The sequence below is a fragment of the Sphingomonas ginsenosidimutans genome (genome assembly GCF_002374835.1).
Classification (GTDB): domain Bacteria; phylum Pseudomonadota; class Alphaproteobacteria; order Sphingomonadales; family Sphingomonadaceae; genus Sphingomonas; species Sphingomonas ginsenosidimutans.
In genome coordinates this window covers 111,558-169,228 of record NZ_NWVD01000007.1, presented here as the reverse complement: position 1 = coordinate 169,228, position 57,671 = coordinate 111,558, and the positions used below count along the sequence as shown (strand labels likewise).

The following is a 57,671-nucleotide window of genomic DNA, read 5'->3' as shown; positions in this document are numbered from 1 at the left end:
CTCTCCATGTCCTCCTGCGACATCGCGGCGGTCAGGCTCATCATCTCGGTGCCGCCTGCGATGACCAGGTCTTCCATCCCGCTCATGATCTGCGCCGCGGCGAAATTCACCGCGGTGATGCCGCCGCCGCAGAACCGGTCCAGCGTCACGCCCGACGCCTTGACGTCGAAACCGGCGTCCAGTGCCGCCATCCGGCCCAAGTCACCGCCCTGCTTGCCGCGCTGCGTGGAGGTCGACCAGATCACATCGTCCACCTCGGCGGTATTCAGATTGTTACGATCTTTCAGCGCCTTGAGGACCGTCGCCGCCAGATGCTGCGGGTGCAGGTCGGCCAGTGCGCCCTTGCCCTGCTTGCCGATGCCGCGCGGCGTGCGCACGGCGTCGATGATATAGGCCTCTCCCATCGAAATTCTCCAATCCACCATGTCTGTCAGACAGCGCTTTACGGGCGCCGCTTTCCGACATAACCTTCGTTATGGTCGCCGGGATGTCAAGCGTTTCACCCTCATCCGCCGCCCCCGCACGGGCGCCGGACCTCACTCCACAAGACTGGCTGGAGGCCGGTCAGTCGTTGCTTCGGCGCGGCGGATTGCGTGCGCTCAAGCTGCGCCCGCTGTCGGAGGAGCTGCGCGTCTCGACGGGCAGTTTCTACCATCATTTCGCGGACTTCGACGCCTATCAGGGGCAATTGGCGCGCTATTTCGCCGAAGCCCAACTGACCGGCCTGATCGAGGCGCTGGAACGCGCCGCGCCCGATCCGATCGATCGCATCCGCCTGCTGGGGCAGACGGTGCGTCGGCGCGGGTCGTCGCGGCTGGCGATCGCGATGCGCGCCTGGGCCGAAAGCGACCCGCGCGCCCGCGCAGCGGTGGAGCGGCACGACTCGCTGATGCTCGATTTCCTCGCCCGCTGCCTGACCGACGCCGGGTTCGAACGAAATGATGCGGAGGTTCGCGCCTACGGCCTCATCACCCTGGGGCTGAGCAAAGTGCACGCGCCGCATCTCGACATGGAAACGCTGTTCGACCGGCTGCTCGCCATCATGACCCACCGGGCGCCCGTGGAATGAAGGCGCTGGTCGTCTCCGCGCTGTCGACCGACCTGTCGGGCACCGCGCTGGCGGACCTGCCCGAACCGCAAGCGGCGCCGGGCAAGGTGCTGATCCGCGTGCGCGCCGCCGCGCTCAACTATCCCGATCTGCTGATGACGCGCGGCGACTATCAGCTGAAGCCGCCGCTGCCCTTCACCCCCGGCATGGAATTGGCGGGGGAAGTGCTGGCCGGCGACGGCTTCGCGCCGGGCGACGCGGTGGTTGCCGGCACGCGGCTGGGCGGCTTTGCGGAGGTGGTGGCGGTGGATGCCGCCGCGGTGCGTGCGCTGCCCCCGCACCTTTCCTTCGCGGAAGGGGCGGCGGTCGGCGCGGCCTATCTCACCGCCTATGTCGCGCTGGTGCGGCTGGGCGCGCTGCGTCCCGACGAATGGCTGCTGGTCCATGGTGCGACCGGCGGGGTCGGGCTGGCGGCGGTCGATCTGGCGCATGCGCTGGGCGCGCGGGTGATCGCGACCTCGCGCTCGCCGGAGAAACTGGCGATGCTCGCCACCGACTATCCGGTCGCCGCGACGCTGCCCGCGCCCGGTTTCCGCGACGCGGTGAAGGAACTGACCGGCGGCGGCGCCGACGTGGTGTTCGATCCGGTCGGCGGCGACGTGTTCGACGAATCGACGCGCTGCATCGCGTTCGGCGGGCGGCTGCTGGTCGTTGGCTTCACCTCCGGACGGATCGCGACCGTTTCCACCAACATGCCGCTGATCAAGGGGTTTTCGGTGATCGGCGTGCGCGCCGGCGAATACGGCCGGCGCTTTCCCGAACGCGGGCGGGAAAATCTCGACGCGGTCTGGTCGCTGGCGGCGTCGGGGCGGATCCGCCCGCGCGTCCACGCCGAATTTCCGCTGGCCGACTGGCGCGCCGCCTTCGATGCGATGGCGCGCAGCGACATGGTGGGTAAGCTGATACTGGTTCCGTGACGAAAAACCGCCAACCTGCCGCGACGAGAGCGGGTGGCGCGACAAGGCAGAGGACGACGGGATGGCCGGATATGATTATGTCATCATCGGTGGCGGATCGGCGGGGTGTGCGCTCGCCGCGCGGCTGAGCGAGGACCCCACCGCCACCGTCTGCCTGCTTGAGGCGGGCGGCGCCAACAAGGACGTGCTGGTGCGGATGCCCGCCGGTGTCGGCAACCTCATCAAGGCGAAGGGCAAGCACAATTGGGGCTTCTGGACCGAACCGGAACCGCATCTCGACAACCGCCGCCTGTGGTGGCCACGCGGCAAGGGGCTGGGCGGGTCGTCCGCGATCAACGGCATGATCTACACCCGCGGCCATCCGCAGGATTATGACGAATGGCGCCAGATGGGGCTGGCGGGCTGGGCGTGGGACGACGTCCTGCCCTATTTCCGCCGGTTGGAGGGGCATCATCGCGGCGAATGCGGCGGGCTGCACGGGGCGGGCGGACCGCTGTCGATCTCGGGCGGCGAAAGCGACAGCCCATTCCACGACGCGCTGATCGAGGCGGGGCGACAGGCCGGCTATCCCGTCACCGACGATTTCAACGGCGCCTCGCAGGAAGGGTTCGGCCGCTACGACCTGACCATCTCCGACGGGCGGCGATGGTCGGCGGCGGCGGCCTATCTCTATCCCGCGATGGCGCGCCGCAACCTGACCGTCGTCACCAACGCGCGCACGACGCGGATCGTCGTCGAACGCGGGCGTGCGGTGGCGGTCGAGTATCTGCGCGGCCGCACGCCGGAGCGCGTCGCGGTCGCGGGCGAGGCGATCCTGTGCGCCGGCGCGGTGCAAAGCCCGCACCTGCTGCAACTGTCGGGGATCGGCGATCCGCAGCGGCTGCGCGATGCCGGCATCGCGCCGGTCCACCCGCTGCCGGGCGTCGGCGAGAACCTTCAGGATCACCTTGACGTCATCATGAACTGGTCGTCGCGTGGGCTGGTGACCGCCTTCTCCGCGACGCGCGGGCTGCGCCAGCTGACCACCGGGGTGCAATATCTTCTCGGCGGGCGCGGGCTGGGGCGGCAGCAATTCCTCGAATCCGGCGCGTTCGTCTCGTCGCGCGAAGGGCTGTCGCGCCCCGACGTGCAGATCCACGGCGTGCTGGCGATCATGCGCGATCACGGGAAGCAGCGGGCCGACCGCGACGGCTTCTCGCTCCACCTGTGTCAGCTGCGCCCCGACAGCCGCGGGCGGATCGCCGCCGGCTCCGCCGATCCGCTCGCCGATCCGCTCATCTACGGCAATTACCTCGCCGCGCCGGAGGATCGCCGCGTGATGCGCGAATGCGTGAAGATCGGCCGCGACGTCGCCAGCCAGGCCGCGCTCGATCCCTATCGCGCCGACGAACTGTATCCCGGCGCGTCGGTGCGCAGCGATGCCGATATCGACGCCTGGGTGCGCGCCTCGGCGGAAACCATCTATCACCCGGTCGGCACCTGCCGGATGGGCGCTGAGGGGGATGCGCTGGCGGTGGTCGACGGGCACCTGCGCGTGCGCGGGCTGGAGGGGCTGCGCGTCGTCGACGCCTCGGTGATGCCGACGCTGGTAGGGTCGAACACCAATGCGCCGACGATCATGATCGCGGAAAAGGCGGCGGACATGATCCGCGGGGTCGACACCGCACTGGCCGCCTGACCGACGCGCCGGCGGCCTATCCCGCGCGCGCCGGCCGCTCCTCCTCCACCGCCGCCGGCCGGTCCAGCATCTGCCGCACCCGCGACAGCAATGCGTCGCGGGTATAGGGTTTGCGGATGATCTGCTCCTCCGGCACCTCGGCGATCGCCGCCAGATCGGCATAGCCCGTGACGAACAGCACCGGCAGGTCGGGGTGTCTGCGCCGCGCGCGCCGTGCGAATTCGACGCCGTTCATTCCCGGCATCGCCACGTCGGCGACCACCGCCTCGATCCCGCGCGTATGCGCCAGCGCGCGCAGCCCGGTGTCGCCGTCCACCGCCTCCACCACGCGGCATCCCGCCGCGCGCAGCGTGTCGGCGGTCACCTGTCGCACATTGTCCTCGTCATCGACGACCAGGATGCACCGCCCGGCGATCGGCGCGGCACTTGCCGCCGGGATCGCGGCCACCGCCGCCGCGGCGGCCACGTCGCGCGCACGGGGCAGATACACGCTGACGGTCGTCCCCTCCCCCGCGACGGTATCGATCCGCACGCCCCCGCCCGACTGCTTGGCGAAACCGAACACCTGCGCCAGCCCCAGCCCGGAACCCTTGCCGACTTCCTTGGTGGTGAAGAACGGCTCGAACGCGCGCGCCAGCACCTCGTCGGTCATGCCCGTGCCGGTATCGGTCACCGCGACGCGGATATAGTCGCCCGCCACCGGCTCCTCCGGGCGCTGCGGCACGTCCAGGCTGACGTTGGCGGTCGACAGCGTCAGCCGCCCGCCGCCCACCATCGCGTCGCGCGCGTTGATCGCCAGGTTCAGCAGGATCAGCTCGATCTGCGTCGGGTCGACCAGCGCTGGCCACACGCCGTCCGCCAGTTCCTGTTCGATCGCGATCGAGCGGCCCAGCGTGCTCGCCATCAACGGCGCCAGCGCGCGGACCGTGTCGTTCAGGTCGACCGTCTTCGCCTCCAGCCGCTGCCGGCGCGAGAAAGCGAGCAATTGCGCGGTCAGCGTCGCGCCGCGCTCGGCCGCGATCCGCACATGCTCCAGCCGTTGCAGCGCGCGGGCGTCGAGCGGCCCGGCCGCCGCGGCATGCGCGATCATCTCGATATTGCCCAGCACCACGGTCAGCAGGTTGTTGAAATCGTGCGCCACGCCCGACGTCAGCTGCCCCACCGCCTCCAGCCGCTGCATCTGATGCAGCGTCTCCTCGACGCGCTCGCGCTCGGCGATCTGGCGCGTCAGCTCGGCGGTGCGCTCGGCGACCCGCTCCTCCAGCGCCTCGCCCGCCAGATGCCGCTCGGTCACGTCCACCGCGCAGCCGACATAGCCCAGGAAACGGTCGCCCGAATAGCGCGGCCGCGACACGCCATGCGCCCAGATCGTCCCGCCGTCCGCGGTCTTCAGCCGATAGTCGCCGCGCAGCGGGCGCGGATCGCGATAGAAGAGCGGCATCCGCTCCGCCAGCAGCGCGCGGTCCTCATCACGCAGCAGCGGCGCCCAGCCGTCGCGCCTCATCGCCTCCGGCGTCACGCCCAGGATCTTCTGGAAACCCGCGTTGGCGAACACGAACCGCCCGGTCTCGTCGGTGATCCAGACCAGCGCCTCCATCTCGTCGGCCAGCGCGCGGAACCGCTGCTCGCTCTCGCGCAGCGCATCCGCCTCGGTCCGCCGCTGGGTGACGTCGGTGATCGTGCCGATCGCGCGGGTGCACACGTCGTCCTCGAACACCCCGCGCCCCGTGACCGCGACCCAGCGCATCGTCCCGTCAGGCTGGAAGATGCGATATTCGACATCGTGCAGCGCCCGCACCGCCGGGTCGATCGCCGCCGCGAACGACGCCGACATCGCCGCGCGGTCGCCGGGGTGGATCGCGGCCAGGAACTGCGCGGTCGTCGCGACCGTGCCCGGCGGATAGCCGTGCATCGCCCAATTGCGTTCCGAACCGGTGAAGGTGCCGGTACGCAGGTCATATTCCCACGTCCCGATCTCCCCCATCCGCGTCGCCAGTTCCAGCGAATCGCGGCTCAGCGCCAGCGCGCCCAGCGCGCGATGCTGCTCGGTCAGGTCGATGCCCTGCACGAAGATCGCCGTCACCTCCCCGCCCGCATCGGTGACCGGCTGATAGACGAAGTCCAGCCGCCGTTCCTCGGCCGTGCCGTCGGCCCGCATCACCGTCACCGGGACACCTTCGCCGCGGAACGGCACGCCGGTCGCCCGCACCTCGTCCAGCCGCGCGACCAGGCCCTGCGACACGACCTCGGGCAGCGCGTCGGCCACGGTACGTCCGATCATCTCGCGCCCGTCCACCAGCGCGCGGAAGGCGGCATTGGCCAGTTCGAACACATGCCCCGGCTCGCGCAGCACCGCGACGAAGCCGGGCGCCTGGTCGAACATCTGGTGCAGGCGGGCGCGGTCCTCCGACACCTCGCGCGCGGCGCGCACCCGCCCGGTCGTCTCCGACACGATGCACAGCACCCCGCCGACGCTGCCGTCGTCCAGCGCCACCGGCGAATAGGAAATGTCGAAATACACCTGCTCGCCATATCCAGCGCGCTCGATGTAGAACGGCCGGTCCTTCGCGGCATAGGTTTCGCCGGTGGTGCGCACATGCGTCAGCAGCGGCTCCAGATCGTCCCACAACTCCGTCCAGGTCTCGCACGCCGGGCGACCCAGCGCGTGCGGATGCTTGTTCCCGATCGTGGGGGCGTAGGCATCGTTGTACAGCGCGACCTGCTCGGCGCCCCAGAACAGCACGATCTCCGCCTGCGCGGGCAGGATCACCGCCAGCGTGTGGCGCAGCACCGCGGGCCAATCCTCCACCGGCCCCAGCGGCGACGACGCCCAGTCATACGCCGCGATCCGCCGCCCCATGTCGCCGCCACGCGCCGTGAACGCCATGTAATCGCGCGAAGCGGCGGGGGGCTGTGTCATCGCCGGGCAGCCTAGCGCAGGTGCGGCCCGGCGCGAAGGTGGCAAACGCTGCCGAACCGGCGTAATTCGAACGGCATGAACCCCGCCTTCGCCTCGCTCCACCACCATCGCATGCTGCGCGTCGCCGCGGCCACCCCGGCCGCGACCGTCGGCGATCCCGCGCGCAATGCGGACGAAGCGATCGCGCTCGCGCGCCGCGCGCATGACGAGGGCGTGGACCTCCTCGTCTTTCCCGAACTCAACCTCACCTCCTATGCGATCGACGACCTGCACCTGCAATCCGCGCTACAGGCCGCGACGCGTGCAGCGGTGGAGGCGGTGCGCGCCGCCAGCGAAACCTTGCGCCCGGTGCTGCTGGTGGGCGCGGCGCTGGAACGCGGGCAGCGGCTCTACAATTGCGCGGTCGCGATCGCGGGCGGGCGCGTGCTCGGCGTGGTGCCCAAGACGTTCCTGCCCAATTACCGCGAGTATTACGAAAAGCGCTGGTTCGCCCCCGGCGCGGGCCTCACCGGGCTGACGATCGGCGTCGGCGGGGAAGAGGTGCCGTTCGGCACCGATCTGATCTTCGCCGCGGATGCGATGCCCGATTTCGTGTTTCACGCCGAAATCTGCGAGGATTACTGGGCCGCCACCCCACCCTCCACCATGGGGGCGTTGGCCGGGGCGCTGGTGTGCTGCAACCTGTCGGCGTCGAACGTCGTCATCGGCAAGTCGCGCGAGCGCATGATGCTGTCCGCCGCACAATCGGCGCGCGCGGCCTGCGCCTATGTCTATTCCGCCGCCGGGCCGGGCGAAAGCACCACCGATCTGGCATGGGACGGTCAGGGCAGCGTCCACGAACTGGGCGAGTTGCTGGTCGCCTCGCCCCGCTTCGCGCGCGAATCGGGGCTGGTCGCCGCCGACGTCGATCTCGAACGGCTGGTGCAGGAGCGGCTGCGCAACGGCACCTTCCACGATGCCGCGCGCCACGCCGGCCATCCCGAAACGCGGTTCCGCCGCATCGCCTTCCCTTTCGCGCCGACCGGCACGGACATCGGCTTGCGCCGCGACCTGCGCCGCTTCCCGTTCGTCCCCAACGATCCCGCCGCACTGGATGAGGATTGCTACGAAGCGTTCAACATCCAGGTGCAGGGCATCGCCAAGCGGCTGGTCGCGGCGAACGCGCGGCGGCTGGTGATCGGCGTGTCGGGCGGGCTGGACAGCACCCACGCGCTGATCGTCGCGGCCAAGGCGCTCGACCAGCTCGGCCGGCCGCGCACCGATATCCTGGGCATCACCATGCCCGGCTTCGCCACCAGCGCGGGGACGAAGGACAATGCCTGGACGCTGATGCGCGCGCTGGGCGTCACCGCGGAGGAAATCGACATCCGCCCCGCCGCCACGCGGATGCTCCAGGACATGGGCCACCCCTATGGCCGCGGCGAGCCGGTGTACGACGTCACGTTTGAAAACGTGCAGGCGGGGCTGCGCACCGATTACCTGTTCCGCATCGCCAACCAGCGCGACGGGCTGGTCGTCGGCACCGGCGACCTGTCGGAACTGGCGCTGGGCTGGTGCACCTATGGCGTCGGCGACCAGATGAGCCATTATGCGGTCAACGCCGGCGTGCCCAAGACGCTAATCCAGTTCCTGATCCGCTGGTGCATCGCCACCGATCAATATGATGCGGCGACCGACGCGGTGCTGGACGCGATCCTGAAGCAGGAAATCTCGCCCGAGCTGGTGCCGGGGGCGGAGCTGCAAAGCACCGAAAGCCGCATCGGTCCCTATGCGCTGAACGATTTCTTCGCGCATTACGTGATCCGCCACGGCCTCGCCCCGTCGAAGGTCGCGTTCCTGGCGTGGCATGCGTGGCGCGATGCCGGCGCGGGGGCGTGGCCGGTCGGTTACCCGGCGGGCGCGCGCGTCGCCTACGATCTCGACACGATCCGCCACTGGCTGGAACGCTTCCTGTTCCGCTTCTTCCAGATCAGCCAGTTCAAGCGATCGGCGATCCCCAACGGGCCGAAGGTATCGTCGGGCGGCGCGCTGTCCCCGCGCGGCGACTGGCGCGCACCCTCTGACGGTACCGCCGACGTCTGGCTGGCGGAATTGGCCGCCAACGGGCCGTAACCGCCCCGCACACACAACGTCACCCCGGACTTGCTCCGGGGTGCACGGTGCCGCCAATTCAGTGGCCTGCGGATATGCGGCCCGACATTGCGGATGCGAACCCCCGCCCTGTCCTACACCGCCCCCGCCACGCTACCCCGTGGCGATGCCCCTTGCCCCCGCCTCAACATTCGCCACTTGCCCCGTCAGCATCTCAACATTCGCAACATTCGCGGCCGCACCCCCGCTGCCAAGATACGCGCTGATCCACATCAACCAGTTGATTTTTCATCGGAACAGGATCGGCCACCCCGCGCTTGACCGGCTTCGCAACAACGGAGCCGCCCCATGGCCGAACAGCACGACGACGGGTCCGCCGCCGCGTCGAAGCACCCGCACGCCGCGGGCGACGCCTTCGCGCACGATACCGGCGATGCGATCACCGCGCAGGCGGTGACGATCAACCGCCCGGTAGGCGAGGTCTATGCGTTCTTTCGCGATTTCACCAACCTGCCGACCTTTATGGAGAATGTCGTCACGGTCGATCTGCTCGACGACACGCGATCGCACTGGGCGGTCAAGGCGCCCGGCGGCGGCACCGTCGAATGGAATGCGCGGCTGACCGCGCAGGAAGCGAACAGCCTGCTGGAATGGACCAGCGAGGATGGCGCCGACGTCCCCAATTCGGGCCGCATCACCTTCCGCGACGCGGGCGCGCGCGGCACGGTGGTGACCGCCACGATCGTCTACGACCCGCCCGGCGGGATCGTGGGGAAGGTGATCGCCAAGATGTTCCAGCGCGAACCCGCGATCCAGGCGCGCCGCGATCTGCGCCGGTTCAAGCAACTGATGGAAACCGGCGAGATCGCCACCCCGGCGATGAACAGGCGCCAGTTCGAGGAGATGGGGCTTTGAAAGCGGTCGCATGGCATGGAAAGCACGACGTGCGCGTCGACACCGTCGACGATCCCGGCATCGTCAACCCGCGCGACGCCATCATCAAGGTGACGTCGACCGCCATCTGCGGCTCCGACCTGCACCTGTACGACGGCTACATCCCGACGATGCAGGCGGGCGATATCCTGGGCCATGAATTCATGGGCGAGGTGGTCGAGGTCGGCCCGCAATCGACGCTGACGAAGGGCCAGCGCGTCGTCGTCCCCTTCACCATCTCGTGCGGCAGTTGCTACCATTGCGGGAAGCAGCAATTTTCCGCCTGCGACAACGGCCTGCCCGCCGACAATCAGGATATCGCGCGGGAATTGTACGGTCAGCCGATGAGCGGGCTGTTCGGCTACAGCCACATGACCGGCGGTTATGCCGGCGGCCAAGCGGAATATGTCCGCGTGCCGTTCAGCGACGTCGGCCCGATCGTCGTGCCCGACGGGGTGGAGGACGAACAGGTCCTGTTCCTCTCCGATATCCTGCCCACCGGGTGGATGGCGGCGGAGAATGCCGACATCGAACCGGGCGATACGGTCGCGGTATGGGGCTGCGGCCCGGTCGGACTGTTCGCGATCCAGTCGGCGTTCCTGATGGGCGCCGAGCGCGTTATCGCGATCGACCATTTCCCCAATCGTCTCGCGCTCGCCAAACGCTTCGGCGCGCAGATCGTCAATTACGAGGAAACGGCGGTCTATGACGCGCTGATGGAGATGACCGGCGGGATCGGCCCCGACGCAGTCATCGACGCGGTCGGATTGGAGGCGCACGGCTTCTTCGTCGACAATGTCATCGACCAGATCAAGGCGTCGACCTTCCTGGGAACCGACCGCGCGCACGCCAACCGCCAGGCGATCATCGCCTGTCGCAAGGGCGGACGCGTATCGATGCCGGCGGTCTATGGCGGGTTCGTCGACAAATGGCCGCTTGGCGCCTTCATGGAAAAGGGGCTGACGCTCAAGACCGGGCAGACCCATGTGCAACGCTATCTGCCCGCGCTGCTGACCGCGATCCTCGAGGGGAAGATCGACACCACCTTCCTCATCTCGCACCGGATGCCGCTCAGCGCTGGGCCGGAGGGCTATCGCCTGTTCCACGATCAGCAGGACGAGGTGACCAAGATCGTCCTGAAACCCGGCATGGACCGCTGAGGAGAGCAAACATGGCAAACAGATTCGCAATTATTACCGGCGCCTCGACCGGCATCGGGTTCGAGCTGGCGACGCTGGCGGCGAGGAACGGCTACGACATTCTGGTCGTGGCGGACGAGCCGCTGATCGATGCCGCCGCCGCCGATTTCCGCCAGTTCGGCACCGAGGTGCGCGGGGTGGAGGCGGACCTGTCGACCATCGAGGGGGTCGACCGGCTGCTCGCCGCGGCACAGGGCCGGCAGATCGACCTGTTGTGCGCCAATGCCGGGCGCGGGCTGGGTCGCGCGTTTCTGGAACAGGACGTCGCCGACTGGCGCCGCGTCGTCGACACCAATATCACCGGCACGCTCTATCTGTTGCAGCGCGTGCTGCGCGACATGGCGGCGCGCGACGCGGGCAAGGTGCTCGTCACCGGGTCGATCGCCGGCTTCATCCCCGGCAGCTTCCAGGCGGTCTATAACGGCACCAAGGCGTTCGTGGACAGCTTCACCGACGCGCTGCGCGACGAATTGCGCGATCACCGGGGCGTCACGCTGACCACGCTGATGCCGGGACCGGTCGATACCGAATTCTTCGACCGTGCCGATATGATGGACACCGACGTCGGCACCTCGGACGGTAAGTCTGATCCGGCCAAGGTGGCGCAGGACGGCTGGGACGCGCTGATGGCCGGGCGGCACTCGATCGTGTCGGGCTGGAAGAACAAGCTACAGGCCGCGGTCGCACATGTCGTCCCGCCCGAAGTGACCGCGCGGATGCACCGCAACATGGCGGAGCCGGGCAGCGCGAAGGACTGACGCCCCCCTGCCGTGGCAAAGGGGGCGTCGCGCGGTCAGGCCGCGCGCAGCTCGAACGTCCCTTTCACCCCCTCGGCCTGGGCGGAGGGGGCGATCCACAGGTCGAACTGTCCCGGCTCGACGGTCGGCGTCATCTCCAGCCCGATGAACTCCAGATCGGCACGGGTCAGCTTGAACGTCACCGTCTCCCGCGCGCCCGGCGCCAGCGCCACCTTGCGAAACGCCTTCATCTCACGGACCGGGCGCGTGATGCTGGCGACATGATCGTGGATGTACAGCTGCACCACCTCCTCCGCCCCGCGCGTACCGGTGTTGGCCACCGTCGCGGACACCTCCAGCGTCCCGTCCCACGCCATGGTCGCGGGCAACCGCAGGTCGGAATAGGCGATCTTGCCATAGGTCAGGCCGTGGCCGAATGGATACAGCGCCTCGTTCAACGTCGTGCGATATTTCGCCTTGTACGGATCGCTCAGCGCCGCCGCCGGGCGCCCGGTCGGCTTGTGCGCATAATGATACGGCTCCTGCCCGCTCTCATACGGGAAGCTGCACGGCAGGCGTCCCGACGGGCTGTAGGCGCCGAACAGCACGTCCGCGATCGCATGGCCGCTCTCCGACCCCAGGAACCACGTCACCAGGATCGCCGGCGCGGCGCGCACCGCGCCCGCCAGCGCCAGCCCGCGCCCGTTCTTGAGGACGACGACCACCGGCTTGCCGGTCTTCGCCACCGCCTCGGCCAGCTCCTGCTGCGGCGCGGGCACGACGATCTCGGTACGCGACTGCGCCTCGCCCGACATGCCTTCCGATTCGCCGATCGCCAGCACGACGACGTCCGCGGCCTGCGCCGCCGCGACCGCCGCCGCGATCCCGCCGGGCAGCGCCTGCTCGACTCCCGATCCCGCGGTCACCGTCACGCTGGCGACACCCGCCGCGCGCACGCCGGCCGCCAGATCGACCGCCTGGGCATTGTCGCCATAGACCACCCATGGCCCGTTCAGATCATGCTGACCCTCGGCAAACGGCCCGATCAGCGCGACCTTCGCCGCTTTCGACAGCGGCAGGACGTCGCCGTCGTTCTTCAGCATCACGATCGACCGCCGCGCCGCGTCGCGCGCCAGCGCCAGGCTCGGCTTGGCGCGGGTGCGCGCCTTCTCGCGCTTCGCGTCGATACGGCGGAACGGATCGTCGAACAGCCCCAGCATATGCTTGGCGGCCAGCACGCGGCGGACCGAGCGGTCGAGCGCCTCCTGCGGCACCGTGCCGTCGCGCACCAGCCCGGGCAGGTGGAGCCAGTAATTGTTGCTGGCCATCGACATGTCGACGCCCGCCAGGAAGGCGATCCGCGTCGCATCGCGCGAATCCTTGGCGAAACCAGCGGCGATCATCTCCTCGTCGCCGGTGTAGTCGCCGACGATGAACCCCTTGTACCCCCATTCGTCGCGCAGGATCTTCTGCAACAGCCACGGATTGCCGTGCGACGGGATGCCCGCGATCTCGTTGAACGATGCCATGCCGCTGCCCGCGCCGGCGCCGAAACCCGCGCGATACGGCGGCAAATAGACTTCGCGCAGCGTCCGTTCGGACAGGTCGACGCTGTTATAGTCCAGCCCCGCTTCGCCCGCGCCATAGGCGGCGAAATGCTTCACGCACGCCATCACCGCATCGTTCGCCGTCAGGTCATTGCCCTGGAAGCCCTTCACCCGCGCCACCGCGAACAATTCGCCCAGCCGCGGGTCTTCGCCGGCGCCCTCCATCGTCCGGCCCCAGCGCTGGTCGCGCGCGATGTCGACCATCGGGAAGAACGTCCAGTCGATCCCCGCGCCCGCCGCCTCGTATGCGGCGACCCGCGCGGTGCGCCGTGCCAGATCGGGTTCGAAGCTCGCCGCCTCGCCCACCGGCACCGGGAAGATCGTGCGATGGCCATGGATGACGTCGGCGGCGAAGATCAGCGGGATCTTCAGCCGCGACTGGCGCATCACCGCGGTCTGCATCCGACGCGCCATTTCCGCGCCATTGCCGTTGAACACGCCGGTGATCCGCCCGGCGACCACATCGGCCAGTTGCCCGTCGAAGCTGGGGCCGTTGCTGGGCGGGTTCAGCGCGGTGGCCACGCCGCCGCCCCAGGCGGCGGGCATCAGGTTCAGTTGCCCGCACTTCTCCTCGATGGTCATCCGCCCGATCAGCGCCTCGACCGACGCCGGCAGCCCGTCCGCCTCCGCCGCGTCCAGCATCGCCCGCGCCGGACTCGCGGCCCAGGCCGCAATCGCACCGGCACCCAGCAGCGCGCCGCGCCGCGTGATCGTGCCGGATGCGGGGCGCGTGCTGGTGGTCGTATCGATCATCCCATTTCTCTCCCTGACGGCTGCTCAGCCGGGCCCGCGGGCGATTCGAAATCGCTTCCACCGAACCATGTAACCGGTTACGTAGACCTGGCCGGGCAAAGGCGGCAAACGAATTCTGGAAGGGGAGCGTGGCAGGATCATGGCGTCGGCGACGATTCGCGATGTGGCCCGCGCCGCCGATGTATCGGTCGCCTCCGTCTCCCGCGTGCTCAACAACCATGCCAACGTGCATCCCGATATGCGCGAGCGGGTGCGCGCCGCGATCGAAGCGCTGGGATATGTGCCCCATGCCGGCGCGCGCAGCCTGTCGCTGGCGCGCACGCAGGCGATCGGCGTTGTCCTGCCCGATCTGCACGGGGAATTCTTCTCGGAAATCGTGCGCGGCATGGACCGCGCGGTGACGCCTGCGGGCTATCACCTTTTGCTGTCGAACATGCACGCCGATGCCGATCTGGCGGCGCAGGCGCTGCGCACGATGCGCGGGCGGGTTGACGGACTGATCGTGATGGCCCCGCACCTGACCGCCGACGCGCTGGAGGCGGCGCTGCCGCGCGGACTGCCGACGGTCATGCTCAATACCGTTCCGTCGGGCGATCGCGCGGGGATCCGCGTCGACAACGCCGCCGGCATCCGCGCCGCGGTCGCGCATCTGGCGGCGACCGGGCGGCGCGCGCCGGTCCATATCGCCGGCCCCGCCGGCAATGTCGATGCGGTCGCCCGCCGCGATGCCTTCACCGCCGCGATGCGCGACTATTTCCCGGACGCCCCGGTGGAGATCGTCGACGGTGATTTCTTCGAGGAAGCGGGCCTCGCCGCGGTCGCCACGCTGATCGCGGCGGGCACGAACTTCGACGCGATCGTCGCCGCCAACGACATGATGGCGTTCGGCGCGCTACAGGCGCTGCGCGACGCCGGGCGGCAGGTGCCGGCACAGGTGGCGGTGACCGGTTTCGACGACGTGCCGCTGTCGCGCTACCTGGGGCTGACCACCGCGCATGTTCCGCTCGTCGACATGGGATCGCGCGCGATCGACCGGTTGCTGGCGCTGATCTCGCCGGGGGCCAAAGGCGCGCGCGACCCCGATCTCATCATCCCCGAACTGATCGTCCGCCGTAGCAGCGGCGCCCCGGAGACCTTCTGACATGACCATCGTCACCGACCGTCGCACCCTGCTGGGCGGGGCCATGGCCGCGGGCGCCGCCGGCCTCGCCCCGGCCGCCGCCGCACCGGCCGCAAATGCGCTGCCGACGTGGTTCGGCGATCTGGAACGGCGCACGTTCGACTACTTCTGGAACCTCGCCAATCCGCGCAACGGGCTGGTGCCGGATCGCTGGCCCACCCCGGCCTTCTCCTCGATCGCGGCGGTCGGCTTCGCGCTGACCGGCTATCCGATCGGGGTGGAGCGCGGCTGGATCACCCGCGCCCAGGCGCGTGCGCGGACCCTTGCGACGCTGCGCACCTTCGACACGCTGCCGCAGGGAGACGCCCGGAGTGGCACCGCCGGGCACAAAGGGTTCTTCTATCACTTCCTCGACATGGAAACGGGACTGCGCTTCCGCGAGACCGAATTGTCCAGCGTCGATACGACCTTGCTGTTCCTGGGCATCCTGTTCGCAGGCGCTTGGTACGACCGTGACGACGCGGACGAGGCGGAAATCCGTCGGCTGGCCCAGCGGATCGTCGACCGCGCCGACTGGCGCTGGTTCACCAACGATCGCGGCACCGTGTCGATGGGCTGGCACCCCGAACGCGGCTTCATCGAGCGCGCGTGGGATGGCTACAACGAAGGGATGATGGTCTATGTCGTCGGCCTGGGTTCCGGCGCGCGGCCGCTGGCGGACGGCGCATGGGATGCCTGGGCGGCGACCTATCCCGCCTTCTGGCGCGGCGAAGGCACGACCCGCCACCTCGCCTTTGCACCGCTGTTCGGCCATCAGTACAGCCAGATGTGGATCGATTTCCGTGGCATTCGCGATGCGACGATGCGTCGCGAACGCCTCGACTATTTCGAGAACAGCCGCCGCGCCACCTATGCCAACCGGGCTTATTGCATCGCCAATCCGATGCGCTGGGACGGCTATGGCCGCGACATCTGGGGGCTGACCGCCTGCGACGGCCCCGCCGACGTCACCCTGCCGTTCAAGGGGCGGCAGGCGACCTTCTACGGCTATGCCGCGCGCGGTCCGCTCGGCCAGCCGGACGAGCGCGACGACGGCACGATCGCCCCCACCGCCGCGCTCGGCAGCCTGGCGTTCGCGCCGGAAATCGTCGTGCCGGCCGCCAACGCCATGCGCCGCTGGCCGGGCCTGTACGGCCGCTACGGCTTCCTCGACAGCTTCAACCCCAGCTTCCGCTATGATGTGCCCACGGTATCGACCGGCACGGTCAGCAAGACGAGCGGCTGGATCGCCAAGGACTATTTGGGCATCGACCAGGGCGCGATCCTGGGCGCGATCGCCAACACCCGCGACGAAGGCGTCTGGCGCGTGATGCGCCGCTCGCCCGTGATCCGCCGCGGGCTGGAACGCGCGGGCTTCACCGGCGGATGGCTGGCGCGATGAGCGAGACAAGCCGCGCGGTGCGCAAGGTCACGATCGTCGGCGGCGGCACCGCGGGGTGGATGGCCGCCGCGCTGCTGTCGCGGCTGTTCGCGGGCGGCGGGTTCGATATCCGCCTGATCGAATCGGACGAGATCGGCACGATTGGCGTCGGCGAGGCGACGATCCCCGCGATCCGCACCTTCATGGAACTGGCCGGGCTGGACCAGGTGGAGATGATCCGCGCGACCCAGGCGACGTTCAAATTGGGCATCGAATTCGTCGACTGGCGCGCGAAGGGGACCAGCTACATCCACGGCTTCGGCACGATCGGCCAGGATCTGCTGTGGCTGCACACCCATCAATTCTGGCTGAAATATGCCGCGCGCGGGCAGGCGAAGCCGTTCGACGCCTATGCGCTCAACTGTCTGGCGGCGCGCCGCAACCGCTTCTGCATGCCCGATGCGCGCAACCCCGATTCGCCGCTGGCGGGGCTGGACTATGCCTATCATTTCGATGCCTCGCTGTTCGCCCGGCATCTGCGCGCCCAATCGGAGGCGCGCGGCGTCACCCGGATCGAGGGGCGGATCGTCGACACCATCTGCCGCGGCGAGGACGGGCATGTCGACCATGTCGTGCTGGCGGACGGGCGCACGGTCGACGGCGACCTGTTCGTCGACTGTTCGGGAATGCGGTCGCTGCTGCTCGGCCAGGCGCTGGGCGTCGGCTATGAGGACTGGCGCCACTGGCTGCCGTGCGACCGCGCACTGGCGGTGCCCTGTGCCAGCATCGCGCCGCTGACCCCCTATACCCGCTCCACCGCGCGCGACGCCGGCTGGCAATGGCGCATCCCTCTCCAGCACCGCATCGGCAACGGGCATGTCTATGCCAGCGATTACATTTCCGATGATGATGCCGCCGCCACGCTGCTCGCGAACCTCGACGCCGCACCGCTCGCCGATCCGCGGCCGGTCCGCTTCGTCCCCGGCCGGCGCCTGCGGGCCTGGGACAAGAACGTCGTTGCGATCGGCCTGTCGAGCGGCTTCCTGGAGCCGCTGGAATCGACCAGCATCCACCTGATCCAGACCGCCCTGCTGCGCCTCGTCGCGCTGTTCCCCGGCGAGGGCGTGAAGCCCGCCGACGTCGCCGAATACAATCGCCAGACGGCGTTCGAGATGACCGACATCCGCGACTTCATCATCGCGCATTACAAGGTGACCGAACGCGAGGACACGCCGTTCTGGGCGTACGTGAAACATATGGCGATCCCGGATTCGCTGGCCGAGCGGCTGGAGCTGTTCCGCACCTCCGCGCGCTTCTTCCTCCATTCGCGCGCCGAGCTGTTCCGTGAGGAAAGCTGGGTGCAGGTGCTGATCGGCCAGGGACTGGCGATGCGGCACGATCCGATGGTCGATCTGATCCCGGACGCCGATGCACTGGCCTATCTGCGCGATATCGAGGCGGTGATCGACGACGTGTCGGCTCGGATGCCCGATCACGCCGCCTTCGTGGCGCGCAACTGTAGCGCGGCGGCCACACCCGCGCGCTGAGCGCCGCCGCCGTAGCAACGTGCGGCCGAAGCGGATTGACTTTCGAGCGGCTTTGGCGCTTCCAGAGCGGGACGGAACAGGGGATTGTTCGTCGCGTGGTGTAACCGGTTACGGGCGGAAACCCGGACTGGTTCTAATGATGATTTGTAACCGGTTTCACAGGGCCGGTATGGGGAGGAACTGAAATGCGGTCTCGCTTGCTTTCGCGTCATGCGTTCGCGCTGGGCATCTCGTCCGCCGCGATGGCATCGCTTTTCGTCGCGCCGACGGCCGTTGCGCAGACGGTCGGCACGATCCAGGGCAGCGGCGCCCCGGCGGGTGCGACGGTGACGGCGACCGACACGGTGACGGGGCGCTCGGTCACGACGACCGCAACCGCCGCCGGCACGTTCACGCTCGCCGGCCTTCGCCCGTCCAGCTATCAGGTCAAGGCGGGCGAGCGGTCGCAGTCGGTCACCGTTCCCGTCGCCACGGTCGTTACCGTCGATCTGACCCCGGTCCAGGAGGTTCAGGCGGGGGACGTGGTGGTCATCGGTCGGCGCCCACGCGCAGAGGTGCGCACCGCCACGATCGCCACCAACGTGTCGCCGCAACAGATCGAAAGCCTGCCGCAGACCCAGCGTAACTTCCTGAACTTCGCCGCGCTCGCCCCCGGCGTGACGCTGAACCCCGACGTCAACAACGCGCGCATCCAGTCAGGCGGCAACAGCTCCGAGAACATCAACGTGTTCATCGACGGCACCAGCCAGAAGAACAACGTCGGCTTCGGTGGCGTCGCCGGCCAGAATTTCTCTGGCGGCAACCCCTTCCCGCAGTCGGCGATCCAGGAATTCCGCGTCGAGACGCAGAACTACAAGGCCGAGTTCGAGCAGGCCGGGTCGGCGATCATCACCGCGGTCACCAAGACCGGCGGCAACAAGTTCCACGGCGGCGTGTTCGGCACCTTCATTCCGAAGGCGTGGTTCGGCCGGCCGTATTTCGAACGCCCGGGCAACGCGAACAACCCCGGCTTCCCGTGCGCAACCGATCAGACCAAGACCTGCTTCAACGAGAAGCCGGACTATAAGCGTTATGAATTCGGCGCCGACCTGGGCGGACCGATCATCGCCGACAAGCTGCATTTCTTCGCCGCCTACGAAGGGACGCGCCGTACCAACCCGGCGATCATCGTCACCACCGGCGCTGGCATCCCGTCGCAGCTTTCCAGCCTGCTGGCGGGCACCTTCGCGGCAAAGTTCAACCAGAACCTGTATTTCGGCAAGCTGACGCTGTTTGCGTCCGAGGCCGATACTATCAACGCGAGCTATTTCCGCCGCGAGGAACAGGACCTTCGCGACTATGGCGGCAATCGCGCGTTCGAGAACGGTCGCGACATCGGCACGCAGAGCGAGAACTACCAGTTCGAGTGGAACCACCGTGCGGACAATTGGCTGAACGAGCTGACGCTCAGCAAGTTCAAGAGCTTCACCGGCACGCCGACGATCACGACCGGCCCGGAATATCTCATCACCGCCAACAACACCGGCGGCGGCGACCTGCTGTTCTTCGGCGCGAACTCGTTCCAGCAGGCGAACGACCAAAGCGCTGACACGCTGCGCAACAACTTCACCTACACCGGTGCCGAGAACCACGTCTTCAAGGCCGGCGTGCGCGTTTCGCGCGTCACGCTCAGCCGTGTCGAAGATGCATTCGGCAACGGCCAATATCGCTTCGCCGCGCCGAACTTCACCACGCTTGCCAACAGCATCCCTTATGCGGCGACGATCTCGCTTCGTCCCCCGGAACCGCTGGAAGCCAAGAACACGCAGGTCGGCCTGTTCATCCAGGACGACTGGACGATCAACGAGCATCTGACGCTCAACGCCGGCCTGCGCTGGGATTACGAGTCGAACAATTTCAACAACAAGTATGTGACGCCGGAAAAGATCGCGACCGCACTGCGCAACTACCAGCCGTGGAAGGCCGCGGGTATCGATCCCGAGCGGTACATCACCGACGGAACGAAGCGCGATCCGTTCAAGGGCGCATTCCAACCGCGCATCGGGCTCAGCTACGACGTCAACGGCGACCGCGATCTGGTGTTCTTCACCGGCGCCGGCCGCTACTACGATCGCAACATCTTCTACCTCGCCAGCCTCGAACGACTTTTCAACAACGTTCGTAGCGACATCAACGTGACCTTCTGCGGCGAGAACGGTTTGCCCGCCTGCCCCGCCGGAACGCCGACGACGCCGGGCGCGGCCGCCGGCAACGGCGTCTTCCGCTGGAACCCGGCGTTCCGCGATCCGGCGGCGCTGCGCAGCGGTGTCGCATCGGGCGGACTGTCGGGCGACATCTGGGTCATCAACAACGACGTGAAGGTGCCCTACACCGACCAGTTCACGCTGGGTGTGCGCAAGCGGCTCGGCGCGGTCCAGACCTCGGTGGCGGTCGCGCACAACCGCTCGCACAATTCGTTCATGTATGTGCGCGGCAACCGCCAGACCAACGGCAATTACACCGATGGCGGCGATGCGTGGATCCGCGATCCGGGCGCGATGAGCCCCGACATGTTCGTCCCCGGCTATACCGGGCGTCTGAACATCGGCTCCTCGATCGGCGAGCAGCGGTACACCGCGCTCTTCGTCACTGCGGAGAAGGGCTACACCCGCGAATCCGGCTGGGGCTTCACCACGGCGTTGACGATTTCCGATGCCAAGTCGAACGTCGGCCGCGCCTTCAACGAAGCCGAGATGTTCAACGCCGGTCGCCAGGACGCCTTCGGCTGGCAGCCGACCGCGGGGCTGGAGCGGTGGCGATTCGTTGGCACCGCGATTGGCGACCTGCCGCTCGATTTCCAGCTGTCCGGCACGCTGACGCTGGCGTCGGGGCCGCGCTTTGGCAACGTCAATTTCGACGTCAAGCCGCCCAACTGCAGCGGCTGCCTCTACTTCAACGACGGCGGCCCGCTGTCGCCGAAGCAGGACATTGCGTACAAGAACCTCGACCTGAAACTCGCCAAGCGGTTCCGCACGCCCTGGGGGCATGAGTTGCAGGCCGATCTGTCGGTCTTCAACGTCTTCGACTGGGTGAACCGGACCTACAGCACCTGGGGTGCAGGGTCGGGCGCGAACCCGCCGCTCGAAGAGAACGGCACGATCGGCTACGCCCGCTCGTTCCAGGCGGGGCTGAAGTACCGCTTCTGATCCGGTCGGGGCGATCGTGTGCCGATCGCCCCGTTCCTGTTCCACCGGGAGAGCGGCGATGGTCCCGCAGCTGCTTCGCTTCGGGAAGGGCGAGCATCGCGTCGTCCAACTCGACGGGCTGGATATCGATCCCGCCGGCGTGGTCGATCTCGCCGCCGCGCTCGCGCCCTTCCCACGCGGGCCGAACCCCAATTATCCGGGGGTGCGCCGCGTCCTGCATGAGGCGGACGGCGGCGCCTTCGCCTACGCCTGTGCGCTTCTGGAGGCGTGTGCGCCCTATGTCGGCGGCGCGTTCGACATGGACGGGTTCGACCTGATCGAGGCGAGCTTCTCGATCGTCACCACGCCCCCCAGCCGGCTTGCCCCGGCGCAGCGCGCGCCGCATGTCGATTCCACCGATCCGCGCTATCTGGCGGTGATGCACTTTCTGGGCGGCGTCGCGGGCAGCGGCACCGCCTTCTACCGCCAGCGGTCGACCGGGATCGAGGCGGTGACCCCCGCCACACTCGCCACCTTCGTCGCCGCGGCGCGGCGGGAATCGGCGACGCTGGACGGCTATATCCACGGCAGCAATGCCGCGTTCGAGGAGATCGGGCGCGTCGCCGCCGTGCCGGGGCGCGTCCTCATCTATCAGGGCGCGCTGCTCCATTCCGGTATCATCCCGCCCGACCTGCCGCTCGATGCCGATCCGCGCCGTGGCCGGCTGACCGCCAACCTGTTCGTCAAAGGGCAATGACCATGCACCGCTCCCTCGCCACCGGCGCGCTCCTCCTGTCGCTGCCCGCCCTCCCCGCCCCGGCGGCGGCCAAGACCTACGCCAATCCGATCGACGTCGATTATCGCTACAATTTCGAACAGACCAATGAGGGGATTTCGTACCGCACCGGCGCCGATCCGGTGATCGTGCGGTTCAAGGGCGCCTATTACCTGTTCCTGACGCTGGCCGACGGATACTGGCGGTCTGACGATCTGGTGAGCTGGCGCTTCGTCACGCCCAGCCGCTGGCCGATGAACAGCATCGTCGCGCCCGCGGTCACCTCCGACGGCGACCGGCTGCTCATCATGCCGTCGATGACCGATCAGGGAACGATCCTGTCGACCAGCGACCCGGCCAGCGGAAAGCTCGACTTCTTCGTGCGGCGGATGCCGGTGCTGCCCGGAGCGGTGAAATCGGGGCTGGAGGATACGATCAAGCCGGGGCAGATCCCGCCGGGGCCATGGGACCCCGCGCTGTTCCGGGACGACGACCGGCGCTGGTATCTCTACTGGAATTCCTCGAACGTCTTCCCGCTGTACGGCGCGCCGGTGACCTTCGCGGACGGGCGGATGCGCTATGACGCGCCGGCCGCGCCGCTGCTGTCGCTCCACCCGGATGTGCATGGCTGGGAACGCTTCGGGCAGGACCACAGCGGCGGGCTGCCCGACGGCACGCCGATCAAGCCGTTCATGGAGGGCGCGTGGGTCAACAAGGTCGGCGGGCGCTATTATCTGCAATATGGTGCGCCGGGGACGGAGTATAACGTCTACGCCACCGGCGTGTATGTCGCGGACAGGCCGCTCGGGCCGTTCACCTATGCGCCGTATAACCCGGTCGGGTACAAGCCGGGCGGGTTCGTTCAGGGTGCCGGACACGGCTCCACCTTTCAGGACGCCTATGGCAATTGGTGGAACACCGGGACGCCGTGGATCGGCTATAACTGGACGTTCGAGCGGCGCGTGGGGATGTGGCCGGCGGCCTTCGCGGCGGACGGGCAGATGTCGGTCTCGACCCGCTTCGGTGATTTTCCGCACCGCATGCCCGACGGGCCGGTCGCCGACCCGGAATCGCTGTTCACCGGCTGGATGCTGCTGTCCTACCGCGCCGCGGCGACCGCTTCGTCGACCCAGGCCGGCCACCCCGCCGCCGACGTCACCGACGAAAACCCGCGCACCTTCTGGCTGGCGAGTGCCAACCGAGCGGGCGAGACGCTGACGCTCGACCTGGGCGCGATCAAGTCCGCGCGCGCGGTGCAGGTGAACTTTGCCGACTACAAGTCCGGGCGATTCGGCGATGCCGACGACATCTACACCGATTTCCGACTGGAGGCGTCGCAGGACGGCACGCACTGGGAGACGATCGCACAGACCGAAAGCGGCGCTGACCGGCGCGACCGGCCGAACGCCTATTTCGAGCTGCCCCGCCCCGTTCCGCTGCGCTACCTGCGCTACGTCCACGGCCATGTCGGCGCGGCCAACCTTGCGATCGCCGACATTCGCGTGTTCGGCAGCGGCGGCCGCACGGCGCCCGCCCGCCCTGCGGGTGTCACGGCCACGCGTGACCGCGACCCGCGCAATGCGCGCATCGCCTGGGCGCCGGTGAGGGGCGCGACCGGCTATAACGTGCGCTGGGGCATCCGCCCCGATCGCCTGACGCTGACCTATCAGGTGTTCGCCGATGCCGTGAAGACGGACGGCGCGCGCTCATATCTCGACCTGCGCGCGCTCGACGTCGGTCAGGATTATGTCGTCGCGGTGGAGGCGTTCAACGACAGCGGGGTCTCCCCGCTCAGTCGGCGTCGCCCGCTGCGCCGCTGACCCGCGCGAGCGGCATGCCCGCGCGGATCGGCGCGCCCTCGGCCAGCGCGGGGTCGAGCGTCACCCCGCGCGGCACGAACACGATGATCGTCGAGCCATGCTCGAACCACCCCATCTCGTCCCCCTTCGCGGCACGCGCGGTGCAGGGGACGCGCGCGCTGCCCTGTTCGCGCAGCGACCGTTCGGTGTCCATGAACCCCAGCCGGATGCTCGCCACCAGGATCGCGGCGACCGGCACCAGCAGCATCGGCATGCTGGTCGAATCCAGTCGCGTCTCGATCACCGCGCGCTCGTTGCGGCAAAACAGCCGCTCGACCCGCTTCAACGCGATCGGGTTCACGTTCCAGCAGTCGCCCGACAGATAGGTCACCCCCTCCACCGTCAGGTCCGCGGGCGCGTGGAAACGGTGATACATCGCCGCCGTCAGCCGCAGCGTCACGAACGACCCGTCGCGATAGCGCTCGACCAGCGCGGCGTCGGGGATCAAATCGCCCAGGCGATAGGGAAAGCCCTTCACCTGATAGACGCGGTCGCCCTCGATCCGCCCATGCGCGCCGACGATCGCGTCGCACGGGCTGGCGATCACCGCCGGATCGGCGTCGAACACGCGCGCACCGGGGCGCAGCCGCCGGACGAAGCCGTCGCGCAGGCTGGCGAAGCGCGTCGTTTCCGCATCCGAAAGGTCGACGTCGGAAAAGAACCGCCACGCCGCCACCGCCGGCCGCGCGACCAGCGGATGCTCGATCGCCGCGATCCGCCCGACGATCCGGGTCGCCAGCCGCCGCGGGATGCGGTTGGTCAGCAGGAAATTCAGGTCCTCCTGCATCAGCAGGCGAAGGAAAGCACCGCGCATTGTCACACCTGCGTCATCGTGAGGGAGTGGAAGGCGCCATGCAGAACAGCAAGCTTGCCGCCGCCATCACCGCCATCGCCGCCGGTACCGCCGCCGGGATCGTCGCCGTCGCCAAGGCGCGCACGCGCCTGCGCCTGTCGCGCGCCAAGCATCCGTCGCTGGGCGGGCATGTCCGCATGGCCAAGCGGGTGGCGGGGCAGATCCCCTTCTACACCCACCCGGAGGAATCCTTCTTCCGCGCCGACGGCGCCGATGACGCGGTCGCCGCCCGCCGCCGCGACGGCCTGCAACGCCTGTCGGTGCTGTTTGCGCAGCGTTTCCCGAAGACGCTGGCGCTGACCGCCGAGACGCGCACCGGCCTGTCCGATCTGCAGTTCACCGGCCGTTATCGCGTGCCCTTCCCGTTCAGCGCGGTCGTCCGCGAGAAACTGCCCAGCGGCGCCTTCCTCGAACGGTCGGACGGCGCGTGGCTGGTCGACCTGGACGGCAACCGGATGATCGACCTGACCGGATCGTACGGCGTCAACCTGTTCGGCAACGATTTCTACAAGGCGACGATGCGCGAGGCGCTGGAAACCGCCGAGCCGCTGGGCGGCGTGCTGGGCGCGTTCCACCCCGTCGTCGCCGACAATGTCCGGCGCCTGCGCGACCTGTCGGGACTGGACGAGGTGTCGTTCCACATGTCCGGCACGGAAGCGGTGATGCAGGCGGTACGGCTTGCCCGCTACCACACCGGGCGACGCCGGCTGGTGCGCTTCGCGGGCGCCTATCACGGCTGGTGGGGCGATGTGCAGCCGGGGATCGGCAACCCGATCCCCGCCGACAACACGCTGACGCTCGCCGACATGTCGGAACGCACGCTGGAGGTGCTGGCGACGCGCAAGGATATCGCCTGCGTGCTGGTCAACCCGCTCCAGGCGCTCCACCCCAATGCCGGCGCCCCGTCGGACAGCCAGCTGGTCGACAGCGCCCGCCGCGCGGGCGCCGATCTGGACGCCTATGCCGGCTGGTTGCGGCGGCTGGCGTCGGTGTGCCGCACCAATGGCATCGTCCTCATCATGGACGAGGTGTTCGTCGGCTTCCGCCTGGCGCCGGGCAGCGTCGCGCGCCGCTTCGGCCTGCAACCCGACATGATCACCTGGGGCAAGACGCTGGGCGGCGGCCTGCCGATCGGGGTGCTGACCGGGCGTGCCGAGCTGATGAAGCGATGGCGCGACGATCGCCCGATCGACATCTGCTTCGCGCGCGGCACATTCAACTCGCACGCCTATGTCATGGCGGCGACCAACGCCTTCCTGCGCCGGCTGGAGACGCCGGAGATCCGCGCGTTGTACGATGGCCTCGACGACCGCTGGGACTCGCGCGCCGCGCGGCTCAACGCGATGCTCGCCGACGCCGGACTGCCGGTCGGCGTCGCCAATCTCTCGACGATCTGGACGGTGCTCTACACCCGCCCGTCGCGCTACAACTGGATGCTGCAATACTACCTCCGCGCCGAGGGGCTGGCGCTCAGCTGGGTCGGCACCGGTCGGCTGATCTTCAGCCTCGATATCGACGAGGCGCTGTTCGACGAGATCGCCCGCCGCTTCGTTGCAGCGGCGCGCGCGATGCAGGCGGACGGCTGGTGGGACGGCCCCGAGGCGACCGACAAGCAGCTGCGCCGCCGTGCGCTGAAGGAGGCGCTGCGCGCGCGGCTGGGGCGCTAGCGCCTTCGTCAGACGCTCGGCCCGCTCTGCGCGCCCTGAACCACGGCGTCATCCCAGCGCAGGCTGGGATCTCCCGCCGTTCACGCGGGACAGGAGCAGCGGGAGGCCCCGGCCTGCGCCGGGGCGACCGCGCACTGAGGTTACCCGTCGGACCGCCCCGCCTCACACCGCAGCGTGATGGTCCGATCGCTGGCCCTTCAGCAGCTTGACCGGCGCGCCGCGATACAGGCGGAAATCGGTGAACGGATCGGTGACGATCTTGGTCGCCCACACGATGCCGGTCTCCAGGTCGCGCTGTATCCACAATTGCGTCACGCGCAGCACGATCGCGCCCACGCCCAGCAACAGCCAGCCGAACCCGACATGCCGCAGGAAGCCCATGACGCCCGCCGGTTCGTCCAGCAGCCCGAACAGCGTCGGCTGGATTGCCAGCACGGCCGGCACCGCCAGCCACAGCCCCATCAGCACATATTTGCGCATCAGGTTGTAACCGACCTTCACCTCTTCCTTATACTCATTCGTGACGTCATTCTCATGATCGTAGCCCTTCGGCTCGAAGAAGAAGTGCCCCGCCTGACGGCTGGTCATCGCCACGCCCCACGCCAGCAGGCTGGCCAGCGCGACATCGACGAACAACAGCGCATAAGCGGTCATGAAGGTGCAGGCGCTGACGAAATGCAGGCTCTGATTCACCAGATCGTGGTGATAGAAACGGTGGTCGTCCCAGCGCTGCTCGGCCAGTTGTGCGCGGAAACCGGGGTTGCCCTGTTCGTCCTCGAAACGAAGCTTGCGGATCGCCGGCATCATGCGTTCTCCCGCTTGGCGATGCGGACAAGCGAGAAATGCCCAAGCGGCGGAATCTCACGCTTCTCGATCAGTTCGACGTCGCGACGCGTCGCGATCCAGTCGGTGTAGAGCGCGAACGGGAAGTCGGTGCGGAACCCGAGCCGGCTGGTGATCGGCATCAGCGTCTTCTCGATCGCGCCGCGCACGCCCTGTTCGGCGCCGACACGGGTAGTGATGATGATCTCGCCGCCCGGGCGGCACACCCGTGCGAACTCGTCCAGCGCGCGCGCCGGATGGGCGACCGCGCTGACGACATATTGCGCGACCACCACGTCGAAGCTCTGGTCGGCGAAGTCGAGCGCCTCGGCATCGCCGACGCGGATCGCATCGATATTGCGCAGCCCCAGCCGCGCGACGCGGTCACGCGCCTTGTCCAGCATGTCCTCGGAGATATCGACACCGGTCACCCGGCTGCCGGCAGCATAGCCGGGCAGCGAGATGCCCGTGCCCACGCCCACCTCCAGGATGCGTCCGCCGATCCGGTCGGCGGCGCGGATCGCGCTCGCCCGCCCCTGTCGGAACACCGGGCCGAATACCAGATCGTAAATGGGGGCCCACCGGTCATAGGCCTGGGCAACGCCCGCCGTCGTCATCGTCGCTGTCATGTCAGCCGCTCAACCTTACGCTAGTCTGCGCGCGGGGCCGGTTCGCGACCCGACGTCGTAAGGGTGCTGTCGCCGGTTTTCATGTCACGGTGACGACGATTGGGTTACCGGCGCCGTCACCGAAACGACGCGCGACTGACACATGACACAAAAGGGACAGCCGACGCGAAAGGGGCGACCCGTCGCCGGATCGCCCCTCTGCATATCTTTCGACCGGAACGCCGCGCCGTCGGACGGGATCGACCGCGCCGCCCCGCCGTCCGCCGTGGCGCACGCCGGATCGCCATCGCGATCCGACGCGTCCCGCAGCCTTAGCGCTTCGAGAACTGGAAGCTGCGACGCGCCTTGGCGCGGCCGTACTTCTTACGCTCGACGACGCGGCTGTCGCGGGTCAGGAACCCGGCGGCCTTCACCGGCGCGCGCAGCGCCGGCTCGTACTTGGTGATCGCCTGGCTGATGCCGTGCTTCACCGCACCGGCCTGGCCCGACAGGCCACCGCCCTTGACGGTGCAGACCACGTCATACTGACCTTCGCGCTCGGTGATGCCGAACACCTGGTTGATGACGAGGCGCAGCGTCGGACGCGCGAAATAGATTTCCTGGTCGCGGCCGTTGATCGTGATCTTGCCCGAACCCGGCTTCAGCCAGACGCGCGCGACGGCGTCCTTGCGGCGGCCGGTGGCATAGGCGCGGCCGTACTTGTCGAGTTCCTGCGCACGCAGCGGCGCGCGCTGCACGGGGGCTTCGACCTCACCGGCCAGATAGGCCTCGGCGGAGGCGTCGGCCTGCTCGACCGCGCCCTCGCGCTGCTGCTGCAGCGCGGCGCCCAGATCGGAAAGGGACTGGCGGTTGTCGGACATTATGCGCCCACCTTGTTCTTGCGGCTCATGCCGGCGATGTCGAGGACTTCGGGGTTCTGCGCCTCATGCGGGTGCTCGGCCCCCTTGAAGATGCGCAGATTGCGCATCTGCTGGCGGCCCAGCGGCCCGCGCGGGATCATGCGCTCCACAGCCTTTTCCAGCACGCGCTCGGGGAACTTGCCCTCCAGCACCTTCTGCGGCGTGATGCCCTTGATGCCGCCGGCATAGCCGGTGTGCTTATAATAGACCTTGTCGGTCAGCTTGTTGCCGGTGAACCGCACCTTGTCCGCGTTGATGACGATGACATTGTCACCGCAATCGACGTGCGGGGTGAACGACGGCTTGTGCTTGCCTCGCAGGACGTTGGCGATCACTACCGCGGCGCGGCCGACCACCAGGTCGGTGGCGTCGACGATGTGCCACTTCTTCTCCACCTCGTGCGGCTTGGCCGCCTTGGTGGTCTTCATCAGCGCCTTCATGGGGCTTCAGACCTTATGTTCGCGTCGAAAAGAAAAAGACGCGCCATCCCGCCGGACACGCGCGCCGTTGGCGGTCCCATTGCCGGCGCATCACGCGAAAGTCAACATTTCGGGGGCATTCCTGACGGGTATTATGATACCACAGGGGTCAGGCGGAGGGTGATGGTCTTCACCAGCGAGGCGGCGCCGTCGCGCGCGCGGCGCTCCTCCACCACCTCGCGGGCCAGTCCGGTGCGCGGTTCCAGCGTCAACCGGCGGCGCAGCGCAAAGGTCGCGGCACCGTCCGCGCTGCGGACCTCCGTCGCGACGACGGCGGCGTCGCGACCAGCCCGCACCGTCTCGACGCCGCTCGCACGGCCCGCACTGCCGTCGTGGCGCGCATAGGGCAGCGTGACCTCGCGCTCGCCCGTCCGGCGCGAGGTCAGGTCCGCCGCGATCACCGCGGTCAGCGGCTCGGCCAAGATCGCGTCGCGCTGCGCGGCGGGCACCGCGTCGTGCAGCCGCAACGCCGCCGCATTCGCCGGACCGATCGCCGCCAGCGCGGCGCGCAGCCGTGCCCATGCCCCGTCGCGATCGCGCACGCCGGTCAGCCGGCCCGCGCGGTCCAGCTCGATGTCCACCGGCATCGCCGCCATGGCGTGCTGCACCGATCGATAGCCGTCGTCGCCGACCACGCTGTCGGGTACGATCCGCATCGTCGCGACATAGCCAGCGCCGCGCCGCGTTAAGGTGACGATCCGCGTTATCGCGAAGCGCCGCACCCGCTGCCCGTCGTCGCGCTCCTCAATCCGTTCCAGGCGATAGGCGCCGGCGGCGGGAGCAAAGCGCGCATCGGCGGGCGCGGCGGCGATGATCGCCGCCCCCGCCAGCCACACAGATCGCCTCATGCCGCGCGGCGGCCCACCACATGCGCGGCCGATACCGCGGCGATCAGCAACAGCGCGGCATTCGCCTGATGCGCGACCGCGATGACGATCTGCACGCCGGTCAACAGCGTCGCGATCCCCAGCAGGATTTGCGCCGCGACCAGCCCGACGACCGCCGCGGCGACGCCCGGCGCGCCCGCGCGGCGTGCGCGCACCGCCAGCCACACCAGCGCGCCGGCGGCGACGAACGCCAGCCAGCGATGGATGAACTGCACCACCACAGGGTTGTCGACCGCATTGGTCCACGCCGGCGCCAGCATCGGCACGTTCGCGGGGAACAGCGCATCGCCCATCAGCGGCCAGCTGGCAAAGGCATAGCCCGCGTCCAGCCCGGCGGTGAACGCCCCGAACACGATCTGCACCGCCAGCGCCGCCAGCGCCGCGATCGCCACGCCGCGCAGCCGCGCCGGTCGCGCCAGCGGGTTGCGGGCCAGCACGCGCAGGTCGCACGCGGTCCACACGATCCCCGCCAGGATGAACAGCGCGGTGCCCAGGTGCACCGCCAGCCGCACATGGCTGACGTCGGTACGTACCGACAGGCCGCTGGCGACCATCCACCAGCCGATCGCCCCCTGGAGCCCGCCCAGCGCCAGCAGCGCCGTCAGCCGGCGGCCATAGCCGTGCGGGATCCGCCGCCGCACCGCGAACCAGACCAGCGGCACGGCAAAGGCCAGCCCGATCACTCGCCCCAGCAGCCGGTGGACATATTCCCAGAAGAAGATCGCCTTGAACCCGGCCAGCGTCATGCCGCGGTTCAGCTCCTGATATTCCGGGATCCGCTGGTAATTGGCAAATTCGGCCTGCCATTGCGCATCGTTCAGCGGGGGCACGATGCCGCTGATCGGTTTCCATTGCGTGATCGACAGCCCCGATTCGGTCAGCCGCGTGATCCCCCCGACGATCACCATCGCGACGATCAGCGCCGCGACCATGTACAGCCACCGCGCGACGGTCGCGGGACGGGCGGAAACGGAATAACCGGAACTGGCCTGAAGCATGGCGCAATGTAGCGCATCGCACCCGCCCCCGCTATCCCGCGCCCGATCATCCCGCGGGCGTCATTCCGCCGCCTGTTCAGCCGCCTCCCGACCCAGCGTCAGCGCCAGCGCGGTCACGTCCGCCCCCGCCGGCACGATCCGCCAGCGCCCCGGCCGGCGGCTGTCGACCAGCGTCACCGCGCCCTTCGGGCAGATACCCAGGCAGCGCGTCTCGACGACGCCGATCGTCGCCTTGCGCCCCTTGCCGAAGCCGGGCTCGTCGCGCAGCGCCCTGGTCAGCGACTGCTTGCCCTTCGGCCCGAACCCGCCGCCCACCTTCTTCGAACATTTGCCGCACACCAGCAGCGCGGCATCCCAGTGGGAACGGACATGGTCCTTCATCCCGCCGCACCGGGGCGCCACGTCCGCGCGTCCTCGGCGGTGCGCAGTACCTCATACGCCGCCTGGATCGCGTGGAAGCGCGCCGCGGCATCCGCGTCACCGGGGCGCACGTCGGGGTGATAGGACTTGGCGAGCCGCCGCCACGCCAGCTTCACGTCGTCGAACGTCGCGTCGACCTCCAGCTCCAGCACCTCCAGCGCGCGCATCTCGTCGCGCGAGCGTGTGCCATCACCCGGCCCGGCCCATTGCTGATGCTTCGACTGGGTGAAACCGCCCGCATCGCGCCGCTCGTCCGCCTCGCGCTGCGCGGCTTCCTCGGCCGACAGCCCCTCGAAGTAATTCCAGCCGCGATTATATTCGGCGGCGTGCGTCTGGCAGAAATACCAGCGGTCGGGGCTGTTGGGGGATTTGGGCGCGGGGCAATCGCCCGGCTCTTCGCACCCGTGGCGGTCGCACAGCCGCACGGTCGTGGCTTCGCGGTTGGCGCCATAGCCGCGCCAACGGGGAAAGCCCCAGTCGTTCGATCGGGAGGGTATACGTGCCATTCCTCCCGCACATAGGAGCGCACGCCGCCCGCGCCAAGCGCGCACCGCCCGGCGAACGGGAAACGTCAGAGGGCCTGTAAGCCGGGTTCTGTCCACTCCCAAAAGGAAGATGGGCGACCATTCCTCTCGGCGTGCCGTTGCCGACACGCTCCAGCAACCAACCCGGGCAGCAGGCGGGAACACGCCCCGGACACACGCTTGCGCCCATGCCGCCCCTATTCGGTCTTGCTCCCGGTGGGGTTTACCGTGCCGCGGCCGTTACCGGCGCGCGCGGTGCGCTCTTACCGCACCCTTTCACCATGACCTGCGCCGAGGCGCGGGCCGTCTGCTCTCTGTTGCACTGTCCCTAACCGCGGGCTCGCGCCCTTGGCCGGCGGGCGTTACCCGCCACCGTCGTTCCGTGGAGCCCGGACTTTCCTCGGCATGTATCGCTACATGACGCGGCCGCCCGGCCCTCTGACGCGCCCGTCCCTAGCGCGCGGGTGCGTCTTAGGGAAGCCGCCTCAATCGTCGCCCTGCGGCCGCGGCAGCAGCAGCGCCAGCAGGATCATGCGGCATTCCGCGTCGATCTCCCCGTCGATCAACTCGGGGCGAAAGCGCCGCTGGAATGCCATGATTGCGGCCATACGGTCGCTCACGTCATAGCCGAACCGCTCAAGCGCCAGGCAGAATGCCGCCTCGCCCCAGAACGGGTCCATCAGGTTCTTCGTCGGGCGCGGCAACGCCAGCCGCAACCGCGACAATCGGTGCCACGGAAACAGCTCGCCCGGATCGCGCTTGCGCGTCGGCGCCACATCGGAATGGCCGACGATGTTGCCGCGCGTGATGTCGTACCGGTCCTTCAGATGCGCGACCAGTCGCACCACGGCATCGACCTGCGGCTCGGGAAAGCGGCGATAGCCGTGCTCGTGCCCCGGATTGACGATCTCGATGCCGATCGACGCCGAATTGACGTCGTCGATGTCGCGCCAGTGGCTCTTGCCGGCGTGCCAGGCGCGCTTGTCGTCGTCGACCAGCCGCGCGACCGTGCCGTCCTCGTCGACCAGATAGTGCGCCGATACCTCGGCGGCAGGGTCGCGCAGACGATCGATCGCCTCCTGCGCGGTCTTCATGCCGGTATAATGCAGCACGATCATCGTGATCGGCAGCCGGCGTTCGTTGAAATTGGGCGACGGCATCTCGACGCACTTCATCGCGTGCGCCGATCCTGTACCCGTATCCGTCCGATCACGCCCGCAATCCCCCGCGTCTTCGCCGTGCGAGCGATCTCCTTATGACGACTGCGCCTCTCGCGCCACCTCCGCCGCACCGCCCGGCGCCGTGGATGGGCATCCCGTCGCCTCGTAGAAGCCGCGCAGGCGGCGGCTGGGGCGCAGGCGATCGGACAGGCCTATCACCGTCTCCCCCGCCCCCAGCAGCAGTAGCCCGCCCGGCTTCAGCGCGCCGGCCAGCCGCTCCAGCACCTGTTCGCGCAGTCGCGGCACCAGGTAGAACAGGACGTTCCGGCACAGGATCAGGTCATAGCGGCCCGCGGGCGGTGGCTCCGCCACCAGATTGTGCCGCCGGTAGGTGACCGTATTCAGCAGCGCCGGGGTGGCGCCCCACTGGCCGTCGCCGTCCGGCGCGAACCACTCCATCATGCGCCGCACCGGCAGGCCGCGCTGGATCTCGAACTGCGAATAGCTGCCCTGCCGCGCGCGGGCGATCGCCGCGGCGGATACGTCGGTCCCGATGATCTCTGGCATTCGCGGCCAGCGTTCGGCCGCCTTGCGCTCCGCGAACAGCATCGCCAGCGACAGCGCCTCCTGCCCGGTCGCGCAGGCCGCGCACCAGATATGCACCGGCATGCCCGCCGCCAGCGGCACCGCCACCGCCTGCGCCGCCGATTCGATCACCCCGGCGTCGCGGAAGAACGACGTTTCCTGGTTCAGCAACAGGTCGACGACCTTGTCCGCCAGCACCTCGTCACGGCCCTCGCGCAGTCGCCGCGCCAGATCGTCCACGTCGTGGATCGCCAGCCCCGCCAGCAGCGGTTTCAACGCGGTGTCCAGTCGCCAGCTGCGGTTCGGGGCGATCCGCTGGCCGGTGCGCTGCTCCAGCAATCCCGCCAGCAGCCGCGCGCATCCCGAATCGATCGGCTGAACCGCCATGGTCATGCGGCACGATCCGCCGATGCTGCGATCGACCGGCCCAGTGCGTCCGGCGGCAGCACCGCCAGCGCCAGCCCGGCGTCCGCCACCACGCCCGGCATTCCCCAAACCACCGATGTCGCGCGATCCTGGACCAGCACGGTGCCGCCCGCCGCCCGCACCGCGCGCGCGCCCTCGAGCCCGTCGCGTCCCATGCCGCTCAGCACGATCGCCAGCAGCCGCGGGCCATAGACCGCCGCCAGGCTCGCGAACATCGGATCGACCGACGGCAGGTTGCCGGTGGGCACCGCGGCGGTGGACAGGCGCACCAGCGCATCCTCCGGCCCGCGCCCGCTGACGGTCAGATGCGCGGTGCCCGGCGCGACCAGCAGCCGGCCGGCGACGGCGCGCGTGCGATCGACGGCGATCGCCGCCGGGCGCCGCGCCGACATCTGAACCTGCGCCGCGAAATAGGGGGAAAAGGCCGGGGGCAGATGCTGCGTCACGAAGATCGGCTGGCGCACCTCGGCGGGGACTTCGCCCAGCAACGACGCCAGCGCGTGGATACCGCCGGTGGACGCGCCGATCGCGATCGCATCGAACCCGGGCAGCGGCACGGGCGGGTGGATCGCGCGGCGCGGCGCCTCGACCGTCGCCGCCCGCGGTGCCGCCAGCAGGTCCAGCCGCGCCAGCAACACCTCGCCGAACCGGCTGGCGAAGGCGCCGGCGGCGGGCTTGACCAGCGTGTCGGCAGCGCCCAGCGCCAGCGCGCGCATCGTCACCGCGGCGCCATCGGCGGCGGCGCTCGACACCACCAGCACGCGCGCGCCCTGCCCCGCGGCGATCAGCTGCGGCAGCGCGTCGATGCCATGGGTATGCGGCATCTCCAGATCGAGCAGGATGACGTCGACCCGCTCCCGCGACAGGAACTCCAGCGCACGGCGCGCATCCGGCACCGCGGCGGCCAGCGCGAAGCGGTCCTCCGACGTCACGAACCGCGACAATACCGCGCGCGCCACCGCCGAATCATCGACGATCAGGACCCGCGGCACGGCAGCGGCGGCGGCATCCGGGATGGGAAGGGAGCTATGCACGTCTGGCTGCCTCAAAGGCGTGGTGGCGGGGGATCAGGCCACGCCGACGATCTGCAGCTTGCTGTGCAGCGTTTCGCGGTCGAATGGTTTCATCACATATTCGTCCGCCCCCGCCTCGATCGCGGCGCGGATGTGCGCCATGCCGTTCTCGGTGGTACAGAACACGACCTTGGGGCGGTGGGACAGCGTCTCGGTACCCAGGGCGCGCAGGAATTCCATCCCGCTCATCACCGGCATGTTCCAGTCCAGCAGCACCACGTCCGGCGTCGATTGCCGGCATTGTTCCAGTGCCTCGCGGCCGTCGGCGGCCTCCGTGACGGCGAAATCCAGCGTCTCCAGGATGTGGCGGGCGACCTTCCGAATCACCTTCGAATCATCGACGATCAGGCAGGTCTTCATGACGCGGTCCCCGCTTACTCAGTACACCGGCGCGTCATGCCCGATAACATGTTGTTTTGGCGTTAATGCGGCCGACGATCATTCGATTGCACCGGCACGCGCGACCAGCCGGTCGATGTCCAGCGCCAGCAACGTCTCCTGCCCGCGTTCGGCCACGCCGGACACGAAATCCCACGCCGCGTCGGACGCGCCGCCCATCCCGGGCGGTCGCGGTGCGATCTCCACCGCCTCGACATCCTCCAGCATGTCGACCGCGATCGCGTACAGATGCCCGTCGACCATCGTCGCCACGGCATGGCCGATCGCGCCGTCGCCCACGGGCCGCGGCGGCACGCCCAGCAGCTGGCGCACGTCCAGCACGGTGGCGACGCGGCTGCGCATCGCCGCCAGCCCGATCACCGCCGGTCCGGCACCGGGGGCGGGCACCGCGCGGTCCAGTTCCACCACCGATGCGACGCGATCGGTGTTGAACATCACGCCACAACCGCCGACATGCGCGATCAGGTGCAGGGTATCGGTCACGCGCGATGCTCCTTCAGCGCGGCGACCAGCGCGGCGCGGTCATAACGGTACAGCGGCTGCCCGCGCGTCCGGCTTAGCCGGATCGCCGGGCACGGCGCCGTGTCCGCCTCCTCCTCGATCGCCAGCGCGACCGCCGCGCGCTCGCCCGGCGGCAGCGTCCGCACCACGCGATAGCCCGATTGCTCGATCGCCGGCTTCAGAAACGTCTCCATCCACGCGCTGTGGCTGCCGTGCAGCAGGCACAGCGGGCGCTCGCTGGCGACCGGCACATCGGTGAACAGCATCAGCGGGTCGATCAGCTCGATCGGCTCGCCGGCGATTACCACCAGCCCGGCGACCGCGCCGCCGCCCGCGTCGGCAGGCGCCGGCGCGATCTCCTCGGGCAGCGGCAGTATCTCGATCGGCTCGGCGATCGGATAGGCCAGTTCCTGTCCGTCCAGTTGCAGGCGCAACACCTTGGCGATCGTATCGGCCCGCACGTTCTGGGCGTTCCACACCGGTACCGACCGCCCCTCGACGGTCAGCCACAGTCCTCCCGCAACGGCGCGAATCGCGCCCGGTTCGATGCGTTCGATGCGATCCACCGCGTCGGAAACGATCATCCGTCGCGCGCCGTCGACGTCGTCGAACAGCAGCGCCGGCACACCCTGTGCGACCGCGGTCTCGGCAACCTGCTCGCGCACCGTCTCGAATACCAGCCCGGCGCGCTGCGCAATCCCCGCGCAGTCCAGCAGCAGGACGGGCACGCCGTCGTCGGGCAGCATCTGCCCGGCATAGATTCCGGCGCGCATCACCGGCGGCGCGGCGGGCTTCACCACCAGTTCCTGCGTATCGTCTACCGCGTCGATCGCCAGCGCGAACCGCCCTTGGCGCAGCGACACCACCGCCAGATAGCGCGGCGACGCGGCGCCATGCGCCATGCCGATCACCTCCGGCAGCGACACCATCGACAGCCTCTCGCCGCGCAGCATCGCCACCGCGCCATGCCCGCCGACGCGGTCGATGCGCGTGCCGCCCTGCCCGACCTGCACGATCTCGTCCACCGACTGGCGCGGGATGGCGAAGCGCGTGCCCGCCACCTGTACCAGCACCGCATTCAGGATCGCCAGCGTCAGCGGCACCTCCAGCGTGACCGTCAATCCCTGCCCCGGACGGTTCGACAGCGCGATGCGGCCGCCGATCTGCTCGACGTTCGAGCGGACCACGTCCATCCCCACGCCGCGGCCGGACAGCGTCGTCACGTCATCGCGCGACGACAGGCCCGGTTCGAAGACCAGCGCCAGCATCTCGTCCTCGTCCATCGCGGGCAACGCCGCGATGCGCGAGGGCTGGGCCAGCGCCATCTTGGCGACCAGCGCGCCGACGTCCACGCCGCGCCCGTCGTCGGCGATCTCGATGATGATGAGGTTGCCGGCCTGCCGCGCGACGACGCGCAGTTCGCCCGCCCCCGGCTTGCCCGACAGGATGCGGTCGGCCCGCGCTTCGATGCCATGGTCGATCGCGTTGCGGACCATATGCGCCAGCGGGTCGCGCAGCAGCTCGATCATCTCGCGGTCCAGCTCGACGTCGCCGCCCTCGACCACCAGGTTGACCGTCTTGCCGGCGGCATGGGCGGCGTCGCGCACCAGCCGCGGCAGCGCGGAAAACAGCCCTTCCACGCGCTGCATCCGGGTGCGCGTCACGATATCGCGCAGGTCGTCGACCGAGATACTCAGCCGCTCCAGCATCGCCTCCAGCCGCGGGTCGTCGATCTGGCGCAAATGCCGGCCCAGCTGGTTGCGCGCCAGCACCATGTCGGACACGCCGCTCATCATCCGGTCGAGCAGGTCGACCGACAGCCGCACCGATCGGGTGCCGGCACGCGGCCCGCTCGCCGCGCGGCGATCGCCGTTCGCCGGCACGCTCGGCGCGACGTCGACAATCGGCACCGCCTCCACCGGCGTGCCATTTTCCAGCGCCGCGATCAGCGCCTCCTCGCCATCCTCCGGCACGGCGGCATCGGCATCGATCGCCTCCACGATCTCGCCGATGCGGTCGATGATCGCCAGGATCGCGTTGACCAACGCGGCGTCGGGCATGCGCTCGCCGCTGCGCACCGATGCCAGCGTGTCCTCTGCCGCGTGGCTCAGCCTTGCCAGCCGTGGCAGGTCCAGGAACCCGCAGCTACCCTTGATGGTATGGACGAAGCGGAAGATCGCGTCCAGGCGCGCGCGGTCGCGCGGGTCGGCCTCCCACCCCACGATCTCACCCGAGAGCGCCTCCAGCGTCTCGCGCGTTTCGGCAATGAATTCCTGAAGAAGGTCGTCCATGCGGTCCCGTCGCGTCCGTTCGCTCCGGTCCTGGCATGGTGGGGGTTAAGACCGCCTTTACCGCGGCTGTAACCCCGGTTTCGTCACGCCAACCGCGACGGCAGCGTCGCACCGAACAGCAGCGTGTTGTCCACCGGATCGGTGACCATCACCGATCCGCCGGCATCCGCGACGATCGCATGGACCAGGAACGCGGCGGCCGCACGCGGCGTCACCGATTCGCCGCCCGATCCGTCGGTCAGCGTGGCGCGCAGGTCCGGGTCCAGGATCACGCGCGGCCCCTCCGCGCGCAGTACGATCTCGGTCGTATGCTCGCCTTCCTCGGTCCCGATCGTCACCGTGCCGCCGCGCACCAATGTATCGCCGGCGATCAGCGCCAGGTTCAGCAGTACCTTGACCGCCGCCTTGGGCAGCTCGGCTTCCTCCACCGCCCATTGCAGCGTCAGCCGCTTGTTCTCCGCCAGCAGCCCCTCGACCGCGCCGCGCGCCTCGCGCATGTCCACCCGCTCGCCGAAGCCGCCCGCCGCGCCGAACGCCAGGCGGAAAAACTTCAGCTTGTTCGCCGACGCCCGCGCGCTTTCGCTGAGCAGTTCCAGGCAGCGGGTGCGCATCGCCGGGTCGGTTTCATCGGCCAGCAGTTCCAGCCCGTTGCTCATCGCGCCGATCGGCGACAGGAGGTCGTGGCACAAGCGCGAGCATAACAGGCTCGCGAAGTCGACCGGGCTGATGGTCATGGGTGAATTTACCTTGAGGACGTCGCAGGATGGCCGCCTTGTGGCGATTGCCCGCCGCCTTCGCAACCTAATGTGGCAAGCGTCACCGCAGCGAAGCGTCCGTGCATCGCACCGGCCGCCACCGCACGCCACGCCGTCACCTCATCCCCCGCGACGATGATCCAGATGCTGCCGTCAGGCGCCGCGTCCGCGGCATCGCGCATGGACGGCTCCGCCCGGCCCGACGGGTGCGAGTGATAATGGCCGATCACCTGCGGCCCGCCGCCGCGCGCCGCGCGATGCGCCGCGATCAGCGCGCGCGGATCGAGTTCGAAGCGGGTCGCCGGATCGTCCGCGACATTCGCGCACGGCATGATCGCGGCAATCCGCTCGCCGCTGCCCAGCAGCAGCCCGCACACCTCCCCCGGGCTGGCCCGCGCCAGCGCGATCAGTTCGTTGCGGTGCGCGATTGAAATACCGATCATCGTCGCCATCTACCACAGGACAATGAACCGGGGGGTTTCCATCATCGAAGCGACGATCGCGCCGGCCGCCGACGGCTGGCGGCTCGACCGCGCGCTGGCCGATGCGGTGCCGACGCTCTCGCGGGAGCGGCTGAAGGTGCTGATCAATGCCGGTCATGTCTCGCAGGACGGGCTGGCGGTGCGCGACCCATCGCGCAAGTCGCGCGGCGGCGAGGCGTTTGCGGTCGCGGTGCCCGCCCCCGCCCCGGCGCATAACGAAGCGCAGGACATCCCGCTGGTCGTGGCGTTCGAGGACGAGCATCTGATTGTCGTCGACAAGCCGGCGGGGCTGGTCGTCCACCCGGCCGCGGGCAATCTCGACGGCACGCTGGTCAACGCGCTGCTGCATCACTGCGACGGGTCGCTGTCGGGCATCGGCGGGGTGGCGCGACCGGGGATCGTCCACCGTATCGACAAGGATACGTCGGGGCTGATGGTCGCCGCCAAGACCGACCGCGCGCACGAAGGACTGGCGAAGCAGTTCGCCGCGCATACGATCGACCGGCGTTACCGCGCGATCGTCGGCGGGCGCCCGGTGCCGCCCGCCGGCACCGTCGATGCGCCGCTGGCCCGTTCGCCGCACAATCGCAAGAAGGTGGCGATCGTCGCCGGCGGCAAGCGCGCGGTCACGCACTATCGCACGCTGGAGCTGCTGCGCGAAGCGGCGCTGGTCGAATGCCGGCTGGAAACCGGGCGCACGCACCAGGTGCGCGTCCATATGGCGTCGATCGGCCATGCCTTGCTGGGCGACCCAGTCTATGGTAGAACAAAACAGGCTCACAAGCGCGTTCTGGAAACCCTGGATTTCCGACGCCAGGCATTGCACGCCGCCCGGCTCGGGTTCATCCACCCGATCACAAGCCACGCTTTGTCGTTCGAAAGCGTGATGCCGGCAGACATGCAGGAACTGTTCAGTCAGCTTGTCGTATAGGTTCGGACCACGCCGGATCGTGCCGCATCAGGGCGGCCCGGCGTTCTCCGCGAGGAAGGGAGACAAAGGATCATGGCAACCCGCAGCAACGTCCCGGCGACGATTCCTGCCCTTGGCGGGGAGCAAAGCCTCAATCGCTACCTTTCCGAGATCAAGAAATTCCCGATCCTGGCGCCAGAGCAGGAATATATGCTCGCCAAGCGGTTCCAGGAACATGGCGACACCGACGCCGCGGCGCAGCTGGTGACGTCGCACCTGCGGCTCGTCGCGAAGATCGCGATGGGCTATCGTGGCTACGGCCTGCCGGTGTCGGAGCTGATCTCCGAGGGCAATATCGGCCTGATGCAGGGCGTGAAGAAGTTCGAGCCGGATCGCGGCTTCCGCCTCGCCACCTATGCGATGTGGTGGATTCGCGCGTCGATCCAGGAATTCATCCTGCGCAGCTGGTCGCTGGTGAAGATGGGCACCACCGCGGCGCAGAAGAAGCTGTTCTTCAACCTTCGCCGGATGAAGGCGCGCCTTGACGCGTTCGAGGATGGCGACCTGCGCCCCGAGGATGTCGAAAAGATCGCCACCGACCTGGGGGTGACCGAGGCGGACGTGGTCAGCATGAATCGCCGCATGGCGATGGGCGGCGACACGTCGCTGAACGTCCCGATGCGCGAGGATGGCGAAGGCCAGTGGCAGGACTGGCTTGCCGATGATTCGCCGCTGCAGGACAGCGTCGTCGCCGACCAGCAGGAAGCTGACGTGCGCCACGACATGCTCGTGTCCGCGATGGAAGACCTGAACGACCGCGAGAAGCACATCCTGACCGAGCGGCGGCTGACCGACGATCCCAAGACGCTGGAGGAGCTGAGCCAGGTTTATGGCGTCAGTCGCGAGCGCGTTCGTCAGATCGAGGTGCGCGCATTTGAGAAGCTGCAACGCGCGATGATGCGGCTGGCGGGCGAGAAGCGTCTGCTGACCGCCTGAGCGGCACGACCCCCCGGCAAGAACGAATGGGGCGGTCCCGGCGGGCCGCCCTTGTTCATTTCAGGGGGACGATCACCTCGTCCGGGTGCGCGACGTTCAGTTCCTTGCGCACCAGTTCGTCGACCATGTCCGGGTTGGCATGGCGCGGATCGAGCAGGGTGACGCGGTTCTTCAGCATCGCGCGCCGCTGGTCGAGCGTGGCATATTGCTTCTCGCGCTGTGCCAGCTGGCGCTTGTAGTCGCCCAGCGCCAGCACGCCGTTCGGCCCCAGCACCGCATAGGCGCCGAAGAACACCAGCACCGCCATGAAGATCGCCGGCGCGAGCGCGCGGCGCAGCGTGGCTTTAAGCGGATGGGGCTTGCGGGGCATGGCACCGCGACTGTCGCGCGCCGCCATGCCCTTGGCAAGCGCCATCAGCCGCGCCGCCGCAGGATGTCGCGGCCGGCGTAATGCGCCACGTCGCCCAGCTCCTCCTCGATGCGGATCAGCTGGTTGTACTTGGCGAGCCGGTCCGACCGCGCAAGGCTGCCGGTCTTGATCTGGCCGCAGTTGGTGGCGACCGCCAGGTCGGCGATCGTCGAATCCTCGGTCTCGCCCGAGCGGTGCGACATCACCGCGGTATAACCCGCGCGCTCTGCGATGCGGATCGCCTCCAGCGTCTCGGTCAGCGTGCCGATCTGGTTGACCTTCACCAGCAGCGAATTGGCCAGCCCCTTCTCGATCCCCATCGTCAGCCGCTTGGGATTGGTCACGAACAGATCGTCGCCGACCAGCTGCACCTTGCCGCCGACCGCATCGGTCAGCGCCTTCCACCCCTCAAAATCGTCCTCGGCCATGCCGTCCTCGATCGACAGGATCGGGTAGCGCGCGACCAGATCGGCGAGGTAATCGGCCATCGCGCCTCGCTCCAGCGTCAGGTTCTCGCCGGAAATGACGTACTTGCCGTCCTTGAAGAACTCGGTCGCGGCGCAATCGAGCGCCAGCATCACGTCGTCGCCGGGGGTGTAGCCGGCCGCCTCGATGCTCTTCATGATGAAGTCCAGCGCATCGGTGGTGCTGGCCAGGTTCGGCGCGAAGCCACCCTCGTCGCCCACTGCGGTCGCCAGCCCCTTGTCGTGCAGGCCCTTCTTGAGCGTGTGGAAGATTTCGGAGCCGCAGCGCACCGCATCCGCCAGCGTCGGCGCGCCGACCGGCATGATCATGAATTCCTGGAAATCGATAGGGTTGTCGGCATGTTCGCCGCCGTTGATGATGTTCATCATCGGCACCGGCAGGACATGCGCCGCGACCCCGCCGACGTAACGGTACAGCGGCAACCCGCGCGCATCCGCCGCCGCCTTCGCCACCGCCAGGCTGGCGCCCAGGATCGCGTTCGCGCCCAGCCGGCTCTTGTTCTCGGTACCGTCCAGCGCGATCATCGCGCGGTCGATTTCGATCTGATCCTCGGCATCAAGGCCGATCAGCGCCTCGGCGAGGTCAGAATTGACCGCGTCGACCGCGATCTCGACGCCCTTGCCGCCCCACTTGCTCTTGTCGCCGTCGCGCTTCTCGACCGCTTCGTGGGCGCCGGTGGACGCGCCCGAGGGCACTGCCGCGCGACCGAAGCTGCCGTCTTCCAGCAGCACGTCGACCTCGACGGTGGGATTGCCGCGGCTGTCGATGACCTGGCGGCCGTGCAGGTCGATGATTGCGGTCACGAAACGATCCCCTTATCTGTTTGCCGGGAGCGGCAGCGCGTTCCGCCTCTAGCGGGCATGGTGCGCCGCCGCAACGCGATGGCGCACGACACGGGAACCCGACATGCCATCGTCGGGTTTGTTCGTTTCGACCTGGGAAGGAATGGATCATGGCCGAGCAACACGATCACGACACGGCGCCTTCGACGAGCAATATCGAAAATGGGCCGGTGACCGCCCCCGTCGGCGATACCCCGGCGGCGGAGCCGACGGCGGGCGGCACGTTCGCCACCGCGCGGCAGACGCTGGCGGACAATGTCGCCAAGGGTCGCGAACAGGCCACCGACAAGGCGCGGCTGTATGCCGAGGATGGCAAGGCCCGCGCCACGAGCGCGCTGGGCCAGCTGTCGACCATGCTCAACGACGCCGCCGCACAGGTGGACGAGAAGATCGGCGAGCAATACGGCCAATATGCGCGTCAGGCCGCCGATCGCGTCCAGGGGCTGTCCAGTTCGATCGATGCCAAGACCGTCGACGATCTGGTCGCCGACGTCCGCGAACTGGTGAAGAAAAGTCCCGCGGTCGCGGTCGGCGTTGCCGCCGGGATCGGCTTCGTCGTCGCGCGCCTGCTGTCCTCCGGTCTTGACCACCGCGACGCCTGATCCATGGGGCTTCGCGAACCGCTGTTGGAGGATCACAGCATCCCGCATCTCTTCGCGCGCCTGACCAGCGACGCGCGCGAGGTTGCGCAGGCCGAGATCGCGCTTGCCAAGGCAAAGGTCGGCGACATGACGGCGCGCTACAAGGCGGCGGCGATCTATTTCGCGGTTGCCGGGGTGCTCGCGGTGGCGGCGCTGATCGCGCTGCTGGTCGGGTTGATCGTATCGCTCGCGACGCTGATCGGACCGGGCTTTGCGACGCTCGTCGTGGTCGGCGTGACACTCGCCGTCGCGGCGGCTCTGGGTTACGCCGGCGTGACGAGGCTGTCGCGATGAGCGACGTCGCGGCGGCACAGGCCCGCGCCGAGGCGGCACGGCAGCGTTTGACCAGCACGGTCGAAACGCTCCAGACCCAGCTCGCGCCAGAGCGCATCGCGCGCCGCGCGGTGAGCGAGGTCAGCGAGAGCGGCAGCCGTGCCGCGCAGGCGTCGGTCGCGGTCGCGCGCCGCAATCCGGTCGCCGTCGCGGGCGCCGCGGCGGTGTTGCTGGCGGCGCTCAACCGAAAGCGCATTGCCGCCCTGTTCGCGCGCCCCGCCAAGCGGAAACCGCTCCTCTCCATCAAACGTTCGTCCGTTCACGGCCGATGAAGGAACCGATGATGACCGATCACCACGACACCCAGGCAGAGCACCACGGGCGCATCCGCGACGGCATCGACACCGCCGCCGACAAGGCGTCCAGCGCGTATGAAACCGCGCGTCACAAGGCGAGCGACGCGGCGCAGGTCACGGTCCAGACGCTGGAAACCAACCCACTCGGCGTCGTCGTCGGCGGCATGGCGCTCGGCGCGCTGGTCGCGCTGGTCGTGCCGCGCGGACAGCGCGAAAAGGAACTGCTCGCCCCGGTCGGGCGCAAGGTAGCCGCCGCGGCGGTCGCCGGGCTTGCCGCCGCGAAGGAGGCCGGGCGCGCCGAGCTCGACCAGCTTGGCCTCAGCAAGGGCGCGGCCAAGGATCAGGCCAAGTCGCTGCTCCAGGGCGTCGTGAAGGCGGCCACATCGGCCGGTACTGCGGCGGCGCAGGCGAGCAAGGAAAAGGTCAAGGGCGCCTGAACGCACGCAACGGCGCGCGGGACTTCAAACCCGCGCCGCTTCGCGGTAGAGCGGCCGACACAAGCGACGTCGGGCAGCACGTCGCCTCGCTATACGGGAGAGGAGATCGCACCGGCGGCATACGCCCGGCGCGATCTCCTTTTCTCCGTCACGGGTCGATCGCTGCCAGCCGTGTTTGCGATCCTTCCCTCCCTCAGGAACCGCGCATGAGCAAATTGCATCTGGTGTTCGGCGGGCGCGTCAACGATCCGCGTACGCTCGATTTCAACGACCTGTCCTCGATCGAGGTGGTCGGCATCTTCCCGGACTATGCCAGCGCCGAAAAGGCGTGGCGCGCGGCGGCGCAGCGCACCGTCGACGATGCCGAGATGAAATATGTGGTGGTGCATCTGCACCGCCTGCTGGAACCCGATCTGCTCGCCAAGCCGGCGCAGTGAGGCGCACCGGCCCCTCCGCAACGCGAACCGGAGGGGTCGGTCAGAACAGTTCGTCGAGACAGCGGTGGAAAGCCATCCGCTGCCGATCGGGTGACGCCACGCCGATCGCATCGAGGAACGCGCGCTCCGCTGCGGGGTCGAGCTCTCCCAGATTGGCGCACAGGATCGCGATATCCTGATACGGGTCCGCCACGCCCAGCAGGCCGACGTCGATACAGCCGGTGACGTGGCCGCGTTCGTCCATCAACAGGTTGCCGAGCGAGAAGTCGCCGTGCGTCACGACGCGCTGGTGCAGGTCGGGATCGTACAGCGCCTCGGTATGCGCCAGCATCCGTTCGGCATCCCAGCCGAGGTGATCGTCGGCGAAATCCTCGACGTCCACCTCCCCCGCCCCCACCCGTCGCCGCGCGGCCGCCAGCCGCAGCGCGGCGCCGGCCTCGAACGGGCAATCGTCCACTGGCAGCGCGTGAAGCTGCGTCAGGAACCCGGCGAAGGCGGCGACGATCACGGGCAGCAGCGCCGAATCGTGATCCAGCCACGCATCCCCGGTCCGGCCCGCCACACCGATGGTCAACAGCCAGGCGGCGCCATCCTCGTCCGCGAAGGCGACCGGCCGCGCCGCAGGGACGCGCCCCTGCAACCAGCGCAGTCGGACCGCCTCGTCCACGATCGCCGCCGCGACCGCATCGGTGCCATGTTTCAGGTACAGCGACGGCGCACCGGCGCGCGTCAGGCGGTGGATGACACCGCCGGATTCGCCCGCGCCGTCGCGATACCATTCATATCCGGCGAGCCGGGCGTCCCACGACGCCGGCAGGACATGGCGCGTCAGATGAACTCGATCTTCGACACGAGGTAGTAACGGTCGCCCGCCGGCACCGACACCTCCACCTCGTCGTCGACGCTGCGCCCGATCAGCGCGCGGCCGAGCGGGGAATTGTAGCTGATCCGCCCGCTCTTGGCGTCCGCCTCGGTCTGGCCGACGATCTGGTAGCGGACCGGCTTGTCGTCCTCGTCCATCAGCGTGACGGTCGCGCCGAACACGATCTTGTCGCCCGACAGATCCCGCGGGTCGATGATCTGCGCGCGACTCAGCTTGTCCTCGATATCGGCGATCGTCGCCTCTACCTGGCCCTGCCGCTCCTTGGCGGCGTGATATTCGGCGTTTTCCGAAAGGTCGCCGTGCGCACGCGCTTCCTCGATCGCATCGACGATCTGCGGGCGTTCGATCTTGAGGCGCTTCAGGTCTGCGGTCAGCTTCTCATAGCCTTCCTGCAGCATCGGCATCTTCTCGACGGTCGCCATCGCTTATCCTTCAAAAACGCTTCCCCGAGCGGCCCCCTCCCTGAGGACCGCCCGCACCATCCAAACATGTGGGGGATCAGTCGTGCGGCCGTGAATAATAAGACTGCAGCGGCCGCACTTCAAGCTTGCGGGTCGTTGCGGTCCGAAGCGCCTCGGCCGCTTGCACTGCCGCCGATGCGGTGGTGAAATAGGGAATCTTCCCGTTCACCGCGGAAGCACGGATCGGCTGGGAATCCTTCAGGCTCTGCCACCCTTCGGTGGTGTTGAAGATCAGCGCGATGCCGCCGTCCTTGATCCGGTCGACGATATGCGGACGTCCCTGAGCCACCTTGTTCACCCGCTCGATCGGCAGGCCGGCGCGCGACAGGTGATCGGCGGTGCCCCCGGTCGCCACGATGGTGAAGCCGGCCGCGACCAGCGCCTCCACCGCGGGGACGATCGCGGCCTTGTCGCCATCCTTGACGCTGACGAACACTGCGCCTTCGGTCGGCAGGACGGTGCCCGCGCCCAGCTGCGACTTGGCAAAGGCGGTGGTGAAATCGGTCGAAATCCCCATCACTTCGCCGGTGGACTTCATTTCCGGCGACAGCACCGGGTCGATCCCGGGGAAGCGGTTGAACGGGAACACCGCTTCCTTGACCGCATAATAATCGATGTTGCGATCGATCGGCGGCAGGTCGCACAGCTTCTCGCCCGCCATCACGCGGCTGGCGATCTTCGCGATCGGCGCGCCGATCGCCTTGGCGACGAACGGCACCGTGCGGCTGGCGCGCGGGTTCACCTCGATGAGGTACACCTTGCCGTCCTTCACCGCGAACTGGATGTTCATCAGCCCGACGACGTTCAGGCCGCGCGCCAGCGCCTCGGCCTGCCGTTCGATCTCGGCGATGATCTCCGCGGGCAGCGAATAGGGCGGGATCGAACAGGCGCTGTCACCCGAATGGACCCCGGCCTCCTCGATATGCTGGAGCACGCCCGCGACGACCACGTCGTCGCCGTCGCAGATCGCATCGACGTCCACCTCGGTCGCGTCGCGCAGATACTGGTCGATCAGCACCGGGGCATCGCCCGATACCTGCACCGCGGTCTGGATATAGTCGTCCAGCTGCTGGTCGCTGTCGACGATCTCCATCGCGCGGCCGCCCAGCACATAGCTGGGGCGCATCAGCACCGGGTAGCCGATACGGTTCGCGACCGCGAGCGCCTCGTCACGGCTGCGCGCGATGCCGTTGGCGGGCTGCAACAGGCGCAGCTTGTTTACCAGCGCGGCGAACCGCTCGCGGTCCTCGGCCAGGTCGATCGCGTCCGGGCTGGTGCCCAGGATCGGGATACCCGCCTTTTCCAGCGCGCGCGCCAGATTCAGCGGAGTCTGCCCGCCGAACTGGACGATCACACCGACCAACTCGCCCGACTGCTGTTCGACGTGCAGGATCTCCAGCACGTCTTCGGCGGTCAGCGGCTCGAAATATAGGCGGTCGGACGTGTCATAGTCGGTGCTCACCGTTTCCGGGTTGCAGTTGACCATGATCGTCTCATAGCCCGCGTCCGCCAGCGCGAAGCAGGCGTGGCAGCAGCAGTAGTCGAACTCGATCCCCTGCCCGATCCGGTTTGGCCCGCCGCCCAGAATGACGATCTTGCGCCGGTCGGACGGCTGCGCCTCATTCTCCGGCTCGCCGAAGCTGGGCGCTTCGTAGGTCGAATACATGTACGGCGTCCTGGCGTCGAATTCCGCGGCGCAGGTGTCGATCCGCTTGAACACCGGGCGCACGCCCAGCTTGACGCGATGCTCGCGCACCTCTTCCTCGGTCACGCCGCCGGTCATCGCCTTGACCGCTTCGTGGATCAGCCCCGATCCGCGCGCGATCCCGCGTTCCATGCCGCGCAGGTTCGCCGATTGCAGCGCCAGCCACGCCAGCCTTTTGTCGGAAAAGCCCATCGCCTTCAGCCGGCGCATCCCGGCGGCGTCGATGGGCAGACCCTGCTTCATCACCTCGGCCTCGGCCGCGACGATCTCCGCGAGACGCTCGACAAACCAGGGATCGAACCTGGCGATCGCGTTCACCTCGGCGACGGTGAAGCCTTCCCGAAGGGCTTGCGCCGCCACCAGCAGCCGGTCGGGCGTCGGCGACGCCAGCGCCGCCTCGATCTCCGCGCGCGGCGCGCCGACCAGCCGGTCGACCTGGTTGAAGCCGGACAGGCCGGTCTCCAGCCCGCGCAACGCCTTCTGCATCGATTCGTGGATGTTGCGGCCGATCGCCATCACCTCGCCGACCGACTTCATCGCGGTGCCCAGCGTCGCCTGCGCGCCCTTGAACTTCTCGAACGCGAAACGCGGGATCTTGGTCACGACGTAATCGATCGTCGGTTCGAAGCTGGCCGGGGTCGCGCCGGTGATGTCGTTCTCGATCTCGTCGAGCGTATAGCCGACCGCCAGCTTCGCCGCGACCTTGGCGATCGGAAAGCCGGTCGCCTTGGACGCCAGCGCCGACGAGCGGCTCACGCGCGGGTTCATCTCGATCACGATCAGCCGGCCGTCCTTCGGATTGACCGCGAACTGGACGTTCGAACCGCCTGTTTCCACGCCGATTTCGCGCAGCACCGCGATGCTGGCGTTGCGCATGATCTGATATTCCTTGTCGGTCAGCGTCAGCGCGGGCGCTACGGTGATGGAATCGCCGGTGTGGACGCCCATCGGATCGACATTCTCGATCGAACAGATGATGATGCAATTGTCCGCGCGGTCGCGGACCACCTCCATCTCATATTCCTTCCAGCCGAGCAGCGATTCCTCGATCAGCACCTCGGTGGTGGGCGAGGCGTCGAGGCCCTTGCGGACGATCTCGATGAACTCCTCGCGATTGTACGCGACGCCGCCGCCGGTGCCGCCCAGCGTGAAGCTGGGGCGGATGATCGCCGGCAGCCCGACCTTCTCCAGCCCGGCCAGCGCCTCCGCCTCGGTATGCGCGATCGACGAGCGGGCCGATTCCAGCCCGATCTTGTCCATTGCGTTGCGGAATTTCAGCCGGTCCTCGGCCTTGTCGATCGCATCGGCATCGGCACCGATCATCTGGACGCCGAACTTCTCCAGCGTGCCGTCGCGGAACAGCGCCAGCGCGGTGTTGAGCGCGGTCTGCCCACCCATCGTCGGCAGCACCGCATCGGGCCGCTCCGCCTCGATGATCTTGGCGACCACCTCGGGCGTGATCGGCTCGACATAGGTGGCGTCGGCCAGCTCGGGATCGGTCATGATCGTCGCCGGGTTCGAATTGACCAGGACGATGCGGTAGCCCTCTTCCTTCAGCGCCTTGATCGCCTGCGTGCCCGAATAATCGAACTCGCACGCCTGACCGATGACGATCGGCCCGGCGCCGATGACGAGGATGGAGGAGATGTCGGTGCGTTTGGGCATGTCAGTCCTGCAAATTCAGTGCGACGACCGTTCGCGTCTAGTTAGGATGGCGGAGGCAGAGGGACTGCCTCATCGCAACGCCCCCACGAACCGCTCGAACAGATAGAAGCTGTCCTGCGGTCCCGGCGACGCTTCCGGGTGATACTGCACCGAAAACGCCGGGCGATCGGTCAGCTCCAGCCCCGCGTTCGATCCGTCGAACAGAGACACATGCGTCTCGCGCGCATTGGCGGGCAGGCTTTCCCGCTCCACCGCGAAGCCGTGGTTCATGCTGGTGATCTCAACCGCGCCGTCGGAGAGCCGCTTGACCGGGTGGTTGGCGCCGCGGTGGCCCTGGAACATCTTGGTGGTCTTCGCGCCGACCGCGAGGCCCAGCAGCTGGTGGCCCAGGCAGATGCCGAACAGCGGCTTGCCGGTATCGAGCAACTGGCGGATCACTGGCACGGCATATTCGCCGGTGGCCGCCGGGTCGCCGGGGCCGTTCGACAGGAAGATGCCGTCCGGCGCCAGCGCCATGATCTGGTCGAAGGTCGCCTCGGCCGGCACCACCGACACCTTCGCCCCTGCCTGAACAAGGTTGCGGAAGATATTGTGCTTGCTGCCGTAATCGATCGCGACGACATGCGGCCGCGCGCCGCCCTCACCCGCGCCATAGCCGAAGCCGAGCCGCCAGATGCCGCCCTCCCACGTGCCGTGCGTCTCGCGCGTCACCTGCCGGGCAAGGTCCATCCCCTCCAGCCCCGGCCAGCCGCGCGCCATCGCAAGCAGCGCCGGCAGGTCGAACGTGCCATCGGGCGAATGCGCGACGACGCCATTGGGGGCGCCGCCGGTGCGGATGCGGCGCGTCAGCGCGCGCGTGTCGATCCCGGCCAGGCCGATGCGCGTGTGGCGCTTCATCCAGCCGTCGAGGTTCTCCATCGCCCGGAAGTTCGACGGCGCGGTCGGATCCTCGCGCACGATCATCCCCAGCGCGTGGGGATCGTCGGCCTCCACATCGTCCGGGTTCGCGCCGACGTTGCCGATGTGCGGGAAGGTGAAGGTGATGATCTGCCCCGCGAAGGACGGATCGGTCATGATCTCCTGATAGCCGGTCATCGCGGTGTGGAAGCACACCTCGCCAACCGCCGCGCCGGCAGCGCCGAAGCCACGGCCCCACGCCACCTCGCCATTGGCCAGGACGAGGACGCCGGTGGCACCCTCCGGTTGCGGGACGCGCGAAATGTCCGGCTCGGCCATGGTCGGCAAGCACTCCTCAGGTTGGTTTGCAGCAATGTCGCTAAGCCCCGCCCGCTAGACACCCGACCCCCTCGCGTCAACCGTCCAGCATCGCTATCGCGGTCGACATGATTCGAGACGACATCAAGCAAGCCCAGATCGCCGCCATGAAGGCGGGCGACAAGGAATCCCGCGCCGCGATCGGCCTGATCCAGGCCGCGATCAAGAATCGCGATATCGAGGCGCGCACCGGCGGCGCCCCCGCGGACGACGATGCGCTGGTGATCGAAGTCCTTCAGAAGATGGTCAAACAGCGCCGCGAATCGATCGCCATGTACGAACAGGGCGGGCGCGCCGAACTTGCCGCGGCGGAGGCCGCCGAAGTCGCGGTCATCGAACGTTTCCTGCCCGCGCAGATGAGCGAGGAGGAGACGAAAGCGGCGATCGAGGCGATCAAGGCCGACCTCGGCGCATCCGGCATGAAGGACATGGGCCGCGTGATGGCCGAACTGAAGGCCCGCCACGCCACCACGCTCGACATGAGCAAGGCGAGCGGGCTGGTGAAGGCGGCTTTGGCCTGATTTGTAGAACAGGAAGGGTTGGTTCGCGCGGAGGCCCGGAGAGGTGGCTCCGCGCGTCATCGCACCTCCCTTCACGACGGTGCGTCCGAGAGAGTTGCCAAGGCGGCTCGGATTGGCGCGGCAGGCGCGACATCTCTGCCCCTCCGCGCCTCTGCGCGAACCCCATCCCCCTTTCCTTCGCGGCTTCGCGCAAACAGAATCATTGCAATTTTTACCCCCCCGTGACAGGGCGGGTTACAATCGCGCGTGAGCCTCACCCCCGCCTTCCTCGACGAATTGCGTGCGCGCACCTCGCTGTCCGCGCTGGTCGGAAAAACGGTGAAGCTGACCCGCGCGGGGCGCGAGATGAAGGGCTGCTGCCCCTTCCATAACGAGAAGACGCCCAGCTTCTATGTCAACGACGACAAGGGCTTCTACCATTGCTTCGGCTGTTCCGCGCATGGCGATGCCATCCGCTGGATGACCGATCATCAGGGGCTGCCGTTCATCGATGCGGTGAAGGAGCTCGCCGCCGCCGCGGGCCTCGACATGCCCGAACAGGACGCGCGCGCCGCGCAGCGGGCCGAACGGGCAAAGTCGCTGCACGACGTCATGCAGGCCGCCGCCGATTTCTTCACCCAGCAGCTCGGCGGGATCGAGGGCGCGGCGGCACGCGCGCTCCTGGAACGCCGCGGTGTTTCGGCGGCGACGACGCAGGCGTTCGGCTTCGGCTATTCGCCCGATTCGCGCGGTCGCCTGCGCGCCGCGCTCAAGGATTTCGGCGACGCCATGCTGGTCGAGGCGGGGCTGCTGATCCAGGTCGAGGGCAAGGAGCCGTACGACCGGTTCCGCGGCCGCCTGATGATCCCGATCCGCGATCCGCGCGGGCGCGTCATTGCGTTCGGCGGGCGAATCATCGGGGAGGGCGAGCCGAAATATCTCAACTCCCCCGACACGCCGCTGTTCGACAAGGGGCGCACGCTCTACAATCTCGAGCGCGCCGCGCCCGCCGCGCGCAAGGCCGACCGGCTGTTCGTGGTCGAAGGCTATATGGATGCGATCGCGCTGGCGCAGGGCGGCGTCGGCGAGGTGGTTGCGCCGCTGGGCACCGCGCTGACCGAACACCAGCTGGAACGGCTGTGGCGCGTCGTCGACGTGCCGATCCTGTGCCTCGATGGCGACGGCGCCGGGCAGAAGGCCGCGATCCGCGCCGCGCATCGCGCGCTGCCGATGCTGGCACCCGGCCGCAGCCTCGCCTTCGTCACCCTGCCCGACGGTGAGGATCCCGACGACCTGATGCGCGCCAAGGGCAAGCCCGCGTTCGAGGCACTGGTGCGCGAGGCGGAACCGCTGGTCGACCGGTTATGGAAGCATGAACTGGCCGCCGAACCGCTCACCACCCCGGAACAGCGCGCGGGATTGAAGCGGCGGCTGTCCGATCTTGCCGGGTCGATCGCCGATCCGGCGGTGAAGTCCGAATATCAGGCCGAATTCCGCCACCGCTTCGACGAACAGTTCGCCCGCACCCGCCAGCCCTTCCAGCAGCGCCAGCCCTTCTATCCGATCGGGCAGCGCCGGTCGGAGCAGAGAGGGCCGGGACAGAAGTGGACCCCGCCCCTGCCCCCCGTGACCGAGGACGCGCGCCGCCTGCGCGCCGCGGGCGGGATCGACCCGATCCTGTCGAAGGCGGTCGTCGCCGGGCTGCTGCGCCACCCCGCGGAGATCGCGCGCCATATGGAGGTGCTCGGCTCGCTGAAGCTGGCCGATGGCGCGCTGGGGCGAGTGTTCGAGGCGGTGGTGGACGTCGCGCTGGCCGACACGCGCGCCGCGCCGCTTGATAGCGGGCGGCTTGTCACCATATTGGCGCAATCCGGTTTCGACACCATCGCCCATGATCTGCTGCGTGCCGATGCGATGCCTTACTCGTTCACCCGCGCCGATGCGGATGCGAAGCAGGCGCGTGAGGATCTGGACGAGGCGATCGCGATCCTGGTGACGCGACCGGAAGTGGATGCGGCTCTGGCGGAGGCCACCTCAGCGATGATGGAACGCTTCACCGACGAGGCGTTCCAGCGGCAGGTGGCATTGGTGAACGAACAGCGGGCGCTGGACCAGCGTCTTGCAAATCTCGTGCAGGCAAACGAAGACGCCCGCGCGCTTGGACTTGAGGACGATTGATGGCGAAGATGAACGGTGGCGGGGCGGACGATGGCGCGGAAGTGGCCGATGCCCCGCTGATCGACCTCAACGATGCGAACGTCAAGAAGCTGATCGCCCGTGCCAAGAAGCGCGGCTACATCACCTATGACCAGCTGAACGAGGCCCTGCCCCAGGACCAGATGTCGTCCGACCAGCTGGAAGACATCATGTCCGCGCTCAACGAAATGGGCGTGAACATCGTCGAGAACGAGGAGCAGGGCGAGGACGGCGAGAGCGAGGAGCGCGCCGACGACGACGAGGTCGATACCACCGATTCGACCGAAGACGGCAGTGCGCCGGTCGTCGAGAAGAAGAAGGAGACGATCGACCGCACCGACGATCCCGTCCGCATGTACCTGCGCGAGATGGGGGCGGTCGAGCTGCTGTCGCGCGAGGGCGAGATCGCCATCGCCAAGCGGATCGAGGCCGGGCGCGACACGATGATCCTGGGGCTGTGCGAAAGCCCGATCACCTTTAACGCGATCATCGACTGGTCGACCGCGCTGAACGAAGGCACGATGCAGCTGCGCGAGATCGTCGATCTCGACGCGATGCTGTCCAAGGGGCCGTCGGCCGAGCAGGTCGAGGGCGCCGAGGACGACAGCGGCGAGATCAGCGCGTCGGCGACCGGCCCGCAGTTCAAGGAGGAGGAAGAGCCGGAAGAGGCGTCCGCCGACGAGGACGACGAGCTGACCGAGCGTCGCACGCCGCGCCCGTCCGACGACGACGAGGAGGACAATACGCTCAGCCTCGCGCAGATGGAGGAGACGCTCAAGCCGCAGGCGCTGGAGAAGTTCGCCAATATCACCGCGATTTACCGCAAATTCTCAAAGATGCAGGAATCGCGGCTGGAATCCATGGCCGCGGGCGCCGAGCTGTCGGCGGCCGAGGAGCGCAAGTACCAGAAGCTCCGTGAGGACCTGACCGCCGAGGTAGAGAGCGTCCAGTTCCACCAGACCAAGATCGAATATCTGGTCGACCAGCTGTACAGCTATAACCGGCGCCTTACCGCGCTGGGCGGGCAGATGCTGCGCCTCGCGGAGCGGCACAAGGTCGCGCGCAAGGACTTCCTCGACCGCTACATGGGCCATGAGCTGGACGAGGGCTTCCTCGACGCGGTCAACGGCCTCGACAAGAAGTGGACCGCCTTCGCCACCAACGAAGCGGGCGCGGTCGACCGCATCCGCACCGAGATCAGCGAGATTTCGCAACAGACCGGCATGGCGCTGGCCGAATTCCGCCGCATCGTGAACATGGTGCAGAAGGGCGAGCGCGAGGCGCGTATCGCCAAGAAGGAGATGGTCGAGGCGAACCTGCGCCTCGTTATCTCGATCGCCAAGAAATACACCAACCGCGGGCTGCAGTTCCTGGATCTGATCCAGGAGGGCAACATCGGCCTGATGAAGGCGGTCGACAAGTTCGAGTATCGCCGCGGCTACAAGTTCAGCACCTATGCGACCTGGTGGATCCGCCAGGCGATCACCCGCTCGATCGCCGATCAGGCGCGGACGATCCGCATCCCGGTCCATATGATCGAGACGATCAACAAGCTGGTGCGCACCAGCCGCCAGTTCCTGCACGAGCAGGGCCGCGAGCCGACCCCGGAGGAGATGGCCGAGCGCCTTTCCATGCCGCTGGAGAAGGTGCGCAAGGTGATGAAGATCGCCAAGGAGCCGATCAGCCTCGAAACGCCGATCGGCGACGAGGAGGATTCGCACCTGGGCGATTTCATCGAGGACAAGAACGCGGTCATCCCAGTCGATGCCGCGATCCAGGCGAACCTGAAGGAAACCGTCACCCGCGTCCTCGCCAGCCTCACCCCGCGTGAGGAGCGCGTGCTGCGCATGCGCTTCGGGATCGGCATGAACACCGACCATACGCTGGAGGAAGTCGGGCAGCAGTTCAGCGTGACGCGCGAACGCATCCGCCAGATCGAGGCGAAGGCACTGCGCAAGCTCAAGCACCCGTCGCGCAGCCGCAAGATGCGCAGTTTCCTCGACCAGTAACGCCGGGCGCTCCCTCGTGGGGCGCTATTGGCAACGTCCCGCCCACGTCGCCTCAGCGAAAGCTGGGGCCTTCCGCGTGCAGCGCGCCAACCTCCGCCTTGCAGCGGCAGAATCCTGCCGTTTCGGTGCCGGAACGATCAAGCAGCGGCAAAATTTCGCCGGGCGTAAACCCGCTCTTTACGTCGGTCGCTTACCCAAGGGGGCAACGGGACGCGGTGGTCGTCCCGGTTGGTCGCACAAGATCGGGAGTCGCGGTGATGGCGGTGATGGTGGACGGCCCGATGGCGGTCGGGTCGGCGGTTTCGTCGCGGCAAACGACCGGGCCGGCGGCGACGATCCGGGCGTTGCTCGCCGCAGACGGCAGCGCCGCGGCGCCTTACGCGGGGCTGCTCGCCTCGCCCGCTGCGATGCTGCGCGATCTGGCCGATGCGGTCTATGCGCTGTGCGTGGTCCATGGCTCGGCGCCCGGAGTGGTCGATCATGCGCTGGCCCGCGCAGGCGATCGTGAAGCGCTGGCGTGGCTGACCGGCGCGGCAGACGCGATGCGCGCGGAGCGTGCGTATCTGGCGCGCCTGACCGCTGCGGTCGGCCCCCTACCCTCCACCCCCGGCCACGCCGCGGCGGAGGCGGCGATCATCGGCCAGCGTCAGGCGCTGGCGATGCTGGCGAGTTCGGATCGCGCCGGCTGCGGCACCGGGGCCGCGCTGGCGCTGGTGCTCGATTGGGAAACGGTTCGCACGGTGCTGGACGGCTGCGCCGCGCGGCTGGGGATCGAGGGCGGGCGCGCGTTCGCGCCGGTAGTGCAGGCGGCCGACGCTTTCCTCGACGCCGTCGATGCGGCGCCCGGTGTCGAACGCGCGCTCGCGTTCGGCGCGCAACAGGTGCTGGCGCAGCATCGCGGCCTGTGGGCGTTGCTGGAATCGCGCGCCGCCGCGCGGGAGCCGAATTAAGCCGCGCGCTTGCGCCCGGCCCCAACCTGCCGCTACACCATACCCGATAATCGACACGATGGCGGGGCAAGGTAATGCAGCGGTTCGACGGCACTGAAGGCTATGTCGCCACCGACGATCTGAAAGTGGCGGTCAACGCCGCGGTCACGCTGCGCCGCCCGCTGCTGGTGAAGGGCGAGCCGGGCACCGGCAAGACCGTGCTGGCACAGGAGATCGCCAAGGCGGTCGGCGCTGATCTTATCGAGTGGAACGTCAAGTCGACGACCAAGGCGCAGCAGGGCCTGTACGAATATGACGCGGTGGCACGGCTGCGCGACGGCCAGTTGGGCGACCCGCGCGTCCACGACATTTCCAACTACATCCGCAAGGGCAAATTGTGGGAGGCGTTCGAGCGTGACACCCCTGCCGTCCTGCTGATCGACGAGATCGACAAGGCCGATATCGAATTCCCCAACGATCTGCTTCAGGAGCTGGATCGCATGGAATTCCACGTCTACGAAACCAAGCAGACGATCCGCGCGAAGGAACGCCCGATCGTCGTCATCACGTCGAACAATGAAAA

Annotated in this window: 52 protein-coding genes and 1 other RNA gene (2 of these 53 cut by a window edge); 26 read left to right on the top strand and 27 right to left on the bottom strand. The window is 68.4% G+C overall.

The window, feature by feature from the left end:
• Positions 1–404 carry the 5' end (the start) of an acetyl-CoA C-acetyltransferase gene (locus COA17_RS14620; protein ID WP_096613436.1) on the bottom strand. It extends 856 nt beyond the left edge of the window, so only the first 404 of its 1,260 coding nucleotides appear in the window; it begins with the start codon at positions 402–404; its stop codon lies off the left edge, out of view.
• Between the two features lie 185 nt (positions 405–589).
• Between COA17_RS14620 and COA17_RS14615 the strand changes: the two genes are divergently transcribed.
• The 3 genes from COA17_RS14615 to COA17_RS14605 all read left to right on the top strand — a co-directional run bounded on the left by COA17_RS14615 (position 590) and on the right by COA17_RS14605 (position 3,703).
• On the top strand, positions 590–1,069 hold the full coding sequence (locus COA17_RS14615) for a TetR/AcrR family transcriptional regulator (protein ID WP_245857830.1): 480 nt from the start codon (positions 590–592) through the stop codon (positions 1,067–1,069).
• Positions 1,066–2,025, top strand: coding sequence for an NADPH:quinone oxidoreductase family protein (locus COA17_RS14610; protein ID WP_096613435.1), 960 nt, complete (start codon positions 1,066–1,068; stop codon positions 2,023–2,025). The genes COA17_RS14615 and COA17_RS14610 overlap by 4 nt, the downstream gene beginning before the upstream one ends.
• Positions 2,026–2,086: 61 nt before the next feature.
• The gene (locus COA17_RS14605; RefSeq protein WP_096613433.1) at positions 2,087–3,703 is read left to right on the top strand and encodes a choline dehydrogenase; all 1,617 of its coding nucleotides are present in this window, start codon (positions 2,087–2,089) and stop codon (positions 3,701–3,703) included.
• Between the two features lie 16 nt (positions 3,704–3,719).
• Here the strand turns inward: COA17_RS14605 and COA17_RS14600 are convergent, their stop codons facing one another.
• Positions 3,720–6,623, bottom strand: coding sequence for a PAS domain S-box protein (locus COA17_RS14600; protein ID WP_176484927.1), 2,904 nt, complete (start codon positions 6,621–6,623; stop codon positions 3,720–3,722).
• 75 nt (positions 6,624–6,698) lie between these two features.
• Here COA17_RS14600 and COA17_RS14595 point away from each other — a divergent pair, with 75 nt between their 5' ends.
• From COA17_RS14595 to COA17_RS14580, 4 genes are all read left to right on the top strand, one after another.
• A complete protein-coding gene (locus COA17_RS14595; protein WP_096613429.1) occupies positions 6,699–8,735 on the top strand; it encodes an NAD(+) synthase in 2,037 nt (678 codons plus the stop codon).
• 327 nt (positions 8,736–9,062) lie between these two features.
• On the top strand, positions 9,063–9,629 hold the full coding sequence (locus COA17_RS14590; RefSeq protein ID WP_096613427.1) for an SRPBCC family protein: 567 nt from the start codon (positions 9,063–9,065) through the stop codon (positions 9,627–9,629).
• A complete protein-coding gene (locus COA17_RS14585) occupies positions 9,626–10,807 on the top strand; it encodes a zinc-dependent alcohol dehydrogenase (protein ID WP_096613425.1) in 1,182 nt (393 codons plus the stop codon). Before COA17_RS14590 ends, COA17_RS14585 begins: the two co-directional genes overlap by 4 nt.
• 11 nt (positions 10,808–10,818) lie before the next feature.
• Positions 10,819–11,604, top strand: coding sequence for an SDR family NAD(P)-dependent oxidoreductase (locus COA17_RS14580; RefSeq protein ID WP_096613423.1), 786 nt, complete (start codon positions 10,819–10,821; stop codon positions 11,602–11,604).
• Positions 11,605–11,639: 35 nt separating this feature from the next.
• Here COA17_RS14580 and COA17_RS14575 read toward each other — a convergent pair whose 3' ends face one another.
• Complete coding sequence (locus COA17_RS14575) at positions 11,640–13,943, bottom strand: glycoside hydrolase family 3 N-terminal domain-containing protein (RefSeq protein ID WP_245857828.1); 2,304 nt, start codon at positions 13,941–13,943, stop codon at positions 11,640–11,642.
• Positions 13,944–14,082: 139 nt separating this feature from the next.
• On the opposite strand from COA17_RS14575, the gene COA17_RS14570 reads away from it, so the two are divergent.
• The 6 genes from COA17_RS14570 to COA17_RS14545 all read left to right on the top strand — a co-directional run bounded on the left by COA17_RS14570 (position 14,083) and on the right by COA17_RS14545 (position 23,789).
• Entirely contained in the window at positions 14,083–15,084 is a 1,002-nt protein-coding gene (locus COA17_RS14570; RefSeq protein WP_096613421.1) for a LacI family DNA-binding transcriptional regulator, read from the top strand.
• Position 15,085: 1 nt separating this feature from the next.
• Positions 15,086–16,504, top strand: a complete 1,419-nt coding sequence (locus COA17_RS14565) for a glucoamylase family protein (protein WP_066490862.1) — start codon at positions 15,086–15,088, stop codon at positions 16,502–16,504.
• Positions 16,501–18,030: a tryptophan halogenase family protein gene (locus tag COA17_RS14560; protein WP_176484926.1), complete on the top strand. Its 1,530-nt coding sequence runs from the start codon at positions 16,501–16,503 to the stop codon at positions 18,028–18,030. Before COA17_RS14565 ends, COA17_RS14560 begins: the two co-directional genes overlap by 4 nt.
• A 197-nt stretch (positions 18,031–18,227) precedes the next feature.
• Positions 18,228–21,215, top strand: coding sequence for a TonB-dependent receptor plug domain-containing protein (locus tag COA17_RS14555; protein WP_066490864.1), 2,988 nt, complete (start codon positions 18,228–18,230; stop codon positions 21,213–21,215).
• 58 nt (positions 21,216–21,273) lie between these two features.
• A complete protein-coding gene (locus COA17_RS14550; RefSeq protein WP_096613417.1) occupies positions 21,274–21,951 on the top strand; it encodes a DUF6445 family protein in 678 nt (225 codons plus the stop codon).
• A 2-nt stretch (positions 21,952–21,953) separates the two neighbouring features.
• Positions 21,954–23,789 (top strand): family 43 glycosylhydrolase, encoded by a 1,836-nt coding sequence (locus COA17_RS14545; protein ID WP_096613415.1) that lies wholly within the window; start codon positions 21,954–21,956, stop codon positions 23,787–23,789.
• On the opposite strand, the gene asd is transcribed toward COA17_RS14545, so the two are convergent.
• Positions 23,761–24,642: an archaetidylserine decarboxylase gene (gene asd / locus COA17_RS14540; protein ID WP_176484925.1), complete on the bottom strand. Its 882-nt coding sequence runs from the start codon at positions 24,640–24,642 to the stop codon at positions 23,761–23,763. The two genes, COA17_RS14545 and asd, sit on opposite strands and share 29 nt — an antisense overlap.
• A gap of 38 nt (positions 24,643–24,680) precedes the next feature.
• Between asd and COA17_RS14535 the strand changes: the two genes are divergently transcribed.
• Entirely contained in the window at positions 24,681–26,348 is a 1,668-nt protein-coding gene (locus tag COA17_RS14535) for an aminotransferase class III-fold pyridoxal phosphate-dependent enzyme (protein WP_096613411.1), read from the top strand.
• 162 nt (positions 26,349–26,510) lie between these two features.
• Here COA17_RS14535 and COA17_RS14530 read toward each other — a convergent pair whose 3' ends face one another.
• The 17 genes from COA17_RS14530 to COA17_RS14450 all read right to left on the bottom strand — a co-directional run bounded on the left by COA17_RS14530 (position 26,511) and on the right by COA17_RS14450 (position 39,639).
• Entirely contained in the window at positions 26,511–27,155 is a 645-nt protein-coding gene (locus COA17_RS14530) for a hypothetical protein (protein WP_231792280.1), read from the bottom strand.
• Positions 27,152–27,787, bottom strand: coding sequence for a class I SAM-dependent methyltransferase (locus COA17_RS14525; RefSeq protein WP_245857826.1), 636 nt, complete (start codon positions 27,785–27,787; stop codon positions 27,152–27,154). Before COA17_RS14525 ends, COA17_RS14530 begins: the two co-directional genes overlap by 4 nt.
• 323 nt (positions 27,788–28,110) lie before the next feature.
• Complete coding sequence (gene rpsI / locus COA17_RS14520; protein ID WP_082741058.1) at positions 28,111–28,659, bottom strand: 30S ribosomal protein S9; 549 nt, start codon at positions 28,657–28,659, stop codon at positions 28,111–28,113.
• Positions 28,659–29,138, bottom strand: a complete 480-nt coding sequence (gene rplM / locus COA17_RS14515; RefSeq protein ID WP_082741059.1) for a 50S ribosomal protein L13 — start codon at positions 29,136–29,138, stop codon at positions 28,659–28,661. The genes rpsI and rplM overlap by 1 nt, the downstream gene beginning before the upstream one ends.
• Before the next feature lie 131 nt (positions 29,139–29,269).
• On the bottom strand, positions 29,270–30,025 hold the full coding sequence (locus COA17_RS14510; protein WP_141397109.1) for a hypothetical protein: 756 nt from the start codon (positions 30,023–30,025) through the stop codon (positions 29,270–29,272).
• Complete coding sequence (locus tag COA17_RS14505) at positions 30,022–31,062, bottom strand: COX15/CtaA family protein (RefSeq protein WP_096613405.1); 1,041 nt, start codon at positions 31,060–31,062, stop codon at positions 30,022–30,024. Before COA17_RS14505 ends, COA17_RS14510 begins: the two co-directional genes overlap by 4 nt.
• A 60-nt stretch (positions 31,063–31,122) precedes the next feature.
• Positions 31,123–31,443, bottom strand: a complete 321-nt coding sequence (locus COA17_RS14500) for a hypothetical protein (protein ID WP_096613464.1) — start codon at positions 31,441–31,443, stop codon at positions 31,123–31,125.
• Positions 31,440–31,988, bottom strand: coding sequence for a J domain-containing protein (locus tag COA17_RS14495; RefSeq protein ID WP_066491815.1), 549 nt, complete (start codon positions 31,986–31,988; stop codon positions 31,440–31,442). Before COA17_RS14495 ends, COA17_RS14500 begins: the two co-directional genes overlap by 4 nt.
• A gap of 61 nt (positions 31,989–32,049) precedes the next feature.
• Positions 32,050–32,448: RNase P RNA component class A (rnpB, locus tag COA17_RS14490), an RNA gene on the bottom strand.
• A gap of 43 nt (positions 32,449–32,491) precedes the next feature.
• Positions 32,492–33,181, bottom strand: a complete 690-nt coding sequence (locus tag COA17_RS14485; RefSeq protein ID WP_096613403.1) for an N-acetylmuramoyl-L-alanine amidase — start codon at positions 33,179–33,181, stop codon at positions 32,492–32,494.
• Positions 33,182–33,259: 78 nt separating this feature from the next.
• Positions 33,260–34,144: a CheR family methyltransferase gene (locus COA17_RS14480; protein WP_096613401.1), complete on the bottom strand. Its 885-nt coding sequence runs from the start codon at positions 34,142–34,144 to the stop codon at positions 33,260–33,262.
• Positions 34,141–35,211: a chemotaxis protein CheB gene (locus tag COA17_RS14475; protein WP_245857824.1), complete on the bottom strand. Its 1,071-nt coding sequence runs from the start codon at positions 35,209–35,211 to the stop codon at positions 34,141–34,143. The genes COA17_RS14480 and COA17_RS14475 overlap by 4 nt, the downstream gene beginning before the upstream one ends.
• Positions 35,212–35,244: 33 nt before the next feature.
• Positions 35,245–35,610, bottom strand: coding sequence for a response regulator (locus COA17_RS14470; protein ID WP_066491826.1), 366 nt, complete (start codon positions 35,608–35,610; stop codon positions 35,245–35,247).
• 78 nt (positions 35,611–35,688) lie between these two features.
• Positions 35,689–36,132: a chemotaxis protein CheW gene (locus COA17_RS14465; protein WP_070321583.1), complete on the bottom strand. Its 444-nt coding sequence runs from the start codon at positions 36,130–36,132 to the stop codon at positions 35,689–35,691.
• Complete coding sequence (locus COA17_RS14460) at positions 36,129–38,441, bottom strand: chemotaxis protein CheA (RefSeq protein WP_096613397.1); 2,313 nt, start codon at positions 38,439–38,441, stop codon at positions 36,129–36,131. The genes COA17_RS14465 and COA17_RS14460 overlap by 4 nt, the downstream gene beginning before the upstream one ends.
• A gap of 83 nt (positions 38,442–38,524) precedes the next feature.
• Positions 38,525–39,175, bottom strand: coding sequence for a histidine phosphotransferase family protein (locus tag COA17_RS14455; protein WP_066484450.1), 651 nt, complete (start codon positions 39,173–39,175; stop codon positions 38,525–38,527).
• Between the two features lie 8 nt (positions 39,176–39,183).
• Positions 39,184–39,639, bottom strand: coding sequence for a M67 family metallopeptidase (locus tag COA17_RS14450; protein ID WP_096613462.1), 456 nt, complete (start codon positions 39,637–39,639; stop codon positions 39,184–39,186).
• A gap of 22 nt (positions 39,640–39,661) precedes the next feature.
• On the opposite strand from COA17_RS14450, the gene COA17_RS14445 reads away from it, so the two are divergent.
• Positions 39,662–40,609, top strand: coding sequence for an RluA family pseudouridine synthase (locus COA17_RS14445; protein WP_096613395.1), 948 nt, complete (start codon positions 39,662–39,664; stop codon positions 40,607–40,609).
• Between the two features lie 72 nt (positions 40,610–40,681).
• Entirely contained in the window at positions 40,682–41,584 is a 903-nt protein-coding gene (rpoH, locus tag COA17_RS14440; RefSeq protein WP_066488244.1) for an RNA polymerase sigma factor RpoH, read from the top strand.
• Positions 41,585–41,639: 55 nt separating this feature from the next.
• Here rpoH and COA17_RS14435 read toward each other — a convergent pair whose 3' ends face one another.
• Together COA17_RS14435 and eno are read right to left on the bottom strand one after the other, a co-directional pair.
• A complete protein-coding gene (locus tag COA17_RS14435) occupies positions 41,640–41,954 on the bottom strand; it encodes an FtsB family cell division protein (RefSeq protein WP_066706211.1) in 315 nt (104 codons plus the stop codon).
• 44 nt (positions 41,955–41,998) lie between these two features.
• Complete coding sequence (eno, locus tag COA17_RS14430; protein ID WP_096613393.1) at positions 41,999–43,282, bottom strand: phosphopyruvate hydratase; 1,284 nt, start codon at positions 43,280–43,282, stop codon at positions 41,999–42,001.
• 149 nt (positions 43,283–43,431) lie between these two features.
• On the opposite strand from eno, the gene COA17_RS14425 reads away from it, so the two are divergent.
• From COA17_RS14425 to COA17_RS14405, 5 genes are all read left to right on the top strand, one after another.
• Positions 43,432–43,923, top strand: coding sequence for a hypothetical protein (locus tag COA17_RS14425; protein ID WP_096613391.1), 492 nt, complete (start codon positions 43,432–43,434; stop codon positions 43,921–43,923).
• A 3-nt stretch (positions 43,924–43,926) separates the two neighbouring features.
• Positions 43,927–44,256 carry a phage holin family protein gene (locus COA17_RS14420; protein ID WP_096613389.1) on the top strand — a complete coding sequence of 110 codons (330 nt, stop codon included), beginning with the start codon at positions 43,927–43,929 and terminating at the stop codon, positions 44,254–44,256.
• Positions 44,253–44,567 carry a DUF3618 domain-containing protein gene (locus COA17_RS14415; protein WP_096613387.1) on the top strand — a complete coding sequence of 105 codons (315 nt, stop codon included), beginning with the start codon at positions 44,253–44,255 and terminating at the stop codon, positions 44,565–44,567. Before COA17_RS14420 ends, COA17_RS14415 begins: the two co-directional genes overlap by 4 nt.
• An 11-nt stretch (positions 44,568–44,578) precedes the next feature.
• Entirely contained in the window at positions 44,579–45,028 is a 450-nt protein-coding gene (locus tag COA17_RS14410) for a hypothetical protein (RefSeq protein WP_096613458.1), read from the top strand.
• A 206-nt stretch (positions 45,029–45,234) separates the two neighbouring features.
• Complete coding sequence (locus tag COA17_RS14405) at positions 45,235–45,465, top strand: DUF4170 domain-containing protein (RefSeq protein WP_066488252.1); 231 nt, start codon at positions 45,235–45,237, stop codon at positions 45,463–45,465.
• A gap of 40 nt (positions 45,466–45,505) precedes the next feature.
• Here the strand turns inward: COA17_RS14405 and COA17_RS14400 are convergent, their stop codons facing one another.
• The 4 genes from COA17_RS14400 to carA all read right to left on the bottom strand — a co-directional run bounded on the left by COA17_RS14400 (position 45,506) and on the right by carA (position 51,415).
• Positions 45,506–46,282 (bottom strand): APH(3') family aminoglycoside O-phosphotransferase, encoded by a 777-nt coding sequence (locus COA17_RS14400; protein WP_245857835.1) that lies wholly within the window; start codon positions 46,280–46,282, stop codon positions 45,506–45,508.
• Between the two features lie 11 nt (positions 46,283–46,293).
• Positions 46,294–46,770 carry a transcription elongation factor GreA gene (gene greA, locus COA17_RS14395; protein ID WP_066488257.1) on the bottom strand — a complete coding sequence of 159 codons (477 nt, stop codon included), beginning with the start codon at positions 46,768–46,770 and terminating at the stop codon, positions 46,294–46,296.
• A 76-nt stretch (positions 46,771–46,846) separates the two neighbouring features.
• Complete coding sequence (gene carB / locus COA17_RS14390; RefSeq protein ID WP_096613383.1) at positions 46,847–50,179, bottom strand: carbamoyl-phosphate synthase large subunit; 3,333 nt, start codon at positions 50,177–50,179, stop codon at positions 46,847–46,849.
• A gap of 69 nt (positions 50,180–50,248) precedes the next feature.
• On the bottom strand, positions 50,249–51,415 hold the full coding sequence (gene carA / locus COA17_RS14385) for a glutamine-hydrolyzing carbamoyl-phosphate synthase small subunit (RefSeq protein ID WP_096613381.1): 1,167 nt from the start codon (positions 51,413–51,415) through the stop codon (positions 50,249–50,251).
• Between the two features lie 107 nt (positions 51,416–51,522).
• On the opposite strand from carA, the gene COA17_RS14380 reads away from it, so the two are divergent.
• The 5 genes from COA17_RS14380 to COA17_RS14360 all read left to right on the top strand — a co-directional run.
• A complete protein-coding gene (locus COA17_RS14380; RefSeq protein ID WP_096613379.1) occupies positions 51,523–51,975 on the top strand; it encodes a GatB/YqeY domain-containing protein in 453 nt (150 codons plus the stop codon).
• 246 nt (positions 51,976–52,221) lie between these two features.
• Entirely contained in the window at positions 52,222–54,132 is a 1,911-nt protein-coding gene (gene dnaG / locus COA17_RS14375) for a DNA primase (RefSeq protein ID WP_096613377.1), read from the top strand.
• Positions 54,132–56,159 carry an RNA polymerase sigma factor RpoD gene (gene rpoD / locus COA17_RS14370; RefSeq protein ID WP_096613375.1) on the top strand — a complete coding sequence of 676 codons (2,028 nt, stop codon included), beginning with the start codon at positions 54,132–54,134 and terminating at the stop codon, positions 56,157–56,159. Before dnaG ends, rpoD begins: the two co-directional genes overlap by 1 nt.
• 257 nt (positions 56,160–56,416) lie before the next feature.
• Complete coding sequence (locus COA17_RS14365; protein ID WP_245857822.1) at positions 56,417–57,109, top strand: DUF6975 family protein; 693 nt, start codon at positions 56,417–56,419, stop codon at positions 57,107–57,109.
• A gap of 74 nt (positions 57,110–57,183) precedes the next feature.
• Positions 57,184–57,671: the 5' portion of an AAA family ATPase gene (locus tag COA17_RS14360; RefSeq protein WP_066488276.1), read on the top strand. 367 nt of this gene lie beyond the right edge of the window; the window shows 488 of its 855 coding nt (coding positions 1–488); its start codon is at positions 57,184–57,186; the stop codon falls past the right edge of the window.

Excerpts from the sequence above, each read along its gene's own strand:
- COA17_RS14610 (WP_096613435.1), top strand. The coding sequence starts at position 1,066 with ATGAAGGCGCTGGTCGTCTCCGCGCTGTCGACCGACCTGTCGGGCACC.
- COA17_RS14605 (WP_096613433.1), top strand. The coding sequence starts at position 2,087 with ATGGCCGGATATGATTATGTCATCATCGGTGGCGGATCGGCGGGGTGT.
- COA17_RS14600 (WP_176484927.1), bottom strand. The coding sequence starts at position 6,623 with ATGACACAGCCCCCCGCCGCTTCGCGCGATTACATGGCGTTCACGGCG.
- COA17_RS14595 (WP_096613429.1), top strand. The coding sequence starts at position 6,699 with ATGAACCCCGCCTTCGCCTCGCTCCACCACCATCGCATGCTGCGCGTC.
- COA17_RS14590 (WP_096613427.1), top strand. The coding sequence starts at position 9,063 with ATGGCCGAACAGCACGACGACGGGTCCGCCGCCGCGTCGAAGCACCCG.
- COA17_RS14580 (WP_096613423.1), top strand. The coding sequence starts at position 10,819 with ATGGCAAACAGATTCGCAATTATTACCGGCGCCTCGACCGGCATCGGG.
- COA17_RS14575 (WP_245857828.1), bottom strand. The coding sequence starts at position 13,943 with ATGATCGATACGACCACCAGCACGCGCCCCGCATCCGGCACGATCACG.
- COA17_RS14570 (WP_096613421.1), top strand. The coding sequence starts at position 14,083 with ATGGCGTCGGCGACGATTCGCGATGTGGCCCGCGCCGCCGATGTATCG.
- COA17_RS14565 (WP_066490862.1), top strand. The coding sequence starts at position 15,086 with ATGACCATCGTCACCGACCGTCGCACCCTGCTGGGCGGGGCCATGGCC.
- COA17_RS14560 (WP_176484926.1), top strand. The coding sequence starts at position 16,501 with ATGAGCGAGACAAGCCGCGCGGTGCGCAAGGTCACGATCGTCGGCGGC.
- COA17_RS14550 (WP_096613417.1), top strand. The coding sequence starts at position 21,274 with ATGGTCCCGCAGCTGCTTCGCTTCGGGAAGGGCGAGCATCGCGTCGTC.
- COA17_RS14545 (WP_096613415.1), top strand. The coding sequence starts at position 21,954 with ATGCACCGCTCCCTCGCCACCGGCGCGCTCCTCCTGTCGCTGCCCGCC.
- asd (WP_176484925.1), bottom strand. The coding sequence starts at position 24,642 with ATGCGCGGTGCTTTCCTTCGCCTGCTGATGCAGGAGGACCTGAATTTC.
- COA17_RS14535 (WP_096613411.1), top strand. The coding sequence starts at position 24,681 with ATGCAGAACAGCAAGCTTGCCGCCGCCATCACCGCCATCGCCGCCGGT.
- COA17_RS14530 (WP_231792280.1), bottom strand. The coding sequence starts at position 27,155 with ATGATGCCGGCGATCCGCAAGCTTCGTTTCGAGGACGAACAGGGCAAC.
- COA17_RS14525 (WP_245857826.1), bottom strand. The coding sequence starts at position 27,787 with ATGACGACGGCGGGCGTTGCCCAGGCCTATGACCGGTGGGCCCCCATT.
- rpsI (WP_082741058.1), bottom strand. The coding sequence starts at position 28,659 with ATGTCCGACAACCGCCAGTCCCTTTCCGATCTGGGCGCCGCGCTGCAG.
- rplM (WP_082741059.1), bottom strand. The coding sequence starts at position 29,138 with ATGAAGGCGCTGATGAAGACCACCAAGGCGGCCAAGCCGCACGAGGTG.
- COA17_RS14510 (WP_141397109.1), bottom strand. The coding sequence starts at position 30,025 with ATGAGGCGATCTGTGTGGCTGGCGGGGGCGGCGATCATCGCCGCCGCG.
- COA17_RS14505 (WP_096613405.1), bottom strand. The coding sequence starts at position 31,062 with ATGCTTCAGGCCAGTTCCGGTTATTCCGTTTCCGCCCGTCCCGCGACC.
- COA17_RS14500 (WP_096613464.1), bottom strand. The coding sequence starts at position 31,443 with ATGAAGGACCATGTCCGTTCCCACTGGGATGCCGCGCTGCTGGTGTGC.
- COA17_RS14495 (WP_066491815.1), bottom strand. The coding sequence starts at position 31,988 with ATGGCACGTATACCCTCCCGATCGAACGACTGGGGCTTTCCCCGTTGG.
- COA17_RS14485 (WP_096613403.1), bottom strand. The coding sequence starts at position 33,181 with ATGAAGTGCGTCGAGATGCCGTCGCCCAATTTCAACGAACGCCGGCTG.
- COA17_RS14480 (WP_096613401.1), bottom strand. The coding sequence starts at position 34,144 with ATGACCATGGCGGTTCAGCCGATCGATTCGGGATGCGCGCGGCTGCTG.
- COA17_RS14470 (WP_066491826.1), bottom strand. The coding sequence starts at position 35,610 with ATGAAGACCTGCCTGATCGTCGATGATTCGAAGGTGATTCGGAAGGTC.
- COA17_RS14460 (WP_096613397.1), bottom strand. The coding sequence starts at position 38,441 with ATGGACGACCTTCTTCAGGAATTCATTGCCGAAACGCGCGAGACGCTG.
- COA17_RS14455 (WP_066484450.1), bottom strand. The coding sequence starts at position 39,175 with ATGACCATCAGCCCGGTCGACTTCGCGAGCCTGTTATGCTCGCGCTTG.
- COA17_RS14450 (WP_096613462.1), bottom strand. The coding sequence starts at position 39,639 with ATGATCGGTATTTCAATCGCGCACCGCAACGAACTGATCGCGCTGGCG.
- COA17_RS14445 (WP_096613395.1), top strand. The coding sequence starts at position 39,662 with ATGAACCGGGGGGTTTCCATCATCGAAGCGACGATCGCGCCGGCCGCC.
- rpoH (WP_066488244.1), top strand. The coding sequence starts at position 40,682 with ATGGCAACCCGCAGCAACGTCCCGGCGACGATTCCTGCCCTTGGCGGG.
- COA17_RS14435 (WP_066706211.1), bottom strand. The coding sequence starts at position 41,954 with ATGCCCCGCAAGCCCCATCCGCTTAAAGCCACGCTGCGCCGCGCGCTC.
- COA17_RS14425 (WP_096613391.1), top strand. The coding sequence starts at position 43,432 with ATGGCCGAGCAACACGATCACGACACGGCGCCTTCGACGAGCAATATC.
- COA17_RS14420 (WP_096613389.1), top strand. The coding sequence starts at position 43,927 with ATGGGGCTTCGCGAACCGCTGTTGGAGGATCACAGCATCCCGCATCTC.
- COA17_RS14415 (WP_096613387.1), top strand. The coding sequence starts at position 44,253 with ATGAGCGACGTCGCGGCGGCACAGGCCCGCGCCGAGGCGGCACGGCAG.
- COA17_RS14410 (WP_096613458.1), top strand. The coding sequence starts at position 44,579 with ATGACCGATCACCACGACACCCAGGCAGAGCACCACGGGCGCATCCGC.
- COA17_RS14405 (WP_066488252.1), top strand. The coding sequence starts at position 45,235 with ATGAGCAAATTGCATCTGGTGTTCGGCGGGCGCGTCAACGATCCGCGT.
- greA (WP_066488257.1), bottom strand. The coding sequence starts at position 46,770 with ATGGCGACCGTCGAGAAGATGCCGATGCTGCAGGAAGGCTATGAGAAG.
- carB (WP_096613383.1), bottom strand. The coding sequence starts at position 50,179 with ATGCCCAAACGCACCGACATCTCCTCCATCCTCGTCATCGGCGCCGGG.
- carA (WP_096613381.1), bottom strand. The coding sequence starts at position 51,415 with ATGGCCGAGCCGGACATTTCGCGCGTCCCGCAACCGGAGGGTGCCACC.
- COA17_RS14380 (WP_096613379.1), top strand. The coding sequence starts at position 51,523 with ATGATTCGAGACGACATCAAGCAAGCCCAGATCGCCGCCATGAAGGCG.
- rpoD (WP_096613375.1), top strand. The coding sequence starts at position 54,132 with ATGGCGAAGATGAACGGTGGCGGGGCGGACGATGGCGCGGAAGTGGCC.
- COA17_RS14365 (WP_245857822.1), top strand. The coding sequence starts at position 56,417 with ATGGCGGTGATGGTGGACGGCCCGATGGCGGTCGGGTCGGCGGTTTCG.